We start from the raw sequence: 57,671 nt of genomic DNA on the forward strand, positions 1-57,671 counted from the left end.
TTGATGCCCACGCTAATGCGGTTTCAATTCGTTTAGAGGCAATTAAAAATGAGCAATGAGAGCGCACAAGCGTCTAGCTTATTACCTAAGAATATTGCAGCCCTTGCTGCATACAGCTCTGCAAAAAGTGAAAAGCTAACCGGTACTACGTGGCTAAATGCTAACGAAAGCCCGTATGCTAAAAATCTTGAACTGAGTATTGAGGATTTAAATCGCTACCCCGACCCACAACCGCAACTGGTTATTGACAGGTACGCCGCTTATACAGATCTTGAAAGCGAAAATGTATTAATGACGCGCGGCGCAGATGAAGGCATTGAGCTTTTAGTGCGCACATACTGTGAGCCAGCTAAAGATAGTATTGCGCTATTTTTACCAACTTACGGTATGTACAAAGTTACCGCCGATACACACAACGTTAGTATTAACGCGCTTACACAAGAATTATTATTAAGTGGCAGTGTTGATGAAATAGTTGCAGCTGTTGGCAGCTCAAAGCTGGTATTTATTTGTAACCCAAATAATCCAACTGGCAGCTTAACGCCACTTGATAAAGTAAAAGCGATTGCAACAGCACTTGCAGGTAAAGCATTAGTTATTGTTGACGAAGCCTATATAGAGTTTTGCCCAGAGCAAAGCGCGACTAAACTTATTAATGAGTTTAGTAATGTAGTGGTTTTGCGTACGCTTTCTAAAGCCTTTGCGCTAGCAGGGCTCAGAACGGGCTTTACGCTTGCACAAGCAGCAACACTAGCGCCAATTCGTAAAGTCATTGCGCCGTATCCGGTATCAGGCGTTGTAGCAAGTATTGCAGCGCAAGCAATTGCACCCGATGCAATTACATCAATGCGCCGCCAAGTCACTATTTTAAATAGCTTAAAAGCTAAGTTGGTAGATTGGCTAAACGCCTCCCCTGCTGCATTAAAAATTCTCACTGGTGAAGGTAACTTTGTTACTTTAAAATTAGCCGATAAAAACTACTTTAAAATTGCACTTGAGCAAGGTTTGGTTATGCGCGCTTTTACACTATACGGTGAAGACGACTGGCTACGAATTTCAATTGGCAGTGAACAAGAACTTGAACAAGTAAAAATTTGGTTAGATGGCTTACAAACGCCGGCTACCGCAGCATCTTTAGCAGGAAACGAAGTATCATGAGTAACCCCTATTTATTTATAGACCGCGACGGCACTATTATTGAAGAGCCAATTACCGACAAACAGGTAGATAGCCTTGAAAAGCTAGCATTTTTACCTGGTGTTATTCCTGCGTTATTACAATTACAAGCCGCAGGTTACCGTTTAGTAATGGTGTCTAACCAAGATGGTTTAGGCACAGATAGCTTTCCTACTGCTGATTTTGACATAGCACAAGACAAAATGATGGACATAATGCAAAGCCAAGGCATTAGCTTTGACGAAGTATTAATTTGCCCTCACTTTAACGAGCAAAACTGCGATTGCCGTAAACCTAAAACCGGATTACTTACCGAGCTTATGCGCTCAGGCAAAGTAGATTTAGCACGCTCTTTTGTTATTGGCGATCGCCAGACCGATATTGGCCTTGCTCAAAACTTATGTTGTGAAGGTATTTTATACGACGGCGATTGGAGTGCGATAGTGACAAAATTGACTACCGCAAACCGCGAAGGTCGTGTTACACGCAACACAAAAGAAACCCAAATTGATGTAGCCATAAACTTAGATCAAACAAAAAATGGCAGCATAGACACCGGACTTGGCTTTTTTGATCACATGCTTGATCAAATTCGCACCCACGCAAACATTGGTTTAAACATTAAAGCCAAAGGCGATTTACACATAGACGAGCACCACCTTGTTGAAGACATTGGTATTGCTCTTGGTGTCGCACTTAAACAAGCGCTTGGCACTAAATCGCAAATTGCACGCTATGGTTTTGCCCTTCCTATGGACGAGTGTAAAGCTGAAGCACAAATTGATTTATCGGGCCGTGCATCATTTGTATTAAACGCTAACTTTAGCCGCGAAAAAGCAGGCGACTTAGACGTGCAAATGGTTGAGCACTTTTTCAAAAGCTTAAGTGATAACGCCGCTATTAGCCTTATTTTATCGGTAAGCGACGGTAACTGTCATCACCAAGTAGAAGGCTTATTTAAAGCGTTTTCACGTGCTCTTCGTATGGCAGTGGCACAAGACACGACCCAACAAACAGCCAGCTCTAAGGGATGTTTATGATTGCCATAATTAATACCGGTTGTGCCAATATAAATTCAGTACGCTTTGCGTTTGAACGCTTAGGCCAAACGCCAACAGTAATTACTTCACCAGAGCAATTAGCGGGTTTTGAGCGCGCTATATTGCCAGGTGTAGGTCACGCGTCGGTTGCTATGAAACGCCTAGTAGATAACGGCTGGCAACAAGCTATAAATGAATACCAGCGCCCGCTTATGGGCATTTGTTTAGGTATGCAGTTACTGTGCGAAAGCACCGAAGAAGGTAACGTACAGTGCCTAGGTAAAATACCAGGGCAAGTAAAAGCGCTTGATGTAGGCAATTTAACGTCGCCGCATATGGGTTGGAATAACTTAAGCGTTAACAAAGAGCATGCATTAACTAATGGGCTTACGCTTGATGAGCAAGTGTATTTTGTTCACAGCTTTGCGCACACCGTAAACGACGCCACACTAGTGAGCGGCGAATATGGTCAAACCTTTTCAGCCATTGTTGCTAAAGACAATTACGCAGGCATGCAATTTCACCCAGAGCGCAGCGCAAAAGTTGGCGCACGTTTATTACAAAATTTTGTTGATTGGCAGTTATAAGCTGCCCATTAACTAACAAAAAAGAGATTATTTGTGATTATTCCAGCATTAGACGTATTACAAAATCAAATTGTGCGCTTGTACCAAGGTAAATACGACACAGCACAGTTTTACCCTTTCGAACTTGGTGCGCGTTTAAAAGAATACGCCGACAGTGGCGCAGGCAAGTTACACCTTGTTGATTTAGAAGGTGCACGCGATCCAAGTAAAAAACAGTGGAAACATATTCAAGCTGCAACCAAAGCACTTAACGTACCGTACCAAGTGGGCGGCGGTATTCGCTCAGAGCAAGATGTAAGTGATTGGCTAAAAGCCGGTGCAAACCAAGTTGTTATTGGTTCAATGGCAGTAGAAAAACGCGAACAAGTAAAAGCCTGGATTGAGCTATTTGGCGCAGAGCATTTTGTAATTGCTCTTGATGTAAATAAAACAGCCACGGGCTGGGCACCAGCAACGCACGGTTGGTTAAGTGAATCTGAATTTGGTTTACTTGAGCTGGTAGATTTTTATGTAAGCTTAGGTGTTATTGATTTTTTATGCACGGACATCAGTAAAGATGGCACCATGACGGGTCCATCGTTTGAGCTTTACGAAGATTTAACTCGCCATAACAGCACAATTAAAGTGCAAGCCTCAGGTGGCGTAAGCTCACTAGATGACATTAAAAAGCTTAAAGAGCTTGGTGTGGGCGGCGTTATTTTAGGTAAATCATTGCTTGATGGCGCATTTAGCGTTGAGGAGGCACTGGCATGTTATCAAAACGCATAATCCCGTGTTTAGACGTTAAAGACGGCCAAGTAGTTAAAGGCGTAAAGTTTAAAGGCCATGAAATAGTTGGCGATATTTTAACAATGGCTAAAGCCTACAGCGAAGCTGGCGCCGATGAACTGGTTTTTTACGAAATCAGTGCAAGCGTTGAAAAACGCCTACTTGATGTAAACTGGGTAGAGAGCATTGCACGTAATATCGATATTCCATTTTGTGTAGCGGGCGGTATTAAATCAGTGGCTGATGCAGCGCGGGTACTTGAGCGCGGCGCAGACAAAATAAGTATTAACAGCCCTGCTATTGCGCGTCCTGAACTTATTAAAGAATTACACGATGAGTTTGGTAAGCAATGTGTTGTAGTCGGCATTGACAGCTTTTTTGATGAAATTACCGGCGAGTATTTAGTGTATCAATTAACCGGCGATCCTAATGCATCAAGCCGTACGCGCTATAAAACACAAGAATGGGTTAAACGCGTACAAGACCTAGGCGCAGGCGAAATTGTATTAAACTGTATGAACCAAGATGGCGTTCGTAACGGTTACGACAACGAGCAACTAAGTAAAATTCGCGATCTGTGTGACATTCCTTTAATCGCCTCTGGCGGTGCGGGTAGTATGCAAGATTTTGTTGATGTATTTAAACAAAGCAAAGTAGATGGTGCATTAGCTGCCAGCGTTTTTCATAAAAATGTGATTAACATTGGCGAACTAAAACAATTTTTAACAGATAACCAAGTGGCAGCAAGATTATGCAAGTAACACAACAAAACCAAGCTCAGGTCGATTTCGCTAAAAGTGATATGATCCCTGCGATTATTCAAGATGCCCGCTCTGGTGTTATTTTAATGCAAGGCTTTATGAACAGCGAAGCACTCGCTGTTACGCTTGATACCAATAAGGTAACGTTTTACTCGCGTTCAAAATCGCGTTTATGGACTAAAGGCGAGTCATCAGAAAACTACTTAAACGTAGTATCTGTGCATACAGATTGTGACTACGATTCAATTTTAGTACTTGCCAACCCAGAAGGCCCAACGTGCCACTTAGGCACACAAAGCTGTTTTGGTGATGAAGCAAAACCAAGTTTAAGCTTTTTAGCACAGTTAGAAGATGTGATTGTTGCGCGTAAAAATGACGACCCTGAAAAAAGCTACACTGCCTCACTATTTGCAAAAGACTTAAGCCGTAGTTGTCAAAAAGTAGGTGAAGAAGGCGTAGAAGTTGCCCTTGCCGCTATGAAACACGATAACGATGAGCTAACAAACGAATCTGCTGATTTAATTTATCACCTTACAGTATTGCTACAACGCCAAGGCTTAGCCCTTGAAGATGTAGTTAAATGCTTGCAAGGTCGCCATAAATAGCATTAGTTGTAACTAACAAAGAGGCTCATATTTATATGGGCCTTTTTATTTTTACAGTAAATCACGTGTGATATAGTGCGTGGCTAAATTAATCGGTTACTGTGAACTATGAAAAACTATATTATTCCTTCTATTGTCGCGTTTATTTTAGCAGGCTGTACCAGCAAAACTGATCAGACTACAACTACAACAACCACTACTACAACGAATCAGTCTGTAAAAACCACAGTAACACCCGATGAATGCAGCACCATAAATAACCTAATAAATGGTTATGAGTCTGGTTTTAATTCAATCAAAACAGATAAAGTAAATAACCAGTTTACTAATCAATGGCGTACTAATACTCATATAATTGGAGCAAACTGTACAGTTACTTTAAATAAGTCAGAGCAAGCAAGCTACCAATGCCAAACACCTGTTAAAACACAAACGCAAACAATAAAGTCTCATCAAAAACTGGCTAAGCAATTGCGCCAATGCTTAACCAAAACAGGTTGGTTGGAAAGCCAAAAAGAAACAGCAAGTTCAATTTACAGCACCTTTGTACTTGATACTAAAACCCCTGTCATTACACTTGCTACCAATCAAGAAGGTAATGGGTTTTCTACTCGCTTTGAAATTGCTCCACCGTTAGGACTTTAATAATGCGCCAATTAAATCAAAACAAAAAACCATCTAAATTTAAAACTGATTGCCTAGGAATATGCGAAAGGCGCAGCGGTTACTGCACCGGGTGTGGGCGTACCAACGAAGAAATTTTTGATTGGATAATATTATCTGAAGATGAAAAAAAAGCGATTTTAGAAACACCACGAGCAGACGCTAACTCATAACAAATAAAGCCCCTAAATGTTAAAAGTAACAGTTAATTGATTAACTAAAAACTTTTAACTTGTTGTGGCTATTCATTTTAGTTGCGCTAATACAGCTTTCGACTACTTGCTCAAATGAGTTATTAATATCTATATTTATAACATTGGGCTCATCTTCTTTTGGAACTTCTAGCGCTTCAAATTGGCTTTTGAGTAAATCAACAGGCATAAAATGCCCTTTTCTGTCCTGCATACGGCTTTTAACCAGCTCAAAATCACCATAAAGATGTAAAAAGGTAATGCCTGTATTTCCATCACATATTTGTTTTCGGTATTTCTTTTTTAATGCTGAGCAGACTATTACCGCGACTTCATTTTTCTTTTCAATGCTAAATGCAGCATCACGTATTCTTTCGAGCCAAGGCACACGATCAGCATCATTTAAAGGCTGCCCAGATGACATCTTTAATATATTAGCCTTGGGATGTAAGTCGTCTCCGTCGATAAATTTAGCGCCAATGCGCTTTGCTAATGCATCACCCACACTTGACTTTCCTGTGCTTGAAACCCCCATTACAATATAAATACGACCTACATTTGTGTTACTCATGTATTTATCCTCGCCTTAATTTAATAATTAATTATTTTCAATGTATATATTATATTGAGTTACGGGTAACATGTTACGCGTAACAAATACGAAAGTGAAGTTAAACACACACTAAACATCATAATTCACACTGAATATAAGTAGGGAAAAATGTCAGATTTATCATTAATACTAACAGCGGTAGGCTCCATATTTTTATTGCTTTTTTTAGTAATGAAAGTACGACTACATGCTGTCGTCTCTTTGATCCTTGTTTCTATGATTGCAGGATTATTCTCAGGAATGAGCCCAGAAATAATTGCCGCTACAATTCAAAAAGGAATGGCCGGAACACTAGGCTTTGTAGCGGTGGTGGTCGCTTTAGGCGCCATGTTTGGCAAAGTAATGGAAGAAACCGGCGCGCTGGATCGCATTGCCCACACACTTTTACACCGTTTTGGAGAAAAAAACGCTAATTGGGCGCTTACCTTTACGGGCTTTATTTGTGCCCTCCCCCTCTTTTTTGATGTAGCCGTTGTACTTTTAATCGGTATTGTTTTTGCTGTGGTACGAAAAGGCGGTGGCAGCGTTGTTAAAATTGGTATTGGGCTACTTGCTGGGATAGCATCTTGTCAGGCATTTCTTATTCCTGCGCCAGGGCCGATTTTGGTTGCCTCTCAATTAGGCGCTGACTATGGTTATATGATTTTATTTGGCCTTATTGCTGCCATACCGGCAATGATTATAGGAGGTCCAATTTGGGGCTCTATTATTTCTAAATCTATTCATGTAGAACTCCCACGGCACGAACAAATCGATGATAACCAAAGAGTTGGTAAAGGGACGCCTAGTTTTGGATTAGCATTAGGTTTAATTGCTCTGCCGTTAATTATGATTAGTTTAAATACTATTGGTAGTCGCTTTGTTGAAAGAGACTCTGATTTATATAATTGGTTAGCCTTTATAGGACATCCATTTACAGCAATTTTAGTTGCCTGCCTAATGGCATTTTATTTGCTCGGTGCAAGGCGCGGTGTCCCGAATGCTAGAATCATGGAAATTTGTGGTAGTGCCTTACAACCTGCAGGAATTATTATTCTTGTCACTGGTGCCGGTGGGGTATTTAAACAAGTATTAGTTGATTCAGGAGTAGGTACTGCACTAGGTAATTACTTAGCTGGCTCAGGATTACCAATTGTAATACTCGCTTTTGTATTATCAGCCGCTGTGCGGGTTATTCAAGGCTCTGCGACAGTAGCTATGCTTACAGCGTGTGGCTTAATTATTCCAATGCTTCAGCCTTTAGGCCTTGATGGAGCGCAGCTTGCCGCTGTCACTATCGCTATTGGTGGGGGCTCTATTGTGCTCTCCCATGTAAACGACTCAGGATTTTGGTTAGCGAGTCGCTATCTCGGTTTGAGCGAAATGCAAACTCTTAAAACGTGGACGGTAATGGAAACTATTATTGGTACTGTTGGCGCACTTGTCGCTATGATTATTTCTCTGTTTTTGTAAAATTACAGTATGTAGAGTTATCATCACACATATAAAAATTACCTGAGCCTTTTGTTATTTAGGCTCAGGTAATTAGGCACAGGTAATTAGGCTCATATAATTAGAGTATTTAAACACTTTCACCTAGATGAACTATATAACCAGTATCAATTACTTGCTTATAATTAATCCTAGCATCCAAATCTGAATTAATCCGGCTCAACAACTCTCTTCCCGCAACATTACCTATCTGATAACGAGGGGTGATCACACTTGCTAATTGAGGCACCATTGCTTGGCCAATATCATGGCCATGAAAACCCACAACCCCCATTTGGCTAGGCACTAAAATGTTGTTTCGCTGGCATTCAAAAATAGCCCCAATTGCTAAATCATCATTAGTACAAAACAAACAGTCAGTATTTGGGTAGTCAGTAAGCGCTTTTTGTAAAAGTTCAGCACCTAAACTATAAGATGAAGCTTGATCAGTCATCACACTTTTAGGCGTAAAACCTTTAGCTAACATAGCATCTGAATAACCTTGAAATTTTAGGCGTGTTCGTACATCGAGCCTTGCACCTATATAAACAATATTGCGATAGCCTTTATTTAAAAGTGCCGTCGTCATATCAAAAGCGGCTTTAACGTTATCAAAACCAATCGCTTGCTGCATAGGAGAGTGATGAGTATCCATTATTTCAATCACAGGTACGCCTGACGTTTCAATCATTTTTAGCGTTCTGTCTGTGTGTGTGGTTTCTGATAAAATTAAACCATCAACGTGATACGACAATAGATACTCAACCCGTTTTTCTTCAATTTCAGGGTTGTAACCATAATGGGCTAACATTGTTTGATATCCTGCAGGCCCTGTTACATCTTCAATACCTTTTATAACTTGAGCAAATACGTGGTTCGTTAACGATGGGACTAGTACACCAATAGAGTAGCTTTTAGCATTAGAGAGTAAATCAGGGGCTTTATTTGCAATGTAACCTAGCGTATCAATAGCTGCACTAATTTTAGTGCGAGTAGACTCTGATACTTTTTCGGGATTACGTAAATAACGACTCACCGTCATTTTGGTTACACCAACCGCATCGGCAATATCTTGAAGAGAAGAACGTTTGTTTTTTTTCATCACACACAATTAAATAAAATGTTACTTGTAACATACCAACTATTGTGAAAAATCACTACTTTTAGCCATTTTTATTTAAGTTATCACTAAGCGATTACCCAAGAGATTTAAATAACCTAGACCTATTTTAATGAATAAATCTGTATTTGTACCAATAACATTAAACAGAGGCTCAGATACTCCGAGCCTCATCGTAATTGAAAACTTATAGCAATCTCAACAATTGCGAACCAGGTAGGCCGCTTTGTGGTAATAACGCGGGGGTAACTGCAAATGCTTCTGGGATTTTACTTTTGATTTCATCCATCTTTTTACGGTTATTTTGTTTATCATAAACATAATATTTAAGGATATTTCCGTATACATCGTCTTTTGCATCAACCTTCTCTAGGGTTTTTAACGCTTTATCGTAATCATCAAGGTAAATGTATGCCAGTGCTAAGTTATCAGCAGAGCCAACATGTAGTTTCCCTTCAAGCTGTTTTGATAAATCTTCAAGCTCTGCAACAGCAAGCTCATAACGCCCTAGTTGTATATACGCGGTTGCTAGTGAATTTTTTAAAAAGTAAGGCGGGTTACTACCAGGCTCATACCATTTTTCGTAAGCACTCAGTATATCTTCATATTGCTCAAGTTTAGAGTAAACGTGATCTAGCAGCCTAAAGCTTTGTAGTTTAATTTCAGCTTCTTCAAAACCAGCAAGTTTATCTCTATTTAAGTGCCATTGTTGTATGCCTTGCGCAGCTTGGTTTAACAGTTCAGGGGTATCACTTTTTGCCCCAGCAGCACTTTTTAGAAGCTGTGCAAGTTGTTGTTTATATTCTTCACTTTTAACAGGAGCCTGAGACGTATTATTACCTGGCTGCTTGTTATCTGAACTACCATCTACAATTTGCGCTGCAGCTAAAGCACTAAAAGACATTGCCGCCGCAACCATAACCAAATATTTACTTTTCATTGTTTTTTCCTTGTTTAACATTTTGATCCTCTGAATATTAAAACTCTTAGAATGAGCAATATTCAAAAGTGGGGGGGTAAAAAAGTTAGGCGAGCTTTTAGCACTTTGCTCTTGTAGCAATAAACTGGCTAAATCCAATTGGTATTTACCTTTTAGCTTTTGCATACACAACTCATCACAGCTAAGTTCGAGTTGCTCTTTTGCTAAACCAGTTAACTTTAAGCAAATAGGATTCCACCAAAAAACGCTTTCTATAAAACAAATAATCCACGTCCAATAAATATCACCTTGTTGTAAATGAGTTACCTCGTGTTGAATGACTGAATCTAATTCTTCACGATTTACCATCGTCGACTCTAGCCAAATAACAGGCTTTATTAACCCGGTAGCAAAAGCAGGCTCTGTATGGGTTGTTAGTCTAATTGGATACTGATTGTTAATGTGTTTAAGTTCAGGACTTAGCTTTGAGTTAATGTATAAGTTTTTTATAAGCTTTACATAAAGGCTCACGCGTAATGAAAACAATCCAAAACCAGCTAAAACTAAAACTATAAAAACATTACTAAGTGATGGCAATAAGTCCCATATACCCATATCGCTTTGTAATTCGTCCTTAGTTGCTACTTGTTCAGCATTTGGTATTAGTGCTTTAACATCGGGAATCAATTGCGCCACGTTAAATGTGTAACGATTTGCCCCTTCAAATAAGGGTAACTGGGAAAAGTACTGCCAAGGGACAAACCAACATGCCAAGGCAATCATTAAAATGTAAAAGTTTAATCGTGCTGGGGCATTTTTAAGCCCTTTTACTGTAAGCAAAATACATAAGCTAATAAGTGTGCAAGTTAGTAAATAATCCGTCATTACCCTCTCCTTTAATCTAACTTTTTATTTTTTAAAAGCGTTTGTAAATATTCTATATCTTCATCATTTAGCTTTTCTTCTTTGATAAAGTGGGCAATTAAACTACGAGAATTACCTTTAAAAAATCGTTGCATAAAACTAGGCATAGCTTGCTCCGATAATGTGTCTTGAGTAACGATTGTTCTAAAAATAATAGCTCGTCCTTCATGTCCACAACGCTCAATCGCTCCTTTGTGTTCTAACCTATCTACAATAGTTTTAACTGTTGTATAGGCTACTTTTTTATCTTTTTGCTTATCAGCTAAAAGCACCTTATGTAGTTGACTCGCGGTACAGGGTTCTTCCTGCCAGAGCAGCTGCATAATATCCATTTCAAAATCACTAAGTTTCATTGTCGCTCCTATTACTACACTTGTAGTGGTACTGTTACAAATGTAGTAGTAAGTAATCTTAGTGTCAATACAAAATTGACATGTGAATAAAAAACAAGCGGTAAAAATATAAAAGCCTTAGGAAGGTTTTATAAAAAAGGTAGATAAAATAAAGAGGTATACTTATTAATAGATTTTAGAAAAACATAAAAAACGATAGTTTATTTTCAACTAACGCTTTTTATGCTTTAAAGTTTTTTATGAAAGGTAGTGAGGTAACTATGCTTTATCGAGCGCTTGGCTTACATCGGCAATTATGTCTGCAATGTTCTCAATACCGACTGACAAACGAATTAAATCGCGACTTACGCCCGCATTAGCAAGCTCTTCATCATTTAATTGGCGGTGTGTGGTTGACGCAGGATGGCACGCAAGCGACTTGGCATCGCCAATATTAACTAAGCGTAAAATCATGTTTAGCGCATCAATAAAACGAGTACCTGCTTCTAGGCCACCAGCAATACCAAAGCTTAAAATACCCGATGCTTTACCACTGGTAATTTTCTGACTCATTTCGTTATACGGGCTTGATTCAAGCCCTGCGTAATTAACCCAAAGCACTTTTGGATGATTTTCTAAATACTCAGCTAGCTGCTGTGCATTCTCGCAGTGGCGATCCATTCTTAAGCCTAAGGTTTCAAGGCCAATTAAAATGTCAGATGCGTTTTTAGGCGCAAGCGCTGCGCCAGTATTTCTAAGTGGCACTACTCTACAACGTCCAATAAATGCAGCTTCAGCAAAAGCTTCGGTATAAACCACATTGTGATACGACGGATCGGGCTCGTTCATCATTGCAAAGCGCGTGGCATTCGCTTTCCAATCAAATTTACCTGAGTCGACAATCATGCCGCCAATAGCAGTACCGTGCCCGTTTATATACTTTGTAAGTGAGTGAACCACTATATCGGCGCCCAGCTCAAATGGGCGGCATAAATACGGCGTAGCCACGGTATTATCAACAATAAGCGGCACACCTTTGCTATGTGCAATACGTGCTAAACGTTCAATATCAACAATATTACCTGCAGGATTACCAATAGATTCACAAAAAACAGCGCGGGTGTTGTCGTCAATGGCATCCTCGAATGCGCTAAAGTCATCAGCTTTAATCATACGTGCTTCAATACCTTGCCTAGGTAATGTATGGGCAAATAAATTATACGTGCCGCCATATACTTGGCTGGTGCTCACAATATTAGTACCTACCTCGCACAAACATTGAATAGCATACGTAATAGCGGCCATCCCAGAGGCAACAGCCAGCGCACCAATGCCCCCTTCCATCGCGGCAATACGTTGTTCAAGTACGGCATTGGTTGGGTTCATTATGCGGGTGTAAATATTTCCAGGTACTTTTAAATCGAATAAATCAGCGCCATGCTGCGTATTATCAAATGTATAAGAAGAAGTGTGATAGATAGGCACGGCTGCCGATTTGGTCGTAGCCTCAGATTCGTAACCGTGGTGCAGTGCTAATGACTCTAATTTCATAATTATTTCCTTCAATTAATTTACCACTAAGCTAGCACTTCTTGGGTATAAAATGCACATGAAATATATTAAAGGATGTTGAGGTGATTTGATTTAAGTTAAGGCGGTTAATAGCTATGAGTTCAGGATTATGTTCTTTTGAACTTTTTAGAAAAACCATATAAAAAAGACTTTATATGGCTATGTTCTTCCATTAAGTATTAATGAATTAGTATTAAGCACTAAATAAAACAAGCTTAATCGAAATGTGTATTAGAAACTTTAGAGGACAACATAAATTACTAATATTATTTGTATTGTATGGCTCGAATATATTCAATAAGTTGGTCAACAGGAAGCGGCTTTGAGAAAAAGTATCCTTGGATCCTAATATCTTTATATCTAGATAAATGTGTAATTAGCTTTTCATCTTCTACCCCCTCTACTACCACTTTTTTGCCTAAGTCATAACAAACTTTGATAATGGTATCTAAAAGCTTTCGTTCTTTCGTGTCTTTATCAGCTCCAAGAGTAAACTCTCGATCAATTTTAATAATGTTCGCGGGCTGATTAGCAAGATATGACAAACTTGAAAAACCAGTCCCAAAATCGTCTATAGCAACATTCAAACCTGAATTAATTAATTCAAGTAATGTTTTCTCTATAGATGTCTTTTCTTGAAAGGAGGACTCAGTGACTTCAACAGTGAAGTTTTTATATGTGATGTTATTTTGAGTAAGTAAATGGAGTAAGTCGATAGAAAAGTTGTCTTTAATAATCTGCTTGGTTGAAAAATTAACTGCTACGGTTATATTTTGCAGTTGTGAGTGTTTTTTTATATCGTGAAGGACTTGATTTAAAACTTGTTTACCTACTTGAACTATTTGACCCGTAGTTTCTGCTACAGGTATAAATTTTGCCGGAGAGATCCATTCACCGTTACAACACCACCTAACTAGCGCTTCAACACCTACAATTTGGTTCCCATTCAAGTTATGTATAGGTTGGTAGAACACTTCTAATTCGTTGTTCTTTAGAGCCGAGTGTAAATTATTTCGGATAATAATTTTTTCGCTGTGTTTATCATCCATTAATTGTTGATAAAAGTGTATTTGATTTCCTCCAAGTTCTGTAGATTTTTCAAGGGCTATATTTGCTTGCTGAAGGTTAAGCTTAAAATTAAATGATTCGGGGGTTTGATAAAATACCACTCCAGCACTTGCAGTAAGATTGAAGTCAAATGAATCTATACAGTACGCTTTAGATAAATCGAGTATTAAAGCCTCAATTTTTTGCTTAAGGATAGCTGGTGTAGTATCTGTAAAATATAAAACAAAGCTATCGTTAATTCCCTTAGAAATTAATACTCGGTTATCGACATTTATGCTTATTCTTTCAGAAGCTTTTTTCAGAATTTTATCACTGATTTCATAACCTAAAGAGTTATGTATCTCTTCATAAAAATCTAGTTTAACTATTACAGTTGCAAAATTACTACATCCTCTAACCGAGCTAAGCTGCAGAAACTCTTCTTCCAAAGCTTTCAATCTCAGTAAACCAGTTAATTCATCATGCTTTGTACTAAACTCTAAGGCTCTTGATGAATCAGCTACCAGTACAAAAATAAATATAAATAGAAACGTAAACCATAATATTAATTGATCAATTATGGTATCAATGTGTATTGCTTCATAGTCATTGATAAAGGTATAGACATTATGTTCAACTAAACCCATCACATTTATTTTTTCAGTGATAAAATGGTTATAACGGCTAGTTAGCTTGTTTAAATCAGACTGAGTTTTATTTTTATAGTCTACTGAAAAGTATACATTTGGAGTTAATTCTAAATATGTATCATACCGACTAAGATATTTTAAATAACTTTTCTCTAATAATAAGTTCATATCTAGTAAATTTAATATATAAAAACGACTTTGATTCGCAAGTTTAACAGGGGCTAAAAACATTAAAATTGGTATATCGGAGTCTAGAGTTAATGAGTTAGCTGCAAATTGGACTTCCTCTATATCTCTTTTAAGCCATAATTTTATTGTAGGTTTTTCTAGCATTCCATTTAAGTAAAAACTGCTAGAAAAATTATCGCCTGAAATATAATTTAATTCATTATCAAGAACTAAAACACCTTTGATTATATTATAATCACTAATGTAATTTTTTGAGTCTATATTAATTAGACGCATAAAATCTTCAAAACTAACTTTTTCTACTCTAGTCTTTATTCTAGCTAGAGCTTTTTTCTGTGAAGCCAAAGAGCGGTTTATCATTGTTTCTAATAAGTGTATTTTTTCTCTTGCATTACCATCTTGGGTTCTGACTAGATTCAAAGATGACTGATGCCACACAGTTGAACCGATTAATACAACTATAAATACGACTAATTTTATTTTTTTCATTTCATTTATTTTTATATTTTTATGAAAAGCTTTGATAGTAATTGCTGAAAAACAAGTAAACATAAAAATGGCGTACAATGATAAAGTAAATGGCTTGTTATCAAAGCTTCCCAGATCGAAATTACCCTGCATATGAAATAAAAAAGAAAACTGAATAAATAGAAAACACAATGCAGCAACTGTAGCTATTGCGATGCAATACTTCTTTGTATATAGACTTACTTTTTTTATGGTTGCTAAAACGCCTGCAATTAACAGTGAAATTATTGCCGTCGTGGGGCTTATCACCTTCATTAATTCATACCCAGAAAAAGTAGATTCAACCATTCCTAGTGCAAAAATAATACAGTGAAAATACAAAATAGCGCTATATAAAATACTAGTCGCACTTCTTGTCACATTCAATCTCATATCATAACCCATTAAATTTATCAGCTGCCCCAATGCAGCTTAAAAGGATTGCTTATATAATTCAATGCAAACATAAAGTATTACTTATTAATCATTTTTCTTGTGAAGTGGCCGAGAAATACACTTTTGATTGTAAGACCTCCAAGTTGACATCCATGTTTTCATTATATACGATACATACATAAATCATATACGGTATATATAATGGGAATAGTGAAAATATCAGATGGGCTGCATGAAGAAATTAGAAAATCGAGTAATATCATGTCCAGATCTATCAATTCACAAGCAGAGTTTTGGATTAAAATAGGCATGCTTGCTGAGTTAAATCCGACACTTACCTACCATGAAATAATTAAAAAACAACTCATAAAAGAAAAGCTTACTATTCAGGATCTTTTGCATGAGTAAAGCAACAATAAAGACTGATGCAGAAATTGGGCTCATGAGAGAATCAGGAAAGCTTTTAGCTCAGGTATTTAAAATGCTTGATGATTTTATTTGCGAGGGCATAACTACGTTAGATATAGACACTAAAGTAGAAAGCTATATTACCAATGTGTTACATGCTCGTCCTGCCAGTAAAGGCCAATATGGCTATCGGTATTCATTGAACTCATCTGTTAATGACGTAGTGTGCCATGGTGTACCCAATAATATTTATAAATTAAAAAACAAAGATATTTTAAATATTGATATTACCTTAGAGAAAAATGGTTATATCAGTGATTCAAGTAAAATGTATACTTTTGCAGCGACAAGCTCAGAAGCCAAACGATTGGTTAAAACGACTTATGATGCTATGTGGGAAGGTATTAAGGTGGTAAAGCCAAAAGCAACGCTTGGTGATATTGGCTATGCTATTCAAAAGCACGCTGAATCTTCTGGTTATAGTGTAGTACGTGAATATTGCGGTCATGGTATTGGTAAAGAAATGCATGAAGAGCCGCAAGTTTTGCATTATGGTAAACCTCATACAGGGTTAGTGCTTGAAGCAGGTATGACCTTTACTATAGAGCCTATGATCAACCAAGGTTCCAAGAAGGTAAAAACTAAAAAAGATGGATGGACAGTCGTAACAAAAGACAAGAAACTTTCTGCTCAGTGGGAACATACCGTTCTAGTAACAGAAACGGGCTTCGAAGTTTTAACACTTCGCGATGAAGAGAAGCGTGCTTAGCAAAACTAAGTTATGCTACTGACGTATACAAACCGTAACCCATTATGATTAATAAAAAAGGCACTTCCTTTACAGTAAGCGCCCTTCTGTTATCTCACTAATTACTTATTTTACGATTGTCATTTCGTCTAACAAGTTTTGTGCATTATCTACTTTATCCATTACCCAAAGCATGTAGCGTGAATCAACGTGGATTGAGCGATTAAGCTCAGGGTTGTAATCCCAGTCACCAATAATACTTTCGTAAACACCGTCAAACAGTAAACCAACAAGCTCTGCTTTACCGTTAAGTGTTGGCGAACCTGAGTTACCACCGGTAGTGTCTACATTTGATAAGAAGTTAACGGGTACTGTATTCATGCCACCCGTGTAATCACCATAAAGCTTGGCTTTAATTTGCTCTTGTAACTTTTTAGGTGCATTAAATGGGTCAACATCGGTGTTTTTAGCTAGTAACCCTTCAAGCGAGGTAAAAGGTGTTGCTACCAAGCCATCTTGAGGTGAGTAGCCGCCTACGGTGCCATAGGTTACTCGTAATGTGCTGTTGGCATCGGCGTATACAGGTTTGTTTTTAGCTTTGTTAAACGCAATTATTGCGCTCATTAGCTTTGGACGAGCTGCTTGTAATTTACCTGCAAGTGCTTTTGATTTATCTTCCTCTGCTTTCATTACTTTAAAGATTGCTTTAGCGTACTGCACAAATGGGTCTTGGCTTTGATTTAGCTGGCTAAACGATTGTTCAAATAATGAATTGCGAACAGTGGCATTATCAAGTCTTGACTGTTCATACATGCTATCAAGTAACGCGCTTTGGGTTGCTTTATCAAACCCATTTTGTACTTTAAATACGTTATCAACCTCGCTAAAACGCTCTTCTTTTGGAAGTGCTGCATACAGCTCTAAAAAGTGCAGTAAAATAGCTTTGTCTACTTTGCTATCATAACGGCGCGTCATGCGCTCAAGCCCTGCTTTAATGCGAGGTAAGTCACGTTCTTGATAACCAGATTCACGTTCGCTATTTGGCTTTTGTTTTTCGTAAGCTAGGCGGTATAAACGTCGTGCTGTGCTGATCATTTGTGAGCGATGTACATAACCTAACATACGGTCGCGTTCACTGTGCTCTTGTGATTGTGCAATTAGCTCAGATAGCTCACCTAATACGCTTCCGTATTGCTCTTTACGCTCACTATCGCTATTGATCCATTGTGTTAACTCTTTCTCAAACTGTTTTTTGCGCTCAAGCATAGTGCCTTTTTTGAAGCTTTCGATCATCGAACCATAGTTTTTAATATAGTTGTTATAACCTGCAATGGTGCTTTCGTAAGCAATACGCGCTTTACTGCCGTCTTCTGAGTTTTCTTCAATAAGCGACACGTATTTTGAGTTATGAACGCGTGCTTTAGGGTAGCTGTCGTTAAATACGTTATCTACCTCTGTTGCTATACGGTAGCGGTTAGTACGCCCTGGGTAGCCTGTAACCATTACAAAGTCGCCTTCTTGCACGCCTTTGGCACTTACTTTTAGGTAAGAGTCTGGTACGTAAGGTACGTTGTCTTCGCTGTACTCAGCTGGTTTTCCATCTTTGCCTACATAAGCGCGGTAAAAACCAAAGTCGCCTGTGTGGCGCGGCCACATCCAGTTATCTATATCGCCACCGTATTTACCTACGCCCATAGCTGGTGCGTAAGATAAACGTACGTCTTTAATTTCAAGTGACTTAATTAGGTAAAACTCTAAACCACCATGAAACGAATACACGTTACAACGGTAGCTTTCGTCGGCTTCACACTGGGCTACTAGCGCTTTTTCGTTTTTTACTATTGCGTCGTAGCGTGCTTTACCGCTTAGTTCTTCAATACCTTTACTAACTTTGTCAGTCACATTAGTAACTGTTTCTGTGACGTATACGCGTGAACCCGGCGCTGCTGGTAAGTCCTCAGCAGGGCTTTTAGCTAAAAAGCCATTTTCTAATATGTTGTTTTCAGGTGTTGAATTGTATTGCACCGAGCCATAAACACAGTGATGGTTTGACACAACTAAACCCTTAGGCGATACAAACGATGCTGTACAGCCACCTAGGCTAATTACCGCATTCATTGGGAATTCGGTTAATTTAGAAATAGATTCAACATCAATTTCAAGCCCTTTGGCTTTTAAAATTGATTCTAACTCTGGAAGTTGGTGTGGTTGCCACATGCCTTCGTCGGCTATGGCACTACTTGAAAGTGATAAAGAAAATGTGGCTGCTAATGTAGCTACAAGAGGTTTTAAACGCATTATAGAATCCTTTTTATTTGTTTCTATAACAGGTTACTCGTCAGTAGCTAATGAGGTCAATAGCCGTGCAATGAATTGTTACAATCGAGTGTTTAATCTTACTTTTTATCAAAATTCATCGAAAAATCAAGAAACTGTTTTGCTGGTATGGGTTTACTAAAGTAAAAACCTTGCATAAAATCACAGCCTAATTCGTTCAATAAAGTAAGCTGCTCTTTTGTTTCTACGCCTTCGGCTACCACTGTCAGCCCTAAACTGTGCGACATGGCAATAATTGCCTTTACGAGATTACAATCTTCATTGTTTAGTACAATACCGTCAATAAAACTTCTATCTATTTTGAGTACATTAAAAGGGTATTCTCTCAAATAACTTAATGATGAATAACCTGTACCAAAGTCATCCATTGATAAGTTAATGCCTAATGCTGTTATTTCAGTCAGTATATCAACAACATTAGTGTGGCAACTCATCAGCACTCCCTCAGTTATTTCAAGCTCTAAATTTTCGGGATTTACGTTTGCTTCACTCAATGAGTTTTGAATAAAACTGAGCAGCCCTACGTCTCTAAATTGGCGAGGAGATAAGTTAACAGCCATTGTATATTTTTGTTGGCGTTTACAGGTACTTTGCCATGTGTTTAAAAAGTGTAATGCTTGGCTAATTACAAACTTGCCAATAGGTACAATTAATCCTGTATTTTCGGCAATAGGTATAAACTCATCGGGTGTTACATTACCTAGCACAGGGTTATGCCAGCGTAATAACGCTTCTGCACCAATGATGTGTTTATTTTTGGCGTCTAATTGGGGCTGGTAGAATAACTCGAATTCATTACGCTCAAGGGCGCCACGCATCTGCTCTTCTATTACTAGTCGGCGCTGAATAATTACGTTCATTTTTTTAGTAAAAAATGAATAAGTATTACGACCATATGATTTTGCTTGATACATTGCAGTGTCAGCATTTCGTAATAAATCAGCAACAGTTGTACCATTTTCTGGGTATATGGCTACACCAATACTCGCTGTTAGTATATGTTCCCGGCCCTCAATTTTAAAAGGGGCTCTAAAGTTATTGACCAGTTTTTCAGTAATTTTTAGCGCTGCATGGTGATCAGTTATACCGCGTAACAATACGATAAACTCATCTCCACCTAGGCGCCCTACCGTGTCGTCTTTTCGCAGTGCCTCTTGCAGCCTTTGCGCTGATTCAATTAAAAGTTTGTCTCCTGTTTCATGGCCTAACGAATCATTTATTTTTTTAAAATTATCTAAGTCCAAAAACAGTACCGCAGCTTTTTCGTTATTTCTTTGTGCTTCAATAAGTAATTGCGACAAACGATCAAGTGCTAAAAAACGATTTGGGAGTAAAGTTAGACTATCGTAATACGCTTGATGTCTAATTAGTTCATCTGATTTATGCTGTTCTGTAATATCTCGAATAATAACCATTAACTGGTTATGTTCTGTTATTTTATTTATTCTTGCTTCAAAAAAAACGAGCCCATGGGGCAAAGCTAGCTCGTATTTAAAGCTCATCACCTGCTCTTTTTCTAATACAAGGCTGATATAGGTTTCAAATTTTTTGGCTACAGCGCGCGGGAGTACATCTCCCATTTTTTTACCAATAAATTGCTTGGGCTTGGTATAGAGATCTGTTTCATTACTGGCATGATACTCAATAATAGTTCCATCATTTTCCATCAAGACAAATAAGTCAGGAATTGCCTCAAAAATAGTTTTTAGCATATCCTCATTAAATGATGCATCTGCTTGTGCCTTTTTAACCTCAGATAAGTCAATATCAATGCAATACATTTGTTTTGTATTATATTGATTTGTAAGCATAACATGGCTAGAAAAAACAGATACACTTTCGCCATCTTTACCTTTTAGGGTAATTTCGGATGCTGGAATTTCTATGTCTTTTTCTACCCAATCACTGTGTGCGTCAATTACAAATTCACACATTGATTCTGGAATTATAAGGTCTTCTATTTTTTGCCCTATGGCTTCTTCTTTTGTGTATCCGTAAAGTCGCTCACTGCCTTCATTCCAATAAATAACACGACGCTCATTGTCATAACCTTGAACAGAAATTACATTTACCGCATCAAATAACTGATGCAAATAGTCGTTAATTACAAATTGGTTGGTTAAGTCTGAAGCAACGTCGTCTAATTTCATTTTGAGGCTATATCCATAAGTAATTTTATTTAGTAATAAAAATACCAAATAATAATTAAATTTAATTTTAATATTAAATTTCCATGTACATTATATACGCCATTATACAAAACAAAAAAAAGAGCCGAAGCTCTTTTTTAATAATTGTTAACTGTATTTAAACGCTATAAAAACTAAATTTATTTTTTTGTCACATCATTTGGATGTTCCACGCCAATCCATGCTTTGAAAAGCGCTTTTTGCTGTGGCGTTGCCTCTTTATCAGCAACTACTTTTTTAGGCTTATCAAAATCTTCTGATAATACTAATGTTAAGCTTTCAAGAGCATCGCGACGAAGATAGTCAACGGTTACTTTGTCGCCTGCCTTAAACGTTTCTAGGCTGGTTTTTAAATCTTTACCTACGTGATGTTTGTTTATAGCGACAATTTTATCATCGGTAGTTAAACCCGCTTTCCACGCACTGCCACCACGGCGTACATAACTTAACGTCAGTAATTCACCCGTATTTTTGGCGGTAGCATCAATACTTGCAAGTGCTTTTGCTTTTTCAGGACGCTCAAACTTTAAACCTACTTTAGTAAGTAAATCGTCAAAGTTAATACTTGCAGGCGACTCTACATTTTCTTGCCACCAGCTTGAATAATCACGTCCTGTTAAATCTTTTAAGATATTAAGTACATCTGTATCTGTAAATCCAGCGGGCATTTTATGATTGTTATAAAGTGCTTTGTGTACGTCTCGGTAGCTTATTTTACCTTGGCTTTTTTCTAGTAAGTCGATATCTAAAGCAAGTGAAAGTAACGAACCTTCTGAATAAATATTGGTGCTGTAGTTACGTGCATGATCGCCACCTTGATTAATCCATTTATCAAAGCTTGTTTCGCTTGCGCTTTGCACTTCACGGCCCGGTGTTTGCAAATGACGGTTAATGGTTTTACTCATTACTTTAAAAAATTCATCTGTTGTTTGAATGCCTGAGCGCACTAATAAATGATCTTCAAAGTAACTTGTTGAACCTTCTGCAATCCACAGCAGTTTTGAATAGTTCATATTAGTGTAATCGTATGGCACTAAACCTTGAGGGCGATATGCTTTAACATTCCATGTATGAACAAACTCATGCGCAGCGGTGCTAATAAAACCTAAGTAATCTTCGCGGCTACCAAATCGGTCACGTGGTCGTTGAATAATTGTTGAGTTTAAATGCTCTGTTGCACCACCTGCTCCTGATGTTGCATGCACCATAAATACATAACGCTCATACGGATAGCCATCCCAAATTACATTACCCGTGGCAACTAATTTTTTAAGATCGGTAAGCATTAGCTCTACATCGTAGTTACCATCGCCCCATATAACTAAATCATATTCACGCCCTTCTACTTCAAATGTGTGTAGTTGGTTAATACCCGTTTCGATTGGTGAATCAACAAGTACATCGTAATCGGCTGCTTTAAATGAATTTTTGCCTTTTAAATTATTCATACCCGATACAGAACGCCACTTTTTAGGCACGTCTAAATTAACGGTTACAGGCTCTTGGCGAAATGATTCACTAAACATAAAAAAGCCTGACGCATCTATAAATGCATGGCTGTCGTCAATGTGGCGAGCACGTTTACCAAGCTCATTTGCATACACCTGGTAGTCAACATTTACTTCTGTAGGTTCATTAAGATGTACACGCCATGTACTGTGATCTATTTTTTCCCATTTTAGTTCTTTGCCATCTTCATCTTTGGCTTTGAAGTAGCGAATGCCATTTGCAAGATTTAACATTTCGTAGCGACCCGTGCGCCACGCAGGAAGTTTTATATCAAGGTGTGCTTGCGCTGTTTTTGGAAACTCAACACTTACATCACCTAAATGATGCTGTGGTTGCGAGATTTCTAAAGAATAATTTACATCGGCAAATACAGGCGCTGAACATGCAGCTAAAATTGAAAGGGCTAATAACTTTTTCATAGAGACTCTTAGTGGAAACTTAATTGCTTACAAGACTAACAAGCCCCTATTTAAAAGTGAATTAAATACGATAAATGACCCTATATACGAGTTTATAAGTAGTAGCTTATTAAAATTTCTAAGTTTTTTACTAGATAACTACACATAATAAAAATTTGTTGTAAACTGAAGATAATGAAATTAATTTGATGGCGGTATGCTTAGGTGTCACAAAGATCTAACGCAACAGATAAAAAGCTAAAACAAGCAATTGATGCGCGTATGGCTGTTGAGAGCGCTCGTAAACATCAAGTAGATGTTCTATGTGACTTTACAGCTAAACTATCGTTGAGCTGTAAAGGACTAGATATCGAGTTAGATAATCGCCTCGCCAAATTTAGAAGTGCGCTTAATAAAGGCATGAGTTTTGAAAACCTTGCTCCCCTTATTAGTGAAACTTTAATCCTACTTAAAAACCAAGAATCGATTCAACAAGCTCAGCAACGTAATTTATACAACAGTGTGCAAAGTGCCGGTAAACAATTACAAAAAACCAAAGGTTTACCTGACGATACTCGTAGGACTCTAAGAAATTTACTCGATCACGAGATTAATAACGTTCATTCAACTCATGGTTACATTCCGCTACTTGATCAACTTATTAGCTTTTATCATGAAGCGTTGCTTACCAAGCAAAACCCTCAAGTTGATCAGCAGCGCCCAGTAAAACAGGCGCGTGCAAAAAAACTACTTGAGCTCGCAAATGAACTTATACTTGAAGAAGAAGCTACGCTACAAATTAATAATATAAAAAATAATATTACAGAAAGTGACTCAATCGATACATTACTTGATGTTGCAATTAGTATTATTGATGTAGTGGTAAAAAATATAAGTAAAGAGCGTAAATCCGCGCAAAGCTTTTTAGTTTCATTAAATCAAACCCTCGAAGATCTTCATAACTCTATCGTCTCAACTAGCAAGCACTCTGAGTCTATGGAAGTTGAGTTTGACTCACTTAATAAAAGCATTGAACTAAAAATAAAAAATCTTAATGAGCAAACGCAAAAAGCTACATCAATCTCATCTTTAAAAGAACTCGTAGATAACGAATTAAAATCAATAAGCGAAGATTTTATAGCAAAAGAAAAGTTAGAACGAAAAGACAGAGAAATGCTTAGCGCTAGCTTTAATGAAATAAATACTCGAATTGTTACTTTAGAAGATAAGTTAACAACGTATAAAAAACGCTTAAACGAACAGCGCTTTAAAAGCTTACTAGATGGGCTTACAAAACTGCCTAACCGGGCTGCATTTGACGAACGTTACAATCACGAAATGCATTTGTTTAATGTGCAGCCATCAGATGTTACGCTTGCAGTTATTGATGTTGACCACTTTAAATCTATCAATGATAGATTTGGCCACACCGCAGGTGATATTACCTTACAAGTTATATCAAAAGCGTTGCAAAAATCGGTAAGAAAGTCTGATTTTATAGCGCGTTATGGCGGTGAAGAATTTGTACTATTAATGCCAGGTGTGTCGCTAGAAAACGCAACATTACCCCTGGATAAAGTAAGAAAGGTAATTAAAAATATACCTTTTAAATTTAGAGAAAAACAAATTGAGATCACTATTTCGGTAGGTGCAACTCAATTTAAAAAAGGCGATACCCTATTAAAGGCATTTGATAGAGCTGATGATGCACTTTACGAAGCCAAAAATTCAGGGCGAGATAGACTTTGTACCAGTAAATAATGTCATAGCTATTATAACTTTTATGACAAGTAGTTTTACGATTTAGTAGTAGGAGCACGTCTATGTTAATACAGTTAAACCCAACTGGGGTTTTAGATTTACTGTCGCAATTAGAAGTTGATTTATTAGAGCAATCGTCTGCTAGTGAGCGTTATAAATTATTTAGAAACTGCGTACTTGCAGTCCTCAATGTAGGTAGTCATACCGACGACAGTAACGATATATACAACAAATACAAAGATTTTGATATTCGTTTAGTAAGCCGCGAACGAGGTATTAAAATTGAACTTGAAAACCCACCCGAAACCGCATTTGTTGATGGCGAAATAATTACCGGTATTCACGAACATATATTTTCTGTTATTCGTGATATTTTGTTTATTTGTCAAAAATACGAAAAAGATTTAAAAGAGCAAAAAGCCATAACCCATATGGTGTTCGATATGCTCAGAAATGCAGGTGCACTGCGTGTTAAAAGCGAGCCTAACATGGTTGTTTGCTGGGGCGGACATTCAATAAACGAGGTTGAATATAAGTACACAAAACAAGTAGGTTACGAACTTGGTTTACGTGGATTAAATATTTGTACCGGTTGTGGTCCTGGTGCCATGAAAGGCCCAATGAAAGGCGCAACTATTGGCCACGCAAAGCAACGTAACACCGATAATCGCTACTTAGGTTTAACAGAGCCAAGCATTATTGCTGCCGAGCCACCAAATCCTATTGTAAACGAACTCGTTATTTTACCTGATATTGAAAAACGCCTTGAAGCTTTTATTAGAACAGCTCACGCAATTATCATTTTTCCTGGTGGCGCAGGTACTGCTGAAGAGTTGTTATATTTATTAGGCATATTGTTGCACCCAGATAATACTAAACAATGTTTACCTGTTATTTTAACTGGCCCCAAACAAAGCGAGGCGTACTTTAAAGAGCTATGCGAGTTCGTTGAAATGACACTTGGTAAGGAAGCGTTGGATAAGTTTGAAGTAATTATTGATAATCCTGAATTAGTCGGTCAAAAACTAAAGTCATCGATGGCTAATGTTCGTGATTACCGTAAAAGTGAAGGTGATGCTTATTACTTTAACTGGACATTAAAAATAGATAACGACTTTCAACAACCTTTTGCACCAACACATGAAAATATGGCAAGTTTAGATTTACACCTTAATCAGCCTAAACAGCTACTCGCGGCTAATTTGCGTAGAGCTTTCTCTGGTATTGTTGCTGGTAATGTAAAAGACGAAGGCGTTAGAGCCATTAAACAAAACGGTCCATACATTTTAAGTGGCGAACCTGCCCTTATGACAAATATGGATAAATTATTACAGGCATTTGTTCATCAAGGTCGCATGAAGCTCCCTGGTAGTAAATATGTTCCATGTTACAAAATAAAAGCATGAGTTTTATAGTTTGAAACCCCATTTACTTCTTATAGATGCGCTTAATTTAATTAGGCGCATTTACGCCGTTGACGCGAATCAAAAACATCATAGCGACGAGCAAATGATACAAACGTGCTGTGCACGTGTAGCCCACGCCTGTAAAAAGCTTTTAGATACGAGTAATGCAACCCATGCCATTGCTGTGTTCGATGGTGACAAAAGCTGGCGTTATCATTTTTATAAAGACTACAAACATTCACGCGCGCCAATGCCCCAAGTATTAAAAGATGCTCTATTGCATTTTAAAGCCGCAATTGAAGAAACAGGTATTGTAGTATTTGAGCCTATTAACGATGAAGCTGATGATATTATTGCAACGCTTGCCTTTAAGGCATCAAATAATCAAATAACGAGCACTGTTGTTTCTACTGATAAAGGCTTTTTACCTTATATTGGCCCTTACATTACAGTTTACGATTACTTTAAAAAGCTATATTTAGATGAGACAAGTATAAAAGAGCGTTTTGGTGTTGAGCAAAATAAACTCGTTGATTTTTGGGCATTAGCGGGCGATAAAACAAATGATATTCCGGGAGTTAAAGGAATAGGTACTAAGTCTGCGCAGCAAATAGTTAATAACTATAACTCAATTGAACAAGCAGCCGAAGATGAGTCTCTAAGCCCGAGTATTAAAGCAAAGTTAGCCGCTAATATGGATATGTACGTAATTTCAAAGCACTTGGTTAGTTTACGCACCGATATAAATTTAGGTTTTAGTTTAAAGCAGTTAAGACTTAATTAGTCGCAAGTTAATAGCCTCTAAACATTACAAAACGTATACTGATATTAGTTACCGGAGTCAGAGTAAGCCATATTGAAAAAATTTATCCGATATTTAATTTTAGGTTTAGGGCTATATGCACTGATAGCTGCATTGGTGATTACCTTTTATAAAGACGATCCTCAAGCTATGATTTGGCAAGACCGAGAGGCTTTCAATAAACGTTACATCGAAAAACTATCACTTGAGCAGCCAACAACACTAAATAGTGTTCTTGATTACTTAGGCAGCCCCGATCTTACTTATGCCAAACGAGATGGTGAACAAGTATTTCAGATAGTTTTTTATCGTACACAACATAAAACATCTGACGGTATTACCACTATGGATGAATGTACTGGCCTATTATTTAAAAATGGTCAGCTGTTTTTGTGGGGCCCGAGTGCATACAATAAATACCAAGAACAAAATTAGGTGAAGGTTTAATGGATGAAGCTGTTTCAACTACCTTAGAGCAGCTGCTTAATAATACGCAGCTGTTTTTAAGCTATTATAACAATAAACAAAAATGGACAGCTCTATATCCAATGGCAAGTAAGCTAGCTGAGCAATATAGAGTGCTCTACAGCAAACAGCCATTCGCATTACAATCCCGATTGACGCTTTATAACCCAAGTTATTCTTATGCCACCAACTTAGTTGTTAGTCAGAGCGTCATAACTGCTGCCCTGTGTAAGTCTCAAAATTATAATAGTGCCTTAAGTGAGCTATACATAGTCACTACTCTCATTGAGCATTTATGTGTTGGAGCGCAATTAAACAAGCTTTGCGAGCAAACACCTTTTCAAGATTCTGATAAAAAAATTTGGAAAATGCGTCATCAGTTAGCAGCAAAAGTAATGTTAGCTAGTGGCGATTCAGCAAAACCTGTTACGCAGTTACTAGCTAAATTAAATAAGTATAAACAAGCATTGGTAAGTGCTCCTAAAATAATGCTTTACGATGGGGGCATAACGCTGATTGCTCTAGCAAATATTATTAGCATGAACATTACGAGCAACACGGCTAATAAACATATTAGCTTATATAAAGCACTTACCGATTTGTACATTCGCACACCTAACTTGTTCGCACTGCAATTAATTAAATCACTAATAGCGCATTTAGGGCCATTATTACCGGGAAGCCGCGTTTTATACGCTGAGCAAACCATGATTTATTTAGCAACTGATGCACAACAACGGCATGTTTTAATTAGTACAGCAAATCCAAATAAATTAACCTGGTACAGAGTAAAAGCAACGCTTAACGATAATCCAAAACAATGGCATTGCACTGATAAAACCATTAGCTTTAAAGTATTTAACAGTGAACATGTAAAACCACAAAGTGAGCTTGAGGTTGATAAGGCACAATCTTTACTTGAGCTAATAAGTAATATTAAGTTACAGCACGAATACAGCTATAAAGGATTAAGCCTGCTGATGGCGCCCCACCCTCTCGTAATTGCTAATTTATGCGAGGCAGTAAAACCATATAATAAAGAACATCAGCCCGCAAAAGACTTAAAACATAGTTTATCTATGGTCGGTTATTATAATGCACCTGCAATAATTCAACGGGTTGTTTTTGAACAATTAGTTAATGTTACCCCACATCCATTGCAAGCCTACGTGACTAACAGATTAAATGGATTAGTAAAAATAATGGCTTTATTGGTTAGTAAAAATGATCACGACCAGTTTGAGCACATCACTTTACCTTTATACGCTTACGCCCATTTTTTATTAACGCAGTGCGGTACACAGCTTTCTCGTAAAACGCTGATTGACGACACACCAAATAAAACATTGAGTGCCCCTATCTGCTCCTTTTTTGGGGTAAATGCAATTAACACCGAACAACTAACACAACAGCTTACTCTTTTATTGAGTGATAACCCATGGACAGCAGCACTCTTAGAAGCAGAGCAAACACCTAAAAAGCACTTAACTGAGGCCCATAAACTTTGGATCACACTTAAGGTTGTTGCTCAAAATGTGTTTAAACCAGAACTTTCGCTAACTCCGTGGCAGCAGCAAACGTTAAATGAACAGCTAAAAATACTCAAGTGGCATAACCAAGCTGATTTTTATCAACAATTAGAATCTCTTGAGTTGTTTAATAGTATTTAGTTTATTAGAAGCTATTTTATGTCTTTATACCCATTATAACTTTCGTGTATACCCAGTATTTTTTGTATAAACTAGCAAAATGGGTGATAAATTGGTATAAATGCGCCCTTAAATTTTCAAGCACGTTCACATAAATGTTCTAACAAGCGGTTACTCTCTCAGAGTAATAATTTATGTGCAAATCAAACTCTTTAAAGGAAAAGTCAATGGCCAAACAAACCATCACAGTGATCAAAGGCGACGGCATCGGTCCGAGCATTATCGACTCAGCACTTGAAATATTAAAAGCCGCAGGTTGCGACTTTGATTATGAATTTGTTGATGCTGGCCTAGCTGCACTTGAAAAAACAGGTGAGTTATTACCGCAAGAAACAGTTGATACAATTGCTAAAAACAAAATCACTCTTAAAGGCCCATTAACTACGCCTGTAGGTGAAGGTTTTACATCTATTAACGTAACACTTCGTAAGCAATTTGGTTTATACGCTAACGTACGTCCAGTTAAATCATTTGTTGGTACTAAAGCACGTTACGACGATATTGATATCATTACTATTCGTGAAAACACGCAAGGTATGTACTCAGGTGCTGGCCAAGTAGTAAGTGAAGACGGTAATGAAGCAGAAGCAAAATCGATAATTACGCGTGAAGGCGCAGAAAAAATCGTAACTTTTGCATACGAGCTAGCGGTACGCGAAGGTCGTAAAAAAGTAACTGCAGTTCATAAAGCTAACATTTTAAAATCAACATCTGGTTTGTTTTTAAAAGTAGCACGTGAAGTAGCTGAGCGTTACCCACAAATTGAATCAAATGAAATGATTGTTGATGCAACATGTATGAAGCTAGTAATGACACCTGAAGAGTTTGACGTAATTGTTACGACTAACTTATTTGGTGATATTTTATCTGACCTTTGTGCTGGTTTAGTTGGCGGTTTAGGTATGGCTCCAGGTGCTAACATTGGTGAAGACGCTGCAATTTTTGAAGCTGTACACGGTAGTGCACCAGATATTGCTGGCAAAAACCTAGCTAACCCAACATCTGTAATTTTAGCGTCTATTCAAATGCTTGAGCATTTAAATATGGGCGATACTGCAGAGCGTATTCGTAGTGCTGTTGCTGATGTAATTAAATCAGGCGACCGTACAACTCGCGATTTAGGTGGCAGCCACGGTACAACTGATTTCACTCAATCAGTAATTGACCGTTTATAATTAATATTTGTTATTAATTTAAATAGCCCGCTAATTTAGCGGGCTTTTTTGTGTTTGCTAACTGCGTTTACTAACCTAGTGTATTTATGCAGGTTAGTATTAAACCTAAATAAACTTAACAGTAATAATCCTAATAAACCCGTCAGTGATCCGCCACTTGAACCCGAACTACTTTGTTGTTTTTGTACAGTAGCAGATAACTCTTGAGTAAAAGTATCATTGGTTTGAGTATCAGTAACATTCAACGTTACGTTATAAGTCCCGTCAGCTTGATAAGTATGCCTTGGGTTTTGTAAATTTGATAACGCACTGCCATCACCAAAATCCCAACTGTAAGTGTAACTATTAAAACCGCCGGTTACTTGGGCATTAAATTGTGCGCTTAAATCACTAACTGTAGCGTTTGCGTTTATGCTAAGCGGAACATTAGCAGTTACATCAATCGCTTTTGATTGTTCAGTGCCGTCGTCATCTGTCACTGTAAGCGTTACTTGGTAATCGCCAGAGTACAAATAATTATACGTAAGCGATTGAGTCGCTAAAGTACTTCCATCTCCTAGCTGCCAATTATAAGTATACGGTGCGACTCCACCTGTAAGCGATGCCTCAGCTGTTAAAGTTCCTTGGTTTATTTCATATTCAATTTCACTTACAGTTAATGGTTCAACTAATGTAACTTGTGCTACAGCTACTTGCTGTGAAGTACCATTATCTGCCATAAACTCAACGTTATAAGTGCCATAGTCTTGGTATTCATGAGTAGGCGTTAACTCTGTGCTGGAGCTTCCATCGTCAAAACTCCACGTAAATTTGTCCGCAGGAGTAAGTGCAAAGCCTTCTACATTAAAATTAACGGTTAAACCGTTTTTAGTAAAATTAATTCCCTTAGTAACATCGTAAGTAAGCTCTACTTCTATATCTTCACTGTCTGCTGACTGGCTTATAATACTAAACCCAAAACCAACCTGTGGAAGCACAACACCCGATGGTTTTTGCGCTTCAAAGCTATAATCGGTTTTATCAGTAAACCCGGTGATAGCTGATAAATCATCATCACCTAACCCTGCCCTTTGTTGATATAGGCTAAAAGCAGCATCACGTATTTGAATTTCTGAAGCAGCCGGAGTTTGCGTACTGCCTTTATTTATCGAGCGCTGATCAGCATCTACCACTAATGCAAAACCACTGCCTGGATGCTCGGTAGTGTTATTATCTGCTTGAGATTCATTGCTGTACCACAATAATAACCCCGGTGAGTACTGCTCTGCTTGCAAACTACTGTCAACGCCTGTGTATGAACGCAGTTGTAAATAGTAATGTGATGGCGATGCATATGTGTAACTACCTACTTTTTCAAAGCCATTAAACTCAGTGTTAACTTGATCTTGTGCATTATTTTGCCAAATTAAAGTATCACTTTGCTCAATGCGCATATCATCAACAACAAAACCATAATAATGTGTGTTCGCATCTGTTATGTATTCAATTTTTAAATCAATTGTTTGCCCAGCATAAGCTGATAAATCAAACTTATGGGTCAAATAGCCGTTAGGTTGCTTAGCATCACTATTAAGAAATGAATCACCTGAGATATACGGACCAATATCACCGTAGTATGGATTAAGCGCTTGCGTATAATTACTCGCGATTGGCTCGCCATTTACTTTTACTTGAACTAAATCGTAATCACGCTCAATACTGTAATAAGCAATAAAGCTTAAAGTAAGTGTCTCAGTTGTGCTTGGTAGCGCTATTGTATTAGCTAAGCTGTTGCTAATATTGTCGCCCGTATTTGAATAGTATTGAAAATCACCTTCTACTGGAGCCCTAAATTTTTCGAGCCTTGGTGGTAGTGTTATTTTTATTTGATTTTGCTGTTGTGAAGTACTCGCAGTATTAATTAATGTTTGCTGTGAGTTAGCCTCTATCTCATCCATATCAAGCGTAAACTGGTTAACCCAGTTACCCTGGTACCGCTTTTGTAAATATTCAAGCGCATAAGGGCTAAACATAACTGGCTCTGAGCCTCTTGGCGAACCAGCCCAACTTCCTGTCGACATAACTGACCAAGACGCGACAGGCTCACCTACCGTGTTAGATTGTAAGTCGTATTCATCTAATAATCCTAAATCATGCCCAAACTCATGCACAACCACACCAATCCCAGCATCAATAGGGTTAATGGTATAACCAAAGAGCTTAATGTTGCTGCCTGCAATCTCGCTCGGCCCGCTATTTCCATCAAATACATAGTAGCGGTGCGACCAAATAGCATCGGTGCTTAGGTAACCGCCACCCGCTTCTTCGCCAATACTTGAATGAAATACCATTACATGGTCAATAATGCCATTAGGTTCATTAAGGATACCGTCACCATCAATATCATCTAAATCAGTTAAATCATAATCCGCTAAATTAATATTAAACTTTGCAACTGCTTTCTCTACAGCCTCTTTAATTAAAGCGGGCGCATTTATATCCCGTGTACTGCCTTGGCGCTCACCATATATTTTTGCATTGCTATTAGCGGTTACCCAGCCATATACCTGCCCGCTAAAGTTTAAGCTGTTTCCCGAAGCCGCTTTATAATAATCAGCAGCCGTTTTTAAGCTTTGTCCATCAGGACCTGTATAACCTTGAGTATTAAAAAGCATTTGCTGATAGTGCCCAGTTGAATAATCAGCGTAAAACATATCGGTGTCTTGCTCTACAAGTTGATTGTCGTCATGTTTAAGATCAGGAAAATCAATTAAAATAGCTAACACTTTCACATCATTAACGCTTTGATCTGGCACTAGCGACGTTGAAAAAGCGAACTGTTGTTTATTTGTGTTTGAAAAAACGTTGGAGGATGATTTAAATTGCCTAAAGCCATTTTTAATTGAGTGATTTGCAACGTCTTTGTTACTCATATATGACTTAAATGAACTATCTAACTCACTTGAAGATATTTGGTCTCTTTTTTTAAGCCAATATAAAATACGCTCTTCGTTAGTTATACCAACATCATGCGGACTTAAGTTATTAGCCGCCACCATAGGGCTTAATAGCGTAGTTAAAAGCGCAATTAACGTCACTTTTTTCACTGTGTTTTCCTCAAACATAATTATGTAGCAATCATACCTAATAATAGAAATTTAAACATGCGATAAAAACATATAGTTAACATATGCAATTAAAGCTAATGGTCTCTCACACTCTTTTATATCTAAAATCGAACTTACAACCTAAAATGCATAATTTCTGCCAGTAAACTCAATTAAACATAGGTTTCCTGCAGCTTTAAATTAAAAAAAGCCACAAAACGAATTTAAAATGCAAAAAACAGCTTTCAAGGTTGACATGAAGGCTTAAAACCCTTAAAAATAAACCTATACAAAATCTTTAATTTAAAAGCAGTGTTTTGCTAAGTAGAGTAAAAACTATGAACACACACATTAATCTTTTAGTCGTACTCGTACTGGTCTTAGTTATAAGCCCAGCGGGGATGTATTAAAAGGTGATACTGCTTTTTAAAAACCCTCGCACTACGCGGGGGTTTTTTTATGCATAAAAAAGCGCACAGAGGAATGAGGATGAGCAAACAAGAATATAATGGTTCTGAACTAGTAGTTCAGGCATTAAAAGAGTTAAAGGTAAAATACATATTTGGCTATCCCGGTGGTTCGGTTTTAGACTTATATGATGCACTTTTTCAGCAAGATGACATTGAACATATATTAGTACGTCACGAACAAGCTGCAACACATATGGCTGACGGCTATGCCCGCGCTACTGGAGACGTTGGTGTTGTACTTGCAACCTCAGGCCCTGGCGCTACAAACTGTATTACAGGTATTGCAACGGCCTACATGGATTCAATTCCTATGGTTGTGTTATCAGGCCAAGTGCCTACAAATTTGATTGGCGACGATGCATTCCAAGAAACCGATATTGTGGGTTGTTCTCGCCCTGTAGTTAAACACAGTTTTAACTGTAGAAGTGCTAAAGACATCCCTACAATCTTAGCTAAAGCTTTTTATATTGCTAGCACTGGCCGCCCAGGTCCTGTCGTTGTTGAGCTTCCAAAAGATATGCTTAACCCTGCTATTAAGTTTGAATACGAATTTCCTAAAACCACCGAGCTGAGAACTTACAGCCCTAATACTAAAGGGCACTCAAAACAAATTCGCAAAGCCGTAACAGCTATTTTAGAGGCCAAAAAACTGGTTATCTACTCTGGTGGTGGTATTGTCATTTCAAATACATCAGAGCAATTAACGCATTTAGTTGAATCATTAAATGCCCCCATTACAAATACACTAATGGGATTGGGTGGTATTTCAGGTGTGCATCCAAACTTTGTAGGTATGTTAGGCATGCACGGCACGCTTGAGGCAAACAAAGCAATGGCTAACGCCGATGTGATTTTAGCGCTTGGTGCCCGATTTGATGACAGGGTAACTAATAATGTTCAAAAGTTTTGCCCTAATGCCACAATTGTTCATGTTGATGTTGACCCAACTTCAATATCTAAAACAATTAAAGCACACATACCAGTTGTAGGTTGTTTAGCAACCGTACTTGAACAACTACAAGCGGGTATTGATAAAAGCCCAATTAAAATAGACCGCAGCGCGCAAGAAGATTGGTGGCGACAAATTATCAGCTGGCGCGAACAAAAGTGCTTAAGCTACAACACTGATGGCGACAAAATTAAGCCACAAGCCGTGATAGAAGCGGTTTATAAAGCCACTAATGGCGATGCTTATGTAAGTTCTGACGTTGGTCAGCATCAAATGTTTGCAGCGCAATATTATCCATTTAAGCATCCTCGTCAATGGATCAACTCAGGCGGCCTAGGCACCATGGGCTTTGGTTTACCTGCTGCAATGGGCGTAAAGCTAGCCTTTCCTGATAAAGAGTCTGTGTGTATTACGGGTGATGGCTCTATTCAAATGAATATTCAAGAACTATCAACCTGTTTACAGTACAACCTAGCGGTAAAAGTTGTATCACTTAATAACCGCTCTTTAGGTATGGTACGCCAATGGCAAGACATGGTTTACGGTGGACGTCATTCATCATCTTACATGGATTCACTACCTGATTTTGTTAAGTTAGTTGAAAGCTACGGCCATGTAGGCATACAAGTAAACACACTAGATGAGTTACAACCTGCTATCGATAAAGCAATGTCAATTAACGACCGATTAGTCTTTTTAGATATAAACGTTGATGAAAAAGAACATGTATACCCAATGCAAATTAAGTTAGGCGGCATTGATGAGATGTGGTTACGTAAAGGAGTAAAAGCATAATGCGTCGTATTTTATCTATTTTATTAGAAAACGAACCAGGTGCCCTATCACGTATTGTTGGGCTTTTTTCACAACGTGCATATAACATCGACAGCCTAACTGTTGGCACAACTGACGATCAATCACTATCACGTATTACCATTACCACTATGGGTGATGACAGAGTTGTAGAGCAAATTACAAAGCAGGTTAACAAATTAGTCGACGTGCTTAAAATTATCGATTTAACAGAAATGAGTCACATTGAACGTGAGCTATTGCTTGTTAAGGTATTTGCTCAAGACGAGACGACTCGTGCAGCGGTTACGCGAGTAGTTGATGTGTTCCAAGGTGCTATTTTAGATATGGGCCGACAAAGCTATAGTCTACAACTAGTGAGCAGTACAGACAAAATAGAGTCATTTTTAGACACTCTTCGTCATGAAACCGATATTATTGAAGTTGTACGTTCTGGCGCTGTTGGCATTGGTCGAGGCGATAAAGCCTTAAAAGCATAAATTTATAATATAAAGGCATCAATTGATGTCTTTATTAAACATAAAAAAAAAGAGCTAATTAGCTCTTTTTTTAATTTAATTCGTTAAACCTATTAAGGGTTTACTTGGTCTTTAAGACCTTTACCTGCTTTAAAGCTTGGGATAGTTGCCGCTGCGATTTGGATCTCAGCACCCGTTTGTGGGTTACGGCCAGTGCGAGCTGCACGTTCTTTTACTGAGAAAGTACCAAAACCAACTAATGCTACTGAATCACCTTCTTTTAAAGAAGAAGTTACAGCACCTGTAAACGCGTCAAGAGCACGAGTAGCAGCGGCTTTAGAGATTTCTGCATCAGTAGCAATTTTTTCAACTAATTGAGCTTTATTCATTGTTAGATTCCTATTCGTTATTATTTTGCCTTCGCAAAACCTATCTTTATGCATTTTTAAAGAGTTAGCAACAGCAAATTGCATTTTTTGCTTAAATTCTTAAAAAATGAGTAAAATTTAAATAATTCTCTGTAAAATACAGCGTGTTGGGTTAACAAAGACTTAATTTGAGTACAATTTTGGCGCAAGTTAAGCAACTGGGTAAATAAGCTATATTTTTTCGATCACTAAGGTCACTTCCCCGACCTCGACTCCAAACTTAACAATAGATGTGCGGTTTATCAAGCGCGATTGTGTAACCAGGTACATCCAATCATCAAAATTCACTTTTAAAGTACTACCATCGTATGGAAGCTCTACATCGTAATTCCAATGAAATACGCTGCCATCACTTCTACCTTTTGCAGTACCTATAACATCATCTGCCACACCCGTTAAACTATTGTCTTCGTTTAACGTTATTTTCCAAATACGCTTTTGAGTTTCGCCATCGTCATAAACAAAGTCTTCTTCAATAACGCCCTGGTTACCATCCCAGCTCGCATTCATATCTACGACAAGCTTGCGGGTCAATTCACCCTTAAAGTCTTGTACAACACCGTAGGCTTTCAAATTTCCACTAAAAAATGTTTTAAAGTCAAAGTTTGGCGATGTATTTTTATAATGCTCTACATTTGGTGCCGAACAGCTTATCAGCAACAAAGCAGATAAGCATACAAGAGCTGTTTTAAACGCGTTAAATACATTCATATTAATTCCCTAATAGTTGCTTTCGTAGTTTCGGCTCTGAGGTTTTTTCATCCAGCCAAATGGCTAAAAAATCACTCGAAAATTGAGGTTCATTTATTTCGCCAATTTTTTCATCATTATGATAAAAAGTACTCATACCCTGCTCATTTGTGACTAACGTTAGCGAATCACCTTGTCTAATATCAGGCCAAATAGACAATAATTTACTGTCGTATTTGTCTGCTAGCTCTTTTTTTCCAATATGCTCCCACTGCTCATTTGTTGCTTTTACGATTTCTTTAGCTTGAAAGTCACGTAAATAGGTAAGTTTAAATTTAATAGGATGCGTTCCTGAGCTGTAATTACCTGAAGGGGTAAATAAAACCGCGTCATATACATCCCAAAATAAATACTCCATTCGTGCTTCGCCTACTTTATTAAACTGTGTGTCAGCTAAAACAATTGAAGTTGTAAGCAAATAAAAAGTAACTGCCTTTAGTAAAAATTTCAAAATAAGCTCCCTTTGAGTCAATGGGTAATGTTACGAAATGGGAATTGTGGGCGATCAGCGATTGATGAATAACTTGATTTTTTGGTTTATAAAAAGAATAACAGTAAACACTGTAGACCAAAGCGCACCGTAAACGAGCCAAAACTGCCATAAAGGTAAACCCAAACTTATTACTTCAAAGCGTGCACCAGCCCAATAACTTGCTGGCGCAAAAGTCATGCATACTAAAAAGACCTGCCAAAGCTTTAATTTACTCAAAAAAACCATAGAAGTATTTAAAGAAAGTAATAACGCAGCCCATAAAAAGACGAGCCATAGAGGGAAGGGATAAACTTTAAACTCTAACAAGCCTAACTTTACTGCTAAAAATTCTAATAATAGTGCTAAAGGTAGGGCTTTAATAAGAAGTAAGGTGTCTTGTTTTTTTTGCTTTGACAACCAAAACATTAAAACGATAATTAATCCGCTAAAAAGTAGCGAATCAGCTTCAAGCAGCAAGGATAAAAACCACACTGCTTGAAATAAAACAAAATTAGTAACCGAGCGCAATATCATCGTTATCGCTAACAAAACGTGGTTTACGCGCCATTAAATGCACCGTACTTGTTGCTCTGGCTCTAAACGCGCCTTCGCAATAAGCAAAATAAAATAACCATAAACGATAAAAGCGTTCATCAAATTTTGAGCGGTCCAAATCAGGCCAGCTTTTTATAAAACGGCTTCGCCAATCTGCTAATGTTCTTGCGTAGTGTGCACCAATATCATTAACAGTATGAATTACCATGTCGGTATTATTTTTAATCTGCTCACTCATTTCGTTAAGTGATGGCAAGCACCCGCCTGGAAAAATATACTGCTGAATAAAATCAGAGTTTTTTAAGTAGTGCTTATAACGCTGATCGCCAATAGTTATAGCTTGTATGAGCATGGCACCATCATCTTTTAACAATTCACCACATTGGGTAAAAAAGCTAGGTAAGTACTCATGGCCTACCGCTTCTATCATTTCGATAGAAACAAGCTTGTCGTACTTTCCTTTCAATTGCCTGTAATCAAGCTTAAGTAATGTAATTTTACTTTCAAGACCAAGCTCTGAAATTTTATTAGCGACATAATCATGCTGCTCATCAGATATGGTTGTTGTTGTTACATGGCAATCGTAATGTGTGGCTGCATATATAGCAAAAGCCCCCCATCCCGTACCAATTTCGATTACTGAATCATTTTTTTGAAGCTCAACTTGCTCACAAATGCGTTTAAGCTTGTATTGTTGAGCCTCTTCAAGTGTCGCTTCTTTTGTAGGATATACAGCACTTGAATAAAGCATTTCTTTACTCAAAAATGATTCGTACAAATCATTACCTAAGTCGTAATGAGCAACGATGTTTTTCTTAGAGCCCGATTCAGAATTTTTATTTTTTATGTGATTAAACCGGTGTGCAATATTACTAAAAAATGCGAATTTCTTCTCAAACTCATCAAGTTGCTTCTCATTTATAGCAAATATCTCAATGAAAGAGGTTAAGTTGTCACAAGACCAATGCCCCAAAATATACGCTTCACCAGCGCCAACACTCCCAGATAATGCAAATGCCTTATACATTGCTTTATCGTTTACTATAATCGTTGCTTTTAGCGCTGAGGATGGGTCACCAAAAACTGTACGCTCGTTTGCATCTACTAAAATAACTTGGCCTGTTTCAATTGACGAAAAGGCTTTAGTCACTAATTTTTTATATATGTTAGTTAACCAGTTTGTGCTTTGTTCGCAATTTAAGCTCGACACTTTATCCATTGAAATACCTATTAATTGTCCTGACTATCTACGTGCTTTATGGCTTGCCTGAGTGGCCTAAAAAAGGAACTCGTTTAATAAACAACTTTAACGCTTGATAATAAATACCTTTGAAAATAGACCATGTCATGGCCGGAAAACGTTTAAATAACTTATTAACTTCTTCTTTAGTAAGTTCTTTACGTTTTAAGCGAAGTGTAGCATCAAATAATAGCTCTTCATTTCGCTTATTTTCAATGTGTATCAATGTTTTATCAGGCGATTGCTTAACATGCCAATGATAGTTCATATCTAGATTCATAAAAGGTGATACGGAAAAAACCTTTTTAAAGTTCACTTTTTTTTCTAAAGGTACTAAATAATAATGACGTTCGTTCCATGGTGTATTACTTACTTCAGCAATCATGTATTTAAAACGGGTGTCGTTATGACCAAAAAAGTAAAAATTAACAGGACTAAAATACACACCAAAACAACGAAGTTGCCCAAGCATGTAAATATGAGTAAAGGTTTCAGTAATACCTAAATTGGCAAGTTGTTCGTGTGCACGCTCAATAAGAGGACGTTTAGCAAGCTGTGAGGTGCCTTTAAGATAATCAGCTTCATTAAACTTTAACGCCTTTAAGCCTGACGTACCTATGTGTTTATGCACACCATTTAGTTGTTGAGGATTATTTAAATCTACCCACATCATATACAGAGGGTAACTAAAGCGATGTTCTTTAACAGCAAAACGGCGATGTTTAACATCGCCTAAATACACTGCACTAGTCAAATTCGACCCCAAGTTGCTTGGCTACATCTACACCACTGTGTACGCCATCTTCATGAAAACCATTGTACCAATAAGCGCCACAAAAATAACTATTGTTGTGTCCGTCAATACTGTGTTTAAGTTTTTGAGCCGCAATAGACTCTTGGCTAAATACAGGGTGGTGATAAGTAAACTCGCGCAAAATTTTACTTTGGCTTATTCCTTCAAGATGGTTAAGCGTTACACAGAACTGAGTATCTGATTGTATACCTTGCAAAATATTCATTTGGTAAGTTACAACAGCGGCTTTATCAGTGTTGTTGTTAAGTAGGTAGTTCCAGCTTGCCCATGCCGCTTTTCTATCTGGTAAAAGGTTTGTATCGGTGTGCAACACCACTGAGTTCTCAGTGTAAGCTATTGCACCCAATACTGACTTTTCTTGCTCAGTAGCATCACCCAATAGTGCAAGCGCCTGATCTGAATGACAAGCAAATATTACTTTATCAAATTTACTTTGCTCACCATTGGCAAGCTCTATTGTTACTTCATCATTTTGCCGCGTAACTGATTTAATATTTGTATTGAGGTTAATTTTGTCGGCAAAACCTCTGATCAGCGGCTTTATGTACTGACGAGAGCCTCCTGGTACTACATACCACTGTGGTCTATTGGTTACATCTAAAAGCCCATGATTAAAGAAAAACTTAACAAAAAACTCAACGCCTACGTTTTCCATTTCTTTAATACTGGTAGACCAAATAGCCGCGCCCATAGGAAGAATATAATGGTATTTAAAAAAGTCATTAAACTGGTTATCGTTAAGCAATTGCCCTAATGATTGATCAGACTGGTAATCACCTTTTTCATGCATTGCTTTGCACAGTTTGTTAAACCTAACAATGTCGTACAATAATCGCCAAAACTTAGGTCTAAAAATATTACGACGCTGTGCAAATAAGCTTGTAAACGTATGTCCATTGTATTCAAAACCAGTGGCTTCGTTATGCACACTAAAGCTCATCTGGGTTGTTTGTTTATCAATACCAATGCGCGAAAGTAGCTTTTCAAAATATGGGTAAGTTCGGTCATTAAATACAATAAAGCCTGTATCTATTGCGTATTTGATGCCACACACATCAACATCAACCGTTGCTGTGTGGCCACCTATGTAATCATTTTTTTCAAATACGGTTACATCGTAATGTTTGTGAAGCAAATGCCCACATGTTAAACCAGATACACCAGTTCCTATTATTGCTATTTTTTTCAACGGGCTAATCCTTTTGCGATTTTAAGCCAAATCGGCAGTGGTAAAATGCGTAAAGCTTTTAATATAAGTGTAAAACGATAAGGGAAATGAACGTCTTTGCGGCGTTTTTGAATACCCTTAATCATGTAGTCAGCTGCTTTTTCAGCAGTAACGGCCATAGGCATCGGGAAATCATTTTTATTAGTAAGTGGCGTTTTTACAAACCCAGGATGAACTAAAGTCACATCAACATCATTTAAATCAACCGCTAAGCTTTTTGCTAAGTAACTTACACCCGCTTTTGATGCGCCATAAGCTTCTGAACGAGGTAGCGCAAGGTAAGTAACACTTGAGCTGACCAAAACAAGTTGGCCGCCTGGATTTATTTTAGGAAGTAACGCCTCAAGGCAATACCCCATAGAAAGTAAGTTAACGTTTATTACACGCTCAAACAACGCGCTATCAAAGTTGCGCGCATCATCTATATATTCACAATTACCAGCGTTTAAAATAACACGGTCAAAATGAGGAAAGCCAACTGTCGACTCTTTTATATCTTGCAGGTTAGTTGCATCAAATTTACATGCTTGGATATTGTCGTATTTAGCAAGCTCGGCGAGCTTATCACTATTACGGCCGCAAGCTATAACAGTGTCTCCTAGCTGTGCATATTTAATTGCTAGCTGCTCGCCAATACCTGATGTAGCACCCGTTATAAGTGTGATCATAATTAACCTGCCCTTTTATCAATTAGCTTTATAACGCTACCAAGTAAAGGAATGTGTTTGTATAACAACTCGCCCACATTAAAGTAGTCTCTGTGCTTAATAATTTTGCCATCTTTAAAAATAAGCTTACTATGACCGGCTACCGAGATAGTTTTACCTGATGAAAGCTTTGGATGTGTATAATGCATAGTCCAATAAATAAAAGCATTGTTACCGCTATTAAACGAATCACTAATATCAAACTGGCAATGCTTAACATTGCTGTATAAGTTAGCAAAGTACCTGCGCAATTCTACAATGCCGTTAATTTCATGCATCGGGTCTATAAACTGTATGTTGTCACAGTAAATATCACTCAATAAATCAAGATTAGTACTATTAAGCTGTTGGTATATTTCAACAAATTTATCTACTGGTAACTGGTTATCCATATCACACCTTAAATGCAGCAAGTGCACGTTCTCGTGCCGCTTTATGATCAACTATTGCTGGCCAGTAACATTCCTTATCTTTGCCTGTTGCGGCTAAATAAGTGTGTGGAAAATGAATGTGTTTATCTGGCACGTTTTCAAGCTCTGGCAAATACTTACGGATAAACTTGCCCGTTGGATCAAAGCGCTCGCTTTGTCTGATAGGATTAAAAACTCTAAAATAAGGCTGAGCATCACAGCCCGTACTTGCAGCCCACTGCCAACCACCATTATTTGAGGCTAAATCGCCATCAATTAAGTGCTGCATGAAAAAGCGTTCACCTTTACGCCAGTCTATTAATAAATGTTTAGTTAAAAAGCTTGCAACAACCATTCGTAAACGATTATGCATCCAACCGGTTTGCTTAAGTTGTAGCATTGCTGCATCCACTAATGGGTAACCTGTACGCCCTTCGCACCATGCTTTAAAATCGCTTTCGCTTTTACGCCACACTACAGCATTATACTTTTCGTTAAAGTTATCGCCGCGCGAAAGCTTCGGAAATTCAGCAATTAAATGTCTGTAAAATTCGCGCCAAACAAGCTCGTTAATCCACGTAAACGTTTTACTTTTTGATGTAGTTAAAATATCAGGATAACGCTGCTGAATATTAATAAGCAGTTGCTTTGTGCTTACAATACCTAGTGCTAAATACGGGCTTAAACCCGATGTGCCTTTTACACTGGGAATATCACGCTGGTCGTCGTAACTTGTAAGTTTGTCGCATATAAAATTATCAACTACGGTAGAGAGTGTTTCGTCGTCAACCGGCCACTTATCTGAGCATCCATCACTTTTTAGTAAGTCGCTTTCATCAAATTTTATTGGCTCAGAAGTTAAAGGCCATTGTGGCAAACTAAAGTGTGTATCTTGATACTGCTTTAACCATGCACGTTTAAATGGAGTAAACACTTTATACATTTCATTACTTTGATTTTTGACCGTTCCAACAGGTGCAATTAAATCACCTTCGTACAAAGTAAAAGTAATAGAAAGCTCATCGCATTCATGCAAAATTGCTTTATCGCGGTTTACTTCATTAAGCTCATATTCTGTATTAGCAATTACGTGTTTTACATCGTTTGCTTTACAAAAGTTAATAAGCTCGCGCGTACAATCACAAAAGCTAGGCGCTTCAATAATATGTAAAGTAATACCGTAATCAGCAAGTTGTGATTGAAGATAAGTAACTCGGCGCTTGAGTAAGTCAATCTGAATAGGCGCAGCTTGGTGTTGTTGCCACTGCTTTTCAGACACAAAAAAAATGGCGTGTTTAGCGCCATTATTTAGCGCTTGGATTAACGCTTCATTAGATAAAAGGCGCAAATCGCGCCTAAACCAAAATAATGTATCCATTAAATACCAAATCGTAATTTTAAATCGTGAGGGTATGGGTTAAAAAACACCTGTTTTTCAAGGTACTCATTCGGATGAACTTTCAAATGATGTTTTAACAAGGTAAGTGGTACATACAATGGCACCAATCCTTCGCGGTATTCGTCTATGGCATCACGAAGTTCTTGTTTTTCAACCTTTGATAAATCATTTTTAAAGTAGCCTTGTAAGTGCATTAGGGTATTGCAATTATTTCTTCGAGAAGCAGGCTTTTTCAGACCCGTCATCAAACCTAAAATATATTCATCCGCAACTGCATTTATGTCGTCACCTACGAACGTTCCAAGCAGATTACCTAAATCACGATAAGCTTGGTAATTATGAGCCATCAACAAGTACTTATACTGAGAATGAAATTGAGTAAGCTTGTGAACCGTTAGTGGTTCTTGTACTAACTTTTGCCAATTTTTAAATACGTAAATTCTCATTACAAAGTTTTCACGTAAATGCATGTCATTTAAGCGACCGTTTTCTTCACATGGCAATAATGGGTTGTGCTTCATTATTTGCTCAGCAAAAAAACCAATGCCTTCAGAAGTATTACCCGTGCCTGCTTCGTTGTATATTTTAATGCGCTCCATGCCGCAGCTTGGACTTTTTGCGCAAAATACAAACCCGCTCAACTCTTTAGCTTGTTCTGTTGCAACTTTTTTACCATACTCGGTAAGTTGTTGACCTACATCTCCAGTGCCATCTGGGCGACATACTTTAATAGTATCGCCAACTTTAACTTGGCGAATAGTTGGACGAGGTATTGGTAAACCTACCGCTACCTCCGGACAAAACCGTGTATATTCAACGTGTTTACCTAACTCATCCATACAGAAGTTTGACTTTTTATGACCTGTGTCAAATCTAACTTTTTCGCCTGCTAAGCAGGCGCTTATACCTATTTTTATTATATCTGTGTGCATAAATTCTCTTAGTAAATCAAATTACCTATTGGATTTAGTAACTTGCTGAAGCCCTTATTAAAATGTAGCGCACTACTGACAACTGTAAAGCACAAACAACCATCTTTTGTTAAAGGAGTATGTTGGTGGCTACCATCTTGCCATATAAAGTCACCTGGGACATATTTTCCTTCTTCATCACTAAACTCGCCATCTAGGAGTAAAGTAACTTCAAAGCCAGTGTGCGTGTGTTCTGGTATTTCACCACCAGCATCAATATGTAACAAGCTAGAGCGTAATGGGCCATCATCAAGTGCAATACGCGATCTCGCAAGCTTACCCACTTGGGTAAATTTACTGTGAGAAATACGCGTTAGCGCACGTGGAAGCTGATAGTTATGCTCATTAACTTTAATAGAAACAGGCTCTACTTCATAAACTTCGTCGATAGAATCATCAGACATGATCATATCAAGCACATTCAATTCAAATTCTTCAAGTAACTCAGGTTGCTCAGCTTGAGGTTTCTCATACTGCGCTGGCTCTTCGCTAAATAATGCGTTTGCGTTACTTGCCTCAATTTTAGCTACTTTAGCTTGGCACACAGGGCACATATCTACATGTATAGAAACGGCTAAACTCAATGATGTAGCAAGTGATGCATCGCAATACTGTGTCAGTAAAGTTTCACTCGGGTGATGTTTAATCATGCTGATCTCCCATTTCATTACGTAATTTTTGCAAGGCCAAACGTAATCGTGATTTTACCGTGCCTACTGGAATATTAAGTTGATGTGCAAGTTGCTCTTGCGACATGTCTTGAAAATAAACGCCTCTTACCACTTCGCGTTGAGCAATAGGTAATTTGTCTAAATAACGTTTAATTTGTTTATCTTCTAAATGATCACTGTATTCGTGATGTGTATCTTGTGATTCGTTTAATAACGGCCAAATATCTTCGCTTATGTTTTCTTCTTTATTACTTTTCATTTTACGAAGCATATCGAATGAAGCGTTACGCATAACGGTATAAACCCACGTAGTAGCCGCACCTTTATCACTGTGATACAAATGTGCTTTACGCCAAACAGATGTTAACGTCTCTTGCACAAGCTCCATTGCTTGAGCTTCAACACCAAATTGCTTAATTCCAAAGCGTTTAATTTTTGGCGCAAAGTATTCAAATAAATAGGAAAATGCTTTTTTATCGCGTGACTGTGCAACATCTATAAGCGCTTGCATGAGTTCTTTACTCGGCGTTTCTGGCATGGCAGTGTACTTACCTGTATTAGGTTCACAACGTGGTGATTGTTGTTGACTTACCATAATAATTTATCCCGTTATTGCTTTTGTATTAAGTAATACGGGCAATAATTAATTTAGGATCATAAAATTTAGGCAAATTCGTTATTAATCACAGTATGGAGGAAATTCAGTAAGTTATCAAAGTTCGTTTCAAACGCAAGTTGCTGTTTTTTCTCAATAGAAATAGGTAGGAGCTCAAGCCAACGGGCTGCAATCCAAGGCAATTTGTCAAAGTGAGTTTTTTTGTACAGTAAATTAAGTTCCGGATTACTTTTAAACACGTTTAAAAGCGCATCATGCAATAAGTCATGTTCGCCAACTGAGTTGTTAGAATCCTTATACCAATATGGCGTATTGCAAGAAGACACCAAACCATGTCGCAGTTCGTCCTCGTCTTGATAAACGTCATTTATTTGAACGCTTTGAGAAGCAAACACATCGATTAATAATACATCGTTGTCGTCTTGGTCAAAATCAATAATATCAACAAGGCAACCTTGCGCGCTTATATTAAATGGCGTGTCGTGCTCAAATGTACAAAGCACAAACCCTGTATTGTTTTTTAATGCGGTTTTAACCATATTTAAATAGCGAGGCTCAAATATGCGTAATCGCGTATAGCCTTCAGGTAACATAAAAATGGGTAATGGAAAAATCGCACGTTTCATAAAGTCTACTTCTTTCAAACACTCTGCCTTTATTTACGTGCGCTTTTGCTAAGTCGATCAGCTTTGTATGAATCGAATTAATTACCAGCTATATAATTGGCTAAAGATTAAACCAACCTCCCATAGCTTTAAACACTTGAACCGAGTAATAAGCGCTAATCATACTGACTACGGGTGCTAACATTAATGCAAATAATCCAAGTTCACTGCTCATCGTTTTAATCCTTTAAATAATTTATTTTACGTTTTTTATACTAGTGTCAGTATTTTTAAGCGTTGTGCTATGTGTTAAAACGGGCTCATCTAATAAACCCTCTAAAACAGTTTTAGCATCAAAATAAAGCGTTTCCTTTAGTGATTTTTCAAGCTCGATTGTGGTTTGCTTTACGTAGCTTGCTACACTTTGAGTTAATATATCAGTTACATCTAGGTCCACTTCTGTTGCATGTACTTGCGCAGAACCTAATACTAATAAACTTGCCATAGCGATTTTAATTGAATGTTTCATAATGGTATTCCTTGTTTGTGTATTGTTTAGACGTAGTTAGATACTCAAGGGTTGTGCCAACATAAAAATAAATCGTAAGCAACTGTAATTAAACAATTTTACATGCATCTCTTTAATTTAAAAAATTCATACCTTGTTAATTTAACCATTTAATTTAATTTTTTGACTACTTTTTAGTTAATAAATAAAAGGGTTTAAATGTATTAATACCGTCACACTAAATACATTTAGCGTTTATAAAAACGTCATATCTACCCGCTAAAGTGCACACCACTATAAATAATTCAAAAAGTGCAGTATGACCCTTTCATCACGTCGAAATTTCTTAAAAACCTCAGCAGCAAGCATATTTACCGTCGCAGTATCGAGTGCCATTACAGGTTGTGCTCAAACATTAACAAACAAACCACTATCGGCTATTGAATTTAAACACGGTGTAGCCAGTGGCGATCCGCTCAGTAATGCTTTAATAATTTGGACACGTGCAACTACTTCTCAATCAAATTTTGAAGTTACTGCTGCTTGGGAACTGGCAAGTGACTCTCAATTTAAAAACATCATCCGCAGCGGGCGCGAACAAACAGATAAAAGCAGAGACTTTACAATAAAAATAGATGTGCAAGAACTTGCTCCAAACACAGAGTACTTTTATCGGTTTATGGGTTTAAATACACAAAGCCCAATTGGCCGTGCTAAAACACTACCAATAAATAACATTGAACAAGTAAAAATGGCTGTTGTGTCGTGCTCAAACTATCCTGCTGGGTACTTTAATGCCTACACCGATGCCGCTAAACAAAAAGATTTAGATGTGGTACTGCATTTGGGAGATTACATTTACGAATACCCAATGGGCGGATACGCTACCGAAAATGCTGAAAAAATTGGCCGCCAATTAGCAGCCGATAACAGTAGTGAAATTATTACCCTTAGCGACTATCGTAAGCGCTATGCTATTTACAGAACAGACCAAGGCCTTCAAGCTCTTCACGCTGCAGCGCCTTTTATTGCAATATGGGATGATCACGAAGTTACCAACGATACCTATAAAAGTGGTGCTGAAAATCATACCCCTGATGAAGGTGACTTTTTTAAGCGCCGTGCAGCAGCTATTCAAGCCTATTACGAATGGCTGCCAATTAGGCCGCCAATGGGCGAACAAAGCCCGCAAATATACCGCACCTTCGATTTTGGTAATTTAATAAGCTTACACATGCTAGATACTCGCGTAATAGCACGCGATAAACAACTCGCTTACAGCGACTATAAAAACCTAGAGACCAAACAAATGGATGTTGCTCGCTTTGCCAGTGATTTAAATAATCCAAAAAGGCAGTTACTAGGTAACACACAACTTAACTGGCTTACGAGTGCAATAACTAAATCGAATGCAAAGTGGCAAATATTAGGCCAGCAAGTATTGATGACTAAAATGTGGCTACCTACTGAAATATTCTCGCAATCCGATCGCACCAAAATACCCCAGGTGTTAAAAGAGCTTGTTGCCATTAAAAAAGCCGTGTTAGCAAATAAAGCGGTAACACCCGCGCAACTCGCACGCGTAAATACTTTAATGCCTTACAATTTAGATGCGTGGGATGGTTACCCAAGCGAGCGCGAAGCATTATACAAAAGCGTTACTGCATTAAATAAAAAGTTAGTTGTGGTTGCAGGTGATACGCACAATGCGTGGCATGGCACATTAAAAAATGCAAAAGGCGAAAGCGTAGGAGTAGAGTTTGCAACACCAGGTGTTACATCCCCAGGTATGGAGCATTATTTAGCGCTTAATACGGCACAAGCAAAACAAATGGCAGACTCGCTTTCATTGCTAATAAACGACTTAAACTATTGTGACTTATCACACCGTGGATATATGTTACTGACGATTACTAAAGAGCAAATCACAACCGATTGGCGTTATATAGATAACATAAACTCCCCAAGTTATAACATAGTTAACCAGCATCAAAGTGTTCATAAAGGCTAATACTTTTAAAAAGAAGGTAAATGTATTATTTACCTTCTTCGCATATTTTATAAAACGTGCTTAATTACAACTATAAAGAAGCGTCCACGAAGCATCACTTCCTGGAAGGCTATTTGTATACCAATTTGCGCTGTATGCATTGCCTTGATATTGCATTTTATCGTCGGTGTTATTGTGAGTAAACGGACCACCTGAGTAATCTTTGTTCACCCAATTAGGGTATGCATTAATACCATTACAATCTGTTGAACTTACAACACTGCATCCGTTTGTATCAACACTAGTACCTGCAGGTGTATCTGGGCACTGATCAATATCATCATTCACTCCATCGTTATCCGCATCGCTTTGTGGTTCAACTACTTCAACAACGCAACCTACATTATTAACAGCTTCACCTACTGGTGTATTAGGACATTGATCAACATTATCGCTTATACCATCGGCATCGCTGTCAGTTACTGCACAACCAATACTATCAACCGTTGTACCTGCGGGAGTATTATCGCACTGATCAAGGCTGTCACTTACGCCATCCCCGTCGCTATCTAAATCAACATTGCTACTACCACCACTCCAACCTTGAATGATCTCTTTAACTTTAGAGCCTGACGATGTTAGTGAATTCCAACTACCGCCTGGAGTAAATAACGATGCACCTTCGTTTTTATCGTTTAAAGCCCAATTAGCGTGGCTAATATTGTTTGTTTTAAAAAATGCCATCCATGCATCGGTTTCATTAATATTAACACCACCATTGCCATCAGCATTAACTGTTCCCCACTCTGTGGCGAATAGTGCAATACCGTTATCGAGTGCAGTTTGTGCTTTATTTCGATACGATTGACCATGCGTGCCAGCATAAAAATGCAGAGTGTAAGCAATATTGGCGCGATCAATTGGGTTTTGTGATGCCACATCAACATCTTGCGACCACGTAGGCGTTCCAACCACAATTAAGTTATCAGGATCGATTGCTCTAATTTTATCAATAACTGTTTCTGCGTAAGGCTTAATATCGTTAACCCACGAGATTTGTAACGGCTCGTTATAAATTTCATAAATAACATTGTCGTACTGCCCATATTTGGTAGCTACGTCTTCAAAAAAGCGAACTGCAGTTGCTTGATCGGTATGTGCTTCATGGCTATGAAAATCAATAATAACGTACATATCTTCGCTAATAGCTGCGTTCACAACAGTATCAAGACGGCTCATATTGCCCTCCCAATCAAAGTTCAAACTACCACCGGTACTCGTACCATGGCCAATAGCTGCACGAATTAATGTTGCATTAAATTCAGTTTTTGCCTTTGCTACTGTTTCTGCTGTGTAAAATTTTTCAGCGCCCCACCCCGTATTACTCCAAAATAGGCTAGGTCCTGCAAAGCTTGTGTTTTCTCCACCCGCAAGAATTTGGTTCCCACTCACCGTTAACTTCTCAACAGCGGCATTGGCCATCGTTGAGTACCCTAATAATAAAGCTAACGATAAGCTCGCCACTTTAAAATCCTTTCTTTTATGATTATTTGAACTGTTATTCATCGTATTTCCTTAAATTGAAATTATCAGTCATCATTGCTTGATGTAATAAATTGACACAAAACCAATACTTAACAGTTAAACAAAGTTAATTTGGCGAGCAAAAAGTATCATTTATTAACATTAAATGAATAAAAAGGAACAAGGAGAAGGGTTTTAATTAACTAAGTATCAACAAGTGAGCAATTTAACGAGGTTTGAGGATTTTACTGGGTATATACAGGTATTTACACGATGTTTACATGGTGCAGGCAAAAATCTCGGTTACAAAAAATATGTATAAAAATGGAAAAAGCGGTAATAATTATTACCGCCATCAATAATAGCTAAATATCAGAGTAAATATTAATAAGCCAACCAAACCGAGTTCTGATTAACTGGCTTATTTTTTAGTAGGCAGCGCTTTTCTGCCCAAACGATATGCATCCAGCATACTCAGCACCCAAATTATAATCATTAAAGGTACATACTTATATTCAGCGAGTTGAGCGCAGGCGTCAGAAGGTTGTTGCGCGGCTTTTAAAATGGCCGTAACCGACATGGGTATTTTTCCGTTTACAATTTCATTTGCAGTACACTGTGCAATCGCAAATATATCTTGAAAGGTTAAAATTAAAAGAACAGAGAATACACCCGCAAAAATAGCGCCTATAAGGTGTTTTTTTAAAGAAAAATGCCCCGCTCCAGGATAAACAATGGCGGTAAGTAAAGCAGCTTTTAGATCTTGTTTCATGGTTATTTCAGCTCGTAATATGTATTACACTAGACACCAACATAGTGAATTAATTCTCTTTAAAATCAAGTAAAAGCTAAAGTAGCGTATCAAATAAAGTTATTTAGAATTACTCACAGCTAAGATTGAAACTTTCAGCGTACAGTTGTACACTGAAATTAATTCCAATAGTGGTAGGAACAGTTATGTCGTTAGAAGCGCCTTATTCCCGTAAAGAAGAGAAATTAAACGTAATCAGCCATGCACTCGGTATTATATTTGCCGCGTGTGTTATGTGGGATTTATTTAGCCAAGCCACCAGCACTAAAGCGTATGTTAGTACTGCAATTTATGGCAGCAGCTTATTTGTGCTGTTTTTGTCATCCACTTTGTACCACGCGAGTATTCAACCGCGCTTAAGAGCCTTTTATAAAAAGTGCGATCACTGCGCCATATACTTATTAATTGCTGGCACCTACACTCCCTTTTTATTAATCTCATTAACCGGTGCTTGGTCATGGGCAACACTTACATTTATTTGGAGTGTTGCACTGGCGGGCGTTGCGTACAAAGTATTTGTAAAAAACGGTAATAAAAAAATATCACTCGCCACCTACTTACTCATGGGCTGGTTTGCACTGGCTATTGTATATCCGCTTTATTCAAGTGTTGATGTAAAAGCACTTTACTGGCTACTTGCCGGCGGCATTTTTTATAGTTTAGGTACATTATTTTACAGCGCTAAAAGCACCCAATTTAGCCACGCTATTTGGCACTTATTTGTTATTGCTGGGTGTGTTTGCCATTATATTTCAATTAGTAATTATGTTTATTAGGCAGGTAAAGCCAATTAGAGTGGTCTGGTTTGAGCGATAACCGGACATTCAGGTGAGTTATCATTAACTTAATAAGAGTCAGGTTTTTTCATCTCGGCATGCTTTGGTAATGTCAGTATTAGTAATGGCAAGGTTGTTTTGAATGTTTGCACATAACAAAAAAATTAAGTCACTCACTGCGTTCGCTGGGACGCATACATGAGGTTTGGAGTCACGCTACTATTTTTAATTTTTTCTTCGCATTCGTATGCGTGTTTTAGTGGTGTTGGTTATGAGCAAAATTGGAGCGATTCAATTAACTTACTTTTTATATCTCTTGTCGTTGGTATTCTTGCAACGATTATTAGGTATTTTCAAAAAGTTAAACGGTTGTATATTCCTATAACATTACTCGTGCTCGCATGTATTCCTTCTGGATTAGAAATGTTGTGTTATGGTAATGGCGATTGTGGCTCTAGTCTAATGCAAGTTGCTACCTGGCCAATTTATACAATGTCTATTGTTTTACTTTACGAGGTTGTAAAGCTACTAAAATTAAGGCTTGGTGTAGGTAATACCTAACAAGCTGTTAAAGCAGGACAAAATTCAAAATTGTGCATATTTTCTGGAAATTACTTTTCGCTAGATAAGGTATTTGCCTGAATTAAAGATTTGTAAGTTATGTGAATTTCTATTAGCTACGGAATTTACTTAACTTCGGAAGAACTTAAATACAGAGGGTTGATGGAGTGTCTCAAGAACAAGATGCATGGGAAAAGTTTTTAAGTTTATGCCAAAAAGGCTTCATCAGTTGTACGTTTTCCGATGAACTTACTGAAGTCTGTGGTGGAGATGCTAATGTTGCTTCAGTGGTTTATTACCACAACAAAGGCAATGCATTGAAATGGATGCGGTCAAAAATGCCTGCACTTAAAGATAAAACTCCAGCATTTTGCGCAAGGTCAGATATGCCCTTACTAAAAACTGTACTAATGTCATTTCCGTGTTAATTTATCAGAAAGAAACATTTTATAAGGCCATCCACCCAAGCTCCGGTGAGTGATGACGCGTTAAGTGCTAGAGGGTGAATTTGAAAATCTAACAAGTTAAACAAAAAATAGATTTACTGGAGCACTTAGGGTTAAAACTCGATTTGATAATAATTCACTCAGTAAGTTTGTTAAGTTTTACGCACTCAAAAAGACAAGTGGTCAAATCATGACTTCAGACATTACAACTACTGACCGTCTTCGTATGGGACATTAATGCCCTTGGAATTGAACTTGAAACTGTTTCTAAATGTTTGAACTAACAAGGAGCTTGTTTGAGTTAAAAAATGACAAAATTCACATATTATAAAAATTTATCTTTATCAGTTATTTCCATCGCATTAGGCCTAGCAATCGGGTTTGTAAATCTAAATCAGGTTAATAGTGGCTTTCCTTTTAAAAGTGACCTTGTAGAAAAAAGTGGTCCTGTTGATTGGGTTCAAGCACATGATTATGGAATACGCTTCGGGTTTGTTAATGATCCAATGAATTTTAATTACCCGTCAAAATCAAATGGGCAAGGCATTGTTGAAGAGTCTCTTTTGAAATCAAAAGATCAGCTTGTTACTATTTTATTTGAGGCTTCTGATACGCATTCGCCAATCTACTCTTCGAAGATATATCATAATTTTTTTGAGTTAAAAGTGAATGGACTGCTTGTTCGTTCTTATGAAGAATCTGAACAAGCTTGGAAGTCAGACAACAAATTGACACCTTTAATTGTTGCTCTATTTTTGTTTGGAGGAACATATATTTGGCGCAAAACAAAAAAAGAGTACAAATATACTCGATATTGAAACACAGCTAACTCTCACATCATCAGGCCAGAAGATGCAAATTTAGACTTTACATATCATGATTCATCAATATCTGCTCGTGACACTGTGCGACACCCGCATATTGTTACATTTAGCTTTACCTAAGATAATAGAAAACTTAGTAATAGTAATATTTTAGGTAATTTGTTAAAACTATATAAAGCAGAAAAATGAGCGTGACAACAGCAGAAGTATTCGTGATTAGCGCATTTTAAGATTGTTATGTGTAATGGAGTATACAGAGTATGAATATCGGAATATACATATACTATGACGCAGAAGTTCTTGATTTCTCTGGACCATTTGAAGTGTTAAGTACTGCAAATCGTTTAGGCAATAAAAATTGGAATGTATTTTTGGTTTCTGAAAAACCTGATGTTGTAAAAGCTCGTAGTGGTTTTCCAGTGCACGCACATTTCTCGTTTGAGACTCATCCGAATATTGATGTGCTTATAGTTGTTGGAGGTATACATACAGAGGAAGTTAAAAAGCCTGCTGTAATATCTTGGATTTCGAATGTTGCTAGTACATCAAAAAGAGTCGCATCTGTCTGTACAGGAGCGTTCATTTTAGCTGAAGCTAATTTACTAAATGGTTTAACAGTTACAACGCATTGGGAAGATATAGCCGATCTCAGTGCTACCTACCCGAAATTAAATGTTGTGAGTGATCATCGTTGGGTCTCTCAAGGTAAATATATAACTTCTGGTGGCATATCAGCTGGAATTGATATGAGTTTACACTTAGTGTCAGAACTATCGACCTTAAATTTAGCTGAGCAAACAGCTAAGCAAATGGAGTATCACTGGCAAAAATGCACATAACAACAGGCTAAGTCGTCGTAGTCAGCTTGCCAATAATAGTCATATCACTCCCACCGACACTCACGCATATTTACTTTGTCGTTTTTAAACAATACGCCTTCTGATAATAACTTTTCACGTTGTTCTTGGTATTTTTCGCTACTTTCAGGGAATGATATTTTACCTTGGCTATTCACTACCCTGTGCCAAGGTATAACTGAGTCGTTTGGCATCACTTTTAATAAGCGCCCCACTAATCGTGAGTTTTGCGGATAACCCGCAAGAGCTGCAATTTGACCGTAACTTGCTACTTTGCCTATTGGTATGCCTGCGATAACAGTATAAATGAGTGTTTCTTTATCAATATCAGCGTTCATTTAAATACGCCTCACTAAGTACTTTAAATTGCTCCCAAATAGTACGCGCTACAGGGCCGTGGTGCACTGCATGCTGCCTAAAGGCTCTAATTTGCGCGCTAAACTTATGCTCTCGGTCAGTTATGTGTATTTCTTGAAGTAAGCCTGCTTTTATTTCAGTGTCGCAGTGCTCTAGGCTCATCATTGCCCAACCAGCACCTGAGAGTAAAAACGATTTTAAGGTCGATACATCATCAATTTTCATCATGGCGGAGCCTTTTGAGTACGATAGCCTGTCGCTGTCGATACTCAAGTCACTTTCAAACATGGCTAAACACGGATACGTTTGCAGTTCGTTATAGGTGAGCTTTTGAGGGAGTACGCCTTTAGCGCTCACAATGCCAATAGCAAGCTTGCCAATTGGTACGCTTTCTAAATCGCCTGTTGCATGAAATAAGTCAAACCACGGGCCAATGCCTAATTCGGCTTGCCCACTGTTTACTTGCTCTAATGAGATAAAGCGCTTTCCGCTTGTTAAGCTAAATTCGGTGCTAGTAAACAACCTAAAAGTATTACTTATGATCTCGTTGTAACTTTGCATATGGCACAGTTGTTCGTAACAAATTCTAAATTGAGGCTCATTGCCTAATGCTAATTCTTCAGCAAGTTGTGCCAGCTCGTCGTTGGCATGCAGGAGTTGCTTCGCTTCGCGGTGAAAAATTCGCCCTTTTTCAGTAAGCTGTAATCGGTACTTACTTCTGTCTAGTAACTCAAATCCTATTTTGGCTTCTAAGTTTTTAATGGCGAGTGTAAGCGCTGGCTGCGTTTTATGTAGCTTTAGTGCTGCTCCGCTTAAGCTTGCGCTTTGTACTATGGCATCTAAAATTATTAATTGATTCAGCTTCATATACCGCTCTGCAACATCATAAGTAAAACTTATTGAGTTTCTAAAATTTAATGATTTTTATTTTATATGTTTGCAGCGTATGCTGCACTTAATTATTTTGCCATCATTGCAACGGAGAAGACATGAAACTCTTTCGTCTATGTTTATTAACAACGACCTTACTTAGCTTAATAGCCTGTTCTGAGCCAGAACAACAAGTTAAAGAAGAGCCTATTCGCCCTGTTAAATTATTCAACATAGGTCATGATACGCAAACTAACATTCGCAGCTTTCCTGCTGAGGTTGTTGCAAACCAAGGCTCTTACCTAGCTTTTAGGGTAAACGGCGAACTTGTTAAGTTCCCTGTGCTTGCTGGTGAACACGTTGAAAAAGGTGATTTATTAGCAAAACTAGACCCAGAAGATTTTCAGTTACAGTTTGACGAACGTAAAGCACGCTTTGAGCTTGCAAAGTCACAACTTGGCCGTATTGAGCAATTGTTTGAGAAAAAAATCACCAGCCAATCAGAATTAGATGAAGCCACTGCTAATATGCAAATTGCCGAATCTGCATTTAAAATTGCACAAACAAACCTTGAGTACAGCGAGCTACGCGCGCCATTTTCAGGCACGGTCGCAAAAGTATTTGTTAAAAACTTTGAAAATATTCAAGCAAAACAAAATATATTACGCTTAGAAACACGCGATTTAATGGACGTAGAAATTCAGGTTCCTGAAAAAATAGTCGCTCGCTTTAAAAAAGGCACTGATTACCACCCTACTGTAAAGTTTGATGGCTTTGACGATAAAGAGTACATACTTGATATTAAAGAGTGGGATACCCAAGCAGATCCTGCAACACTTACTTATAAGGTTGTATTTTCGCTACCAGTACCTGAGGACTTTAATTTACTCGCAGGTATGACAGGTAGCGTGCTTATTGATTTAAGTAAAGTAACGCGCTCGCAAGTTGCTTACACAATACTACCTATCGAGTCGGTGTTTTCTGAGCCGCAAGAATCAATTGAAGATAACGCCTACGTATGGCTTTTTGATTCAAAAACTAGCCAAGTGCATAAACAAGCTGTAAAGG

56 protein-coding genes (2 of these 56 cut by a window edge) are annotated in these 57,671 nt (G+C 37.8%); 27 read left to right on the plus strand and 29 right to left on the minus strand.

From position 1 onward, the window contains the following. The 9 genes from hisD to H5157_RS11935 form a co-directional block, all read left to right on the plus strand. Positions 1–59: the end of a histidinol dehydrogenase gene (gene hisD, locus H5157_RS11895; protein WP_024597350.1), read on the plus strand. It extends 1,243 nt beyond the left edge of the window; 59 of the gene's 1,302 nt are visible here — the last part of the coding sequence; its start codon lies beyond the left edge, outside the window; it ends in the stop codon at positions 57–59. Beyond that, the gene (gene hisC / locus H5157_RS11900) at positions 49–1,158 is read left to right on the plus strand and encodes a histidinol-phosphate transaminase (protein ID WP_182692371.1); all 1,110 of its coding nucleotides are present in this window, start codon (positions 49–51) and stop codon (positions 1,156–1,158) included. The genes hisD and hisC overlap by 11 nt, the downstream gene beginning before the upstream one ends. Further along, on the plus strand, positions 1,155–2,216 hold the full coding sequence (gene hisB / locus H5157_RS11905; RefSeq protein WP_182724733.1) for a bifunctional histidinol-phosphatase/imidazoleglycerol-phosphate dehydratase HisB: 1,062 nt from the start codon (positions 1,155–1,157) through the stop codon (positions 2,214–2,216). Before hisC ends, hisB begins: the two co-directional genes overlap by 4 nt. Then, on the plus strand, positions 2,213–2,803 hold the full coding sequence (gene hisH / locus H5157_RS11910; protein WP_182724734.1) for an imidazole glycerol phosphate synthase subunit HisH: 591 nt from the start codon (positions 2,213–2,215) through the stop codon (positions 2,801–2,803). Before hisB ends, hisH begins: the two co-directional genes overlap by 4 nt. A gap of 33 nt (positions 2,804–2,836) precedes the next feature. Further along, a complete protein-coding gene (locus tag H5157_RS11915) occupies positions 2,837–3,571 on the plus strand; it encodes a 1-(5-phosphoribosyl)-5-[(5-phosphoribosylamino)methylideneamino] imidazole-4-carboxamide isomerase (RefSeq protein ID WP_182692373.1) in 735 nt (244 codons plus the stop codon). Next, on the plus strand, positions 3,553–4,332 hold the full coding sequence (hisF, locus tag H5157_RS11920) for an imidazole glycerol phosphate synthase subunit HisF (protein WP_004586384.1): 780 nt from the start codon (positions 3,553–3,555) through the stop codon (positions 4,330–4,332). Before H5157_RS11915 ends, hisF begins: the two co-directional genes overlap by 19 nt. Then, positions 4,323–4,937, plus strand: coding sequence for a bifunctional phosphoribosyl-AMP cyclohydrolase/phosphoribosyl-ATP diphosphatase HisIE (gene hisIE, locus H5157_RS11925; RefSeq protein ID WP_007376299.1), 615 nt, complete (start codon positions 4,323–4,325; stop codon positions 4,935–4,937). The genes hisF and hisIE overlap by 10 nt, the downstream gene beginning before the upstream one ends. Positions 4,938–5,045: 108 nt before the next feature. Next, entirely contained in the window at positions 5,046–5,582 is a 537-nt protein-coding gene (locus H5157_RS11930) for a hypothetical protein (protein ID WP_182724735.1), read from the plus strand. A 2-nt stretch (positions 5,583–5,584) separates the two neighbouring features. After that, positions 5,585–5,773, plus strand: coding sequence for a DUF1289 domain-containing protein (locus tag H5157_RS11935; RefSeq protein ID WP_002960277.1), 189 nt, complete (start codon positions 5,585–5,587; stop codon positions 5,771–5,773). 40 nt (positions 5,774–5,813) lie between these two features. On the opposite strand, the gene H5157_RS11940 is transcribed toward H5157_RS11935, so the two are convergent. After that, a complete protein-coding gene (locus tag H5157_RS11940) occupies positions 5,814–6,362 on the minus strand; it encodes a gluconokinase (protein ID WP_182724736.1) in 549 nt (182 codons plus the stop codon). Positions 6,363–6,512: 150 nt separating this feature from the next. On the opposite strand from H5157_RS11940, the gene gntU reads away from it, so the two are divergent. Then, entirely contained in the window at positions 6,513–7,856 is a 1,344-nt protein-coding gene (gntU, locus tag H5157_RS11945; RefSeq protein ID WP_182724737.1) for a gluconate transporter, read from the plus strand. A 109-nt stretch (positions 7,857–7,965) separates the two neighbouring features. Here the strand turns inward: gntU and gntR are convergent, their stop codons facing one another. From gntR to H5157_RS11970, 5 genes are all read right to left on the minus strand, one after another. Continuing rightward, on the minus strand, positions 7,966–8,976 hold the full coding sequence (gene gntR / locus H5157_RS11950; RefSeq protein WP_182724738.1) for a gluconate operon transcriptional repressor GntR: 1,011 nt from the start codon (positions 8,974–8,976) through the stop codon (positions 7,966–7,968). A gap of 205 nt (positions 8,977–9,181) precedes the next feature. Then, positions 9,182–10,798 carry a M56 family metallopeptidase gene (locus tag H5157_RS11955; protein WP_182724739.1) on the minus strand — a complete coding sequence of 539 codons (1,617 nt, stop codon included), beginning with the start codon at positions 10,796–10,798 and terminating at the stop codon, positions 9,182–9,184. A gap of 11 nt (positions 10,799–10,809) precedes the next feature. Next, on the minus strand, positions 10,810–11,190 hold the full coding sequence (locus tag H5157_RS11960) for a BlaI/MecI/CopY family transcriptional regulator (RefSeq protein WP_182692377.1): 381 nt from the start codon (positions 11,188–11,190) through the stop codon (positions 10,810–10,812). A 258-nt stretch (positions 11,191–11,448) separates the two neighbouring features. Next, positions 11,449–12,720, minus strand: coding sequence for an O-acetylhomoserine aminocarboxypropyltransferase/cysteine synthase family protein (locus H5157_RS11965; RefSeq protein WP_182724740.1), 1,272 nt, complete (start codon positions 12,718–12,720; stop codon positions 11,449–11,451). Between the two features lie 287 nt (positions 12,721–13,007). Beyond that, on the minus strand, positions 13,008–15,527 hold the full coding sequence (locus tag H5157_RS11970; RefSeq protein ID WP_220496845.1) for a bifunctional diguanylate cyclase/phosphodiesterase: 2,520 nt from the start codon (positions 15,525–15,527) through the stop codon (positions 13,008–13,010). Positions 15,528–15,731: 204 nt separating this feature from the next. On the opposite strand from H5157_RS11970, the gene H5157_RS11975 reads away from it, so the two are divergent. Together H5157_RS11975 and map are read left to right on the plus strand one after the other, a co-directional pair. After that, positions 15,732–15,938, plus strand: a complete 207-nt coding sequence (locus H5157_RS11975; RefSeq protein ID WP_024596935.1) for a ParD-like family protein — start codon at positions 15,732–15,734, stop codon at positions 15,936–15,938. Beyond that, positions 15,931–16,707: a type I methionyl aminopeptidase gene (gene map / locus H5157_RS11980; RefSeq protein WP_182692379.1), complete on the plus strand. Its 777-nt coding sequence runs from the start codon at positions 15,931–15,933 to the stop codon at positions 16,705–16,707. Before H5157_RS11975 ends, map begins: the two co-directional genes overlap by 8 nt. Before the next feature lie 105 nt (positions 16,708–16,812). Here the strand turns inward: map and H5157_RS11985 are convergent, their stop codons facing one another. The 3 genes from H5157_RS11985 to H5157_RS11995 form a co-directional block, all read right to left on the minus strand. After that, positions 16,813–18,984 (minus strand): S46 family peptidase, encoded by a 2,172-nt coding sequence (locus H5157_RS11985; RefSeq protein ID WP_182724741.1) that lies wholly within the window; start codon positions 18,982–18,984, stop codon positions 16,813–16,815. A gap of 98 nt (positions 18,985–19,082) precedes the next feature. Further along, positions 19,083–21,173 (minus strand): bifunctional diguanylate cyclase/phosphodiesterase, encoded by a 2,091-nt coding sequence (locus H5157_RS11990; protein WP_182724742.1) that lies wholly within the window; start codon positions 21,171–21,173, stop codon positions 19,083–19,085. 179 nt (positions 21,174–21,352) lie between these two features. Beyond that, on the minus strand, positions 21,353–23,140 hold the full coding sequence (locus H5157_RS11995; RefSeq protein WP_182694898.1) for a M61 family metallopeptidase: 1,788 nt from the start codon (positions 23,138–23,140) through the stop codon (positions 21,353–21,355). Between the two features lie 204 nt (positions 23,141–23,344). On the opposite strand from H5157_RS11995, the gene H5157_RS12000 reads away from it, so the two are divergent. From H5157_RS12000 to H5157_RS12025, 6 genes are all read left to right on the plus strand, one after another. Then, entirely contained in the window at positions 23,345–24,880 is a 1,536-nt protein-coding gene (locus tag H5157_RS12000) for a GGDEF domain-containing protein (protein WP_182712414.1), read from the plus strand. Positions 24,881–24,942: 62 nt separating this feature from the next. After that, positions 24,943–26,286: a nucleotide 5'-monophosphate nucleosidase PpnN gene (gene ppnN / locus H5157_RS12005; RefSeq protein WP_182724743.1), complete on the plus strand. Its 1,344-nt coding sequence runs from the start codon at positions 24,943–24,945 to the stop codon at positions 26,284–26,286. Between the two features lie 10 nt (positions 26,287–26,296). Further along, complete coding sequence (gene xni / locus H5157_RS12010) at positions 26,297–27,070, plus strand: flap endonuclease Xni (protein ID WP_024596930.1); 774 nt, start codon at positions 26,297–26,299, stop codon at positions 27,068–27,070. 69 nt (positions 27,071–27,139) lie between these two features. After that, positions 27,140–27,523 carry a DUF3192 domain-containing protein gene (locus H5157_RS12015; RefSeq protein ID WP_024596929.1) on the plus strand — a complete coding sequence of 128 codons (384 nt, stop codon included), beginning with the start codon at positions 27,140–27,142 and terminating at the stop codon, positions 27,521–27,523. An 11-nt stretch (positions 27,524–27,534) separates the two neighbouring features. Further along, positions 27,535–29,223: a hypothetical protein gene (locus H5157_RS12020; RefSeq protein WP_182724744.1), complete on the plus strand. Its 1,689-nt coding sequence runs from the start codon at positions 27,535–27,537 to the stop codon at positions 29,221–29,223. A gap of 206 nt (positions 29,224–29,429) precedes the next feature. After that, a complete protein-coding gene (locus H5157_RS12025) occupies positions 29,430–30,437 on the plus strand; it encodes an isocitrate dehydrogenase (RefSeq protein ID WP_039487666.1) in 1,008 nt (335 codons plus the stop codon). A 35-nt stretch (positions 30,438–30,472) separates the two neighbouring features. Here the strand turns inward: H5157_RS12025 and H5157_RS12030 are convergent, their stop codons facing one another. After that, the gene (locus tag H5157_RS12030; protein ID WP_182724745.1) at positions 30,473–33,523 is read right to left on the minus strand and encodes an immune inhibitor A domain-containing protein; all 3,051 of its coding nucleotides are present in this window, start codon (positions 33,521–33,523) and stop codon (positions 30,473–30,475) included. Between the two features lie 489 nt (positions 33,524–34,012). On the opposite strand from H5157_RS12030, the gene H5157_RS12035 reads away from it, so the two are divergent. Both H5157_RS12035 and ilvN read left to right on the plus strand, forming a co-directional pair. Then, the gene (locus H5157_RS12035; RefSeq protein ID WP_024596926.1) at positions 34,013–35,737 is read left to right on the plus strand and encodes an acetolactate synthase 3 large subunit; all 1,725 of its coding nucleotides are present in this window, start codon (positions 34,013–34,015) and stop codon (positions 35,735–35,737) included. Beyond that, positions 35,737–36,234, plus strand: a complete 498-nt coding sequence (gene ilvN / locus H5157_RS12040; RefSeq protein WP_002960314.1) for an acetolactate synthase small subunit — start codon at positions 35,737–35,739, stop codon at positions 36,232–36,234. Before H5157_RS12035 ends, ilvN begins: the two co-directional genes overlap by 1 nt. Before the next feature lie 92 nt (positions 36,235–36,326). Here the strand turns inward: ilvN and H5157_RS12045 are convergent, their stop codons facing one another. The 15 genes from H5157_RS12045 to H5157_RS12115 form a co-directional block, all read right to left on the minus strand. Further along, on the minus strand, positions 36,327–36,602 hold the full coding sequence (locus H5157_RS12045; RefSeq protein WP_002962474.1) for an HU family DNA-binding protein: 276 nt from the start codon (positions 36,600–36,602) through the stop codon (positions 36,327–36,329). 210 nt (positions 36,603–36,812) lie between these two features. Next, the gene (locus tag H5157_RS12050) at positions 36,813–37,352 is read right to left on the minus strand and encodes a DUF3833 domain-containing protein (protein WP_165724279.1); all 540 of its coding nucleotides are present in this window, start codon (positions 37,350–37,352) and stop codon (positions 36,813–36,815) included. 1 nt (position 37,353) lies between these two features. Further along, complete coding sequence (locus H5157_RS12055; RefSeq protein WP_182724746.1) at positions 37,354–37,842, minus strand: chalcone isomerase family protein; 489 nt, start codon at positions 37,840–37,842, stop codon at positions 37,354–37,356. Positions 37,843–37,896: 54 nt separating this feature from the next. After that, positions 37,897–38,397, minus strand: a complete 501-nt coding sequence (locus H5157_RS12060; RefSeq protein WP_182724747.1) for a DUF2878 domain-containing protein — start codon at positions 38,395–38,397, stop codon at positions 37,897–37,899. Continuing rightward, a complete protein-coding gene (locus H5157_RS12065; RefSeq protein ID WP_024596923.1) occupies positions 38,375–39,637 on the minus strand; it encodes a cyclopropane-fatty-acyl-phospholipid synthase family protein in 1,263 nt (420 codons plus the stop codon). The genes H5157_RS12060 and H5157_RS12065 overlap by 23 nt, the downstream gene beginning before the upstream one ends. Before the next feature lie 37 nt (positions 39,638–39,674). Next, positions 39,675–40,412 carry a DUF1365 domain-containing protein gene (locus H5157_RS12070; protein WP_182712420.1) on the minus strand — a complete coding sequence of 246 codons (738 nt, stop codon included), beginning with the start codon at positions 40,410–40,412 and terminating at the stop codon, positions 39,675–39,677. Further along, positions 40,405–41,661 (minus strand): NAD(P)/FAD-dependent oxidoreductase, encoded by a 1,257-nt coding sequence (locus H5157_RS12075; RefSeq protein ID WP_182724748.1) that lies wholly within the window; start codon positions 41,659–41,661, stop codon positions 40,405–40,407. The genes H5157_RS12070 and H5157_RS12075 overlap by 8 nt, the downstream gene beginning before the upstream one ends. After that, positions 41,658–42,368 (minus strand): SDR family NAD(P)-dependent oxidoreductase, encoded by a 711-nt coding sequence (locus tag H5157_RS12080; RefSeq protein WP_024596920.1) that lies wholly within the window; start codon positions 42,366–42,368, stop codon positions 41,658–41,660. The genes H5157_RS12075 and H5157_RS12080 overlap by 4 nt, the downstream gene beginning before the upstream one ends. A gap of 2 nt (positions 42,369–42,370) precedes the next feature. After that, positions 42,371–42,799 (minus strand): nuclear transport factor 2 family protein, encoded by a 429-nt coding sequence (locus H5157_RS12085; RefSeq protein WP_182724749.1) that lies wholly within the window; start codon positions 42,797–42,799, stop codon positions 42,371–42,373. A 1-nt stretch (position 42,800) separates the two neighbouring features. After that, on the minus strand, positions 42,801–44,195 hold the full coding sequence (gene phrB, locus H5157_RS12090) for a deoxyribodipyrimidine photo-lyase (protein ID WP_182724750.1): 1,395 nt from the start codon (positions 44,193–44,195) through the stop codon (positions 42,801–42,803). Beyond that, entirely contained in the window at positions 44,195–45,148 is a 954-nt protein-coding gene (locus H5157_RS12095) for a DUF523 and DUF1722 domain-containing protein (RefSeq protein ID WP_002962461.1), read from the minus strand. Before H5157_RS12095 ends, phrB begins: the two co-directional genes overlap by 1 nt. A gap of 8 nt (positions 45,149–45,156) precedes the next feature. Then, positions 45,157–45,837 (minus strand): ChrR family anti-sigma-E factor, encoded by a 681-nt coding sequence (locus H5157_RS12100; protein ID WP_182724751.1) that lies wholly within the window; start codon positions 45,835–45,837, stop codon positions 45,157–45,159. Next, entirely contained in the window at positions 45,830–46,453 is a 624-nt protein-coding gene (locus H5157_RS12105) for a sigma-70 family RNA polymerase sigma factor (RefSeq protein WP_002962457.1), read from the minus strand. Before H5157_RS12105 ends, H5157_RS12100 begins: the two co-directional genes overlap by 8 nt. Positions 46,454–46,521: 68 nt before the next feature. Next, the gene (locus tag H5157_RS12110) at positions 46,522–47,100 is read right to left on the minus strand and encodes an LON peptidase substrate-binding domain-containing protein (RefSeq protein ID WP_024596915.1); all 579 of its coding nucleotides are present in this window, start codon (positions 47,098–47,100) and stop codon (positions 46,522–46,524) included. 235 nt (positions 47,101–47,335) lie between these two features. Next, positions 47,336–47,608 (minus strand): hypothetical protein, encoded by a 273-nt coding sequence (locus H5157_RS12115; RefSeq protein WP_024596914.1) that lies wholly within the window; start codon positions 47,606–47,608, stop codon positions 47,336–47,338. Positions 47,609–47,906: 298 nt separating this feature from the next. On the opposite strand from H5157_RS12115, the gene H5157_RS12120 reads away from it, so the two are divergent. Next, positions 47,907–49,598, plus strand: a complete 1,692-nt coding sequence (locus H5157_RS12120; RefSeq protein WP_182724752.1) for an alkaline phosphatase — start codon at positions 47,907–47,909, stop codon at positions 49,596–49,598. Between the two features lie 60 nt (positions 49,599–49,658). Here H5157_RS12120 and H5157_RS12125 read toward each other — a convergent pair whose 3' ends face one another. Continuing rightward, positions 49,659–51,143, minus strand: coding sequence for a cellulase family glycosylhydrolase (locus tag H5157_RS12125; RefSeq protein ID WP_182724753.1), 1,485 nt, complete (start codon positions 51,141–51,143; stop codon positions 49,659–49,661). A 379-nt stretch (positions 51,144–51,522) separates the two neighbouring features. Further along, complete coding sequence (locus H5157_RS12130) at positions 51,523–51,873, minus strand: hypothetical protein (RefSeq protein ID WP_182692446.1); 351 nt, start codon at positions 51,871–51,873, stop codon at positions 51,523–51,525. A gap of 185 nt (positions 51,874–52,058) precedes the next feature. Here H5157_RS12130 and H5157_RS12135 point away from each other — a divergent pair, with 185 nt between their 5' ends. The 5 genes from H5157_RS12135 (at position 52,059) to H5157_RS12155 (ending at position 55,358) form a co-directional block, all read left to right on the plus strand. Continuing rightward, on the plus strand, positions 52,059–52,688 hold the full coding sequence (locus H5157_RS12135; protein WP_182692445.1) for a hemolysin III family protein: 630 nt from the start codon (positions 52,059–52,061) through the stop codon (positions 52,686–52,688). Positions 52,689–52,886: 198 nt separating this feature from the next. Continuing rightward, entirely contained in the window at positions 52,887–53,249 is a 363-nt protein-coding gene (locus tag H5157_RS12140; protein ID WP_182724754.1) for a hypothetical protein, read from the plus strand. 167 nt (positions 53,250–53,416) lie between these two features. Beyond that, positions 53,417–53,677, plus strand: a complete 261-nt coding sequence (locus tag H5157_RS12145) for a hypothetical protein (RefSeq protein WP_182716592.1) — start codon at positions 53,417–53,419, stop codon at positions 53,675–53,677. A gap of 326 nt (positions 53,678–54,003) precedes the next feature. Beyond that, positions 54,004–54,513, plus strand: coding sequence for a hypothetical protein (locus H5157_RS12150; protein WP_182716593.1), 510 nt, complete (start codon positions 54,004–54,006; stop codon positions 54,511–54,513). Between the two features lie 266 nt (positions 54,514–54,779). Then, a complete protein-coding gene (locus tag H5157_RS12155) occupies positions 54,780–55,358 on the plus strand; it encodes a DJ-1/PfpI family protein (RefSeq protein WP_182724755.1) in 579 nt (192 codons plus the stop codon). A gap of 44 nt (positions 55,359–55,402) precedes the next feature. Here H5157_RS12155 and H5157_RS12160 read toward each other — a convergent pair whose 3' ends face one another. Both H5157_RS12160 and H5157_RS12165 read right to left on the minus strand, forming a co-directional pair. After that, positions 55,403–55,714: an MGMT family protein gene (locus tag H5157_RS12160; RefSeq protein WP_182724756.1), complete on the minus strand. Its 312-nt coding sequence runs from the start codon at positions 55,712–55,714 to the stop codon at positions 55,403–55,405. Beyond that, positions 55,704–56,600: a LysR family transcriptional regulator gene (locus tag H5157_RS12165; protein WP_182724757.1), complete on the minus strand. Its 897-nt coding sequence runs from the start codon at positions 56,598–56,600 to the stop codon at positions 55,704–55,706. Before H5157_RS12165 ends, H5157_RS12160 begins: the two co-directional genes overlap by 11 nt. A 122-nt stretch (positions 56,601–56,722) precedes the next feature. Here H5157_RS12165 and H5157_RS12170 point away from each other — a divergent pair, with 122 nt between their 5' ends. After that, positions 56,723–57,671 carry the 5' portion of an efflux RND transporter periplasmic adaptor subunit gene (locus tag H5157_RS12170; RefSeq protein ID WP_170071433.1) on the plus strand. 134 nt of this gene lie beyond the right edge of the window, so 949 of the gene's 1,083 nt are visible here — the first part of the coding sequence; its start codon is at positions 56,723–56,725; its stop codon lies beyond the right edge, outside the window.

The sequence above is a fragment of the Pseudoalteromonas sp. SG43-3 genome (assembly GCF_014164385.1).
GTDB classification, from domain to species: domain Bacteria; phylum Pseudomonadota; class Gammaproteobacteria; order Enterobacterales; family Alteromonadaceae; genus Pseudoalteromonas; species Pseudoalteromonas distincta.

What these genes read in the sequence shown, in the direction of transcription:
- H5157_RS12085 (WP_182724749.1), bottom strand. Translation starts at nt 42,799, where the DNA reads ATGGATAACCAGTTACCAGTAGATAAATTTGTTGAAATATACCAACAG.
- H5157_RS11985 (WP_182724741.1), bottom strand. Translation starts at nt 18,984, where the DNA reads ATGCGTTTAAAACCTCTTGTAGCTACATTAGCAGCCACATTTTCTTTA.
- H5157_RS12095 (WP_002962461.1), bottom strand. Translation starts at nt 45,148, where the DNA reads ATGCACACAGATATAATAAAAATAGGTATAAGCGCCTGCTTAGCAGGC.
- H5157_RS12160 (WP_182724756.1), bottom strand. Translation starts at nt 55,714, where the DNA reads ATGAACGCTGATATTGATAAAGAAACACTCATTTATACTGTTATCGCA.
- H5157_RS12120 (WP_182724752.1), top strand. Translation starts at nt 47,907, where the DNA reads ATGACCCTTTCATCACGTCGAAATTTCTTAAAAACCTCAGCAGCAAGC.
- H5157_RS12100 (WP_182724751.1), bottom strand. Translation starts at nt 45,837, where the DNA reads ATGATTAAACATCACCCGAGTGAAACTTTACTGACACAGTATTGCGAT.
- H5157_RS12140 (WP_182724754.1), top strand. Translation starts at nt 52,887, where the DNA reads ATGAGGTTTGGAGTCACGCTACTATTTTTAATTTTTTCTTCGCATTCG.
- ppnN (WP_182724743.1), top strand. Translation starts at nt 24,943, where the DNA reads ATGTTAATACAGTTAAACCCAACTGGGGTTTTAGATTTACTGTCGCAA.
- H5157_RS12130 (WP_182692446.1), bottom strand. Translation starts at nt 51,873, where the DNA reads ATGAAACAAGATCTAAAAGCTGCTTTACTTACCGCCATTGTTTATCCT.
- H5157_RS12025 (WP_039487666.1), top strand. Translation starts at nt 29,430, where the DNA reads ATGGCCAAACAAACCATCACAGTGATCAAAGGCGACGGCATCGGTCCG.
- H5157_RS12065 (WP_024596923.1), bottom strand. Translation starts at nt 39,637, where the DNA reads ATGGATAAAGTGTCGAGCTTAAATTGCGAACAAAGCACAAACTGGTTA.
- hisF (WP_004586384.1), top strand. Translation starts at nt 3,553, where the DNA reads ATGTTATCAAAACGCATAATCCCGTGTTTAGACGTTAAAGACGGCCAA.
- H5157_RS11975 (WP_024596935.1), top strand. Translation starts at nt 15,732, where the DNA reads ATGGGAATAGTGAAAATATCAGATGGGCTGCATGAAGAAATTAGAAAA.
- hisH (WP_182724734.1), top strand. Translation starts at nt 2,213, where the DNA reads ATGATTGCCATAATTAATACCGGTTGTGCCAATATAAATTCAGTACGC.
- H5157_RS12060 (WP_182724747.1), bottom strand. Translation starts at nt 38,397, where the DNA reads ATGATATTGCGCTCGGTTACTAATTTTGTTTTATTTCAAGCAGTGTGG.
- hisIE (WP_007376299.1), top strand. Translation starts at nt 4,323, where the DNA reads ATGCAAGTAACACAACAAAACCAAGCTCAGGTCGATTTCGCTAAAAGT.
- H5157_RS11995 (WP_182694898.1), bottom strand. Translation starts at nt 23,140, where the DNA reads ATGAAAAAGTTATTAGCCCTTTCAATTTTAGCTGCATGTTCAGCGCCT.
- H5157_RS11970 (WP_220496845.1), bottom strand. Translation starts at nt 15,527, where the DNA reads ATGAGATTGAATGTGACAAGAAGTGCGACTAGTATTTTATATAGCGCT.
- gntR (WP_182724738.1), bottom strand. Translation starts at nt 8,976, where the DNA reads ATGAAAAAAAACAAACGTTCTTCTCTTCAAGATATTGCCGATGCGGTT.
- gntU (WP_182724737.1), top strand. Translation starts at nt 6,513, where the DNA reads ATGTCAGATTTATCATTAATACTAACAGCGGTAGGCTCCATATTTTTA.
- H5157_RS11960 (WP_182692377.1), bottom strand. Translation starts at nt 11,190, where the DNA reads ATGAAACTTAGTGATTTTGAAATGGATATTATGCAGCTGCTCTGGCAG.
- H5157_RS12150 (WP_182716593.1), top strand. Translation starts at nt 54,004, where the DNA reads ATGACAAAATTCACATATTATAAAAATTTATCTTTATCAGTTATTTCC.
- H5157_RS12165 (WP_182724757.1), bottom strand. Translation starts at nt 56,600, where the DNA reads ATGAAGCTGAATCAATTAATAATTTTAGATGCCATAGTACAAAGCGCA.
- H5157_RS12045 (WP_002962474.1), bottom strand. Translation starts at nt 36,602, where the DNA reads ATGAATAAAGCTCAATTAGTTGAAAAAATTGCTACTGATGCAGAAATC.
- H5157_RS12135 (WP_182692445.1), top strand. Translation starts at nt 52,059, where the DNA reads ATGTCGTTAGAAGCGCCTTATTCCCGTAAAGAAGAGAAATTAAACGTA.
- H5157_RS11965 (WP_182724740.1), bottom strand. Translation starts at nt 12,720, where the DNA reads ATGAAATTAGAGTCATTAGCACTGCACCACGGTTACGAATCTGAGGCT.
- H5157_RS11940 (WP_182724736.1), bottom strand. Translation starts at nt 6,362, where the DNA reads ATGAGTAACACAAATGTAGGTCGTATTTATATTGTAATGGGGGTTTCA.
- ilvN (WP_002960314.1), top strand. Translation starts at nt 35,737, where the DNA reads ATGCGTCGTATTTTATCTATTTTATTAGAAAACGAACCAGGTGCCCTA.
- hisC (WP_182692371.1), top strand. Translation starts at nt 49, where the DNA reads ATGAGCAATGAGAGCGCACAAGCGTCTAGCTTATTACCTAAGAATATT.
- hisB (WP_182724733.1), top strand. Translation starts at nt 1,155, where the DNA reads ATGAGTAACCCCTATTTATTTATAGACCGCGACGGCACTATTATTGAA.
- H5157_RS11990 (WP_182724742.1), bottom strand. Translation starts at nt 21,173, where the DNA reads ATGAAATTAGACGACGTTGCTTCAGACTTAACCAACCAATTTGTAATT.
- H5157_RS11935 (WP_002960277.1), top strand. Translation starts at nt 5,585, where the DNA reads ATGCGCCAATTAAATCAAAACAAAAAACCATCTAAATTTAAAACTGAT.
- H5157_RS12155 (WP_182724755.1), top strand. Translation starts at nt 54,780, where the DNA reads ATGAATATCGGAATATACATATACTATGACGCAGAAGTTCTTGATTTC.
- H5157_RS12020 (WP_182724744.1), top strand. Translation starts at nt 27,535, where the DNA reads ATGGATGAAGCTGTTTCAACTACCTTAGAGCAGCTGCTTAATAATACG.
- phrB (WP_182724750.1), bottom strand. Translation starts at nt 44,195, where the DNA reads ATGGATACATTATTTTGGTTTAGGCGCGATTTGCGCCTTTTATCTAAT.
- H5157_RS12080 (WP_024596920.1), bottom strand. Translation starts at nt 42,368, where the DNA reads ATGATCACACTTATAACGGGTGCTACATCAGGTATTGGCGAGCAGCTA.
- map (WP_182692379.1), top strand. Translation starts at nt 15,931, where the DNA reads ATGAGTAAAGCAACAATAAAGACTGATGCAGAAATTGGGCTCATGAGA.
- H5157_RS12115 (WP_024596914.1), bottom strand. Translation starts at nt 47,608, where the DNA reads ATGAAACATTCAATTAAAATCGCTATGGCAAGTTTATTAGTATTAGGT.
- H5157_RS12105 (WP_002962457.1), bottom strand. Translation starts at nt 46,453, where the DNA reads ATGGTAAGTCAACAACAATCACCACGTTGTGAACCTAATACAGGTAAG.
- H5157_RS11930 (WP_182724735.1), top strand. Translation starts at nt 5,046, where the DNA reads ATGAAAAACTATATTATTCCTTCTATTGTCGCGTTTATTTTAGCAGGC.
- H5157_RS12110 (WP_024596915.1), bottom strand. Translation starts at nt 47,100, where the DNA reads ATGAAACGTGCGATTTTTCCATTACCCATTTTTATGTTACCTGAAGGC.
- H5157_RS12050 (WP_165724279.1), bottom strand. Translation starts at nt 37,352, where the DNA reads ATGAATGTATTTAACGCGTTTAAAACAGCTCTTGTATGCTTATCTGCT.
- H5157_RS11955 (WP_182724739.1), bottom strand. Translation starts at nt 10,798, where the DNA reads ATGACGGATTATTTACTAACTTGCACACTTATTAGCTTATGTATTTTG.
- H5157_RS12125 (WP_182724753.1), bottom strand. Translation starts at nt 51,143, where the DNA reads ATGAATAACAGTTCAAATAATCATAAAAGAAAGGATTTTAAAGTGGCG.
- H5157_RS12035 (WP_024596926.1), top strand. Translation starts at nt 34,013, where the DNA reads ATGAGCAAACAAGAATATAATGGTTCTGAACTAGTAGTTCAGGCATTA.